General features: G+C 44.4%; 46 protein-coding genes and 4 pseudogenes (1 of these 50 running past the window's edge). 27 read left to right on the top strand and 23 right to left on the bottom strand.

Annotation, left to right across the window (positions count from 1 at the left end):
* From F6K38_RS43230 to F6K38_RS04860, 4 pseudogenes are all read left to right on the top strand, one after another.
* Window positions 1–121 (top strand): annotated as a pseudogene (locus tag F6K38_RS43230) (hypothetical protein) (its annotated part extends 65 nt beyond the left edge of the window); the annotation flags it as partial.
* 596 nt (window positions 122–717) lie between these two features.
* Window positions 718–1,019, top strand: a pseudogene (locus tag F6K38_RS04870) (hypothetical protein); the annotation flags it as partial.
* Window positions 1,003–1,539 (top strand): annotated as a pseudogene (locus tag F6K38_RS04865) (response regulator); the annotation flags it as partial. The pseudogenes F6K38_RS04870 and F6K38_RS04865, both read left to right, overlap by 17 nt.
* Before the next feature lie 97 nt (window positions 1,540–1,636).
* Window positions 1,637–2,041 (top strand): annotated as a pseudogene (locus F6K38_RS04860) (response regulator); the annotation flags it as partial.
* A 116-nt stretch (window positions 2,042–2,157) separates the two neighbouring features.
* Here F6K38_RS04860 and F6K38_RS04855 read toward each other — a convergent pair.
* Both F6K38_RS04855 and F6K38_RS04850 read right to left on the bottom strand, forming a co-directional pair.
* Window positions 2,158–2,895 (bottom strand): HAD family hydrolase, encoded by a 738-nt coding sequence (locus F6K38_RS04855; RefSeq protein WP_044492317.1) that lies wholly within the window; start codon window positions 2,893–2,895, stop codon window positions 2,158–2,160.
* Window positions 2,896–3,056: 161 nt separating this feature from the next.
* Window positions 3,057–4,235: a 30S ribosomal protein S1 gene (locus F6K38_RS04850; protein WP_008180027.1), complete on the bottom strand. Its 1,179-nt coding sequence runs from the start codon at window positions 4,233–4,235 to the stop codon at window positions 3,057–3,059.
* Window positions 4,236–4,943: 708 nt separating this feature from the next.
* Here F6K38_RS04850 and F6K38_RS04845 point away from each other — a divergent pair.
* The 3 genes from F6K38_RS04845 to F6K38_RS04835 all read left to right on the top strand — a co-directional run bounded on the left by F6K38_RS04845 (window position 4,944) and on the right by F6K38_RS04835 (window position 7,215).
* On the top strand, window positions 4,944–6,077 hold the full coding sequence (locus tag F6K38_RS04845) for a ferrochelatase (RefSeq protein ID WP_044492316.1): 1,134 nt from the start codon (window positions 4,944–4,946) through the stop codon (window positions 6,075–6,077).
* A gap of 231 nt (window positions 6,078–6,308) precedes the next feature.
* Window positions 6,309–6,632 carry a phasin family protein gene (locus tag F6K38_RS04840; RefSeq protein WP_008180024.1) on the top strand — a complete coding sequence of 108 codons (324 nt, stop codon included), beginning with the start codon at window positions 6,309–6,311 and terminating at the stop codon, window positions 6,630–6,632.
* A 22-nt stretch (window positions 6,633–6,654) separates the two neighbouring features.
* On the top strand, window positions 6,655–7,215 hold the full coding sequence (locus tag F6K38_RS04835; RefSeq protein ID WP_008180023.1) for an FKBP-type peptidyl-prolyl cis-trans isomerase: 561 nt from the start codon (window positions 6,655–6,657) through the stop codon (window positions 7,213–7,215).
* A gap of 488 nt (window positions 7,216–7,703) precedes the next feature.
* On the opposite strand, the gene dnaB is transcribed toward F6K38_RS04835, so the two are convergent.
* From dnaB to gloB, 4 genes are all read right to left on the bottom strand, one after another.
* Window positions 7,704–9,050: a replicative DNA helicase gene (dnaB, locus tag F6K38_RS04830; protein WP_287312317.1), complete on the bottom strand. Its 1,347-nt coding sequence runs from the start codon at window positions 9,048–9,050 to the stop codon at window positions 7,704–7,706.
* 273 nt (window positions 9,051–9,323) lie between these two features.
* A complete protein-coding gene (gene rplI / locus F6K38_RS04825) occupies window positions 9,324–9,782 on the bottom strand; it encodes a 50S ribosomal protein L9 (protein WP_008180021.1) in 459 nt (152 codons plus the stop codon).
* Window positions 9,783–9,995: 213 nt separating this feature from the next.
* Complete coding sequence (locus F6K38_RS04820; RefSeq protein WP_008180019.1) at window positions 9,996–10,541, bottom strand: EF-hand domain-containing protein; 546 nt, start codon at window positions 10,539–10,541, stop codon at window positions 9,996–9,998.
* Window positions 10,542–10,665: 124 nt separating this feature from the next.
* Window positions 10,666–11,439, bottom strand: a complete 774-nt coding sequence (gene gloB / locus F6K38_RS04815; RefSeq protein WP_287256190.1) for a hydroxyacylglutathione hydrolase — start codon at window positions 11,437–11,439, stop codon at window positions 10,666–10,668.
* Between the two features lie 871 nt (window positions 11,440–12,310).
* Here gloB and F6K38_RS04810 point away from each other — a divergent pair.
* The gene (locus F6K38_RS04810) at window positions 12,311–13,549 is read left to right on the top strand and encodes an HhoA/HhoB/HtrA family serine endopeptidase (RefSeq protein WP_008180013.1); all 1,239 of its coding nucleotides are present in this window, start codon (window positions 12,311–12,313) and stop codon (window positions 13,547–13,549) included.
* A gap of 144 nt (window positions 13,550–13,693) precedes the next feature.
* On the opposite strand, the gene F6K38_RS04805 is transcribed toward F6K38_RS04810, so the two are convergent.
* The 4 genes from F6K38_RS04805 to F6K38_RS04790 all read right to left on the bottom strand — a co-directional run bounded on the left by F6K38_RS04805 (window position 13,694) and on the right by F6K38_RS04790 (window position 17,673).
* Window positions 13,694–14,887 carry an FG-GAP repeat domain-containing protein gene (locus tag F6K38_RS04805; RefSeq protein ID WP_008180010.1) on the bottom strand — a complete coding sequence of 398 codons (1,194 nt, stop codon included), beginning with the start codon at window positions 14,885–14,887 and terminating at the stop codon, window positions 13,694–13,696.
* Window positions 14,888–15,142: 255 nt separating this feature from the next.
* On the bottom strand, window positions 15,143–15,334 hold the full coding sequence (locus F6K38_RS04800) for a hypothetical protein (protein WP_287356190.1): 192 nt from the start codon (window positions 15,332–15,334) through the stop codon (window positions 15,143–15,145).
* 853 nt (window positions 15,335–16,187) lie between these two features.
* Window positions 16,188–16,913: a glycoside hydrolase family 24 protein gene (locus F6K38_RS04795; protein ID WP_081431898.1), complete on the bottom strand. Its 726-nt coding sequence runs from the start codon at window positions 16,911–16,913 to the stop codon at window positions 16,188–16,190.
* Between the two features lie 100 nt (window positions 16,914–17,013).
* Window positions 17,014–17,673, bottom strand: coding sequence for an NAD(P)H-binding protein (locus tag F6K38_RS04790; protein ID WP_287251655.1), 660 nt, complete (start codon window positions 17,671–17,673; stop codon window positions 17,014–17,016).
* A gap of 512 nt (window positions 17,674–18,185) precedes the next feature.
* Between F6K38_RS04790 and F6K38_RS04785 the strand changes: the two genes are divergently transcribed.
* Window positions 18,186–18,908, top strand: coding sequence for a DUF1997 domain-containing protein (locus F6K38_RS04785; protein ID WP_287251656.1), 723 nt, complete (start codon window positions 18,186–18,188; stop codon window positions 18,906–18,908).
* A 172-nt stretch (window positions 18,909–19,080) separates the two neighbouring features.
* Here F6K38_RS04785 and F6K38_RS04780 read toward each other — a convergent pair whose 3' ends face one another.
* Window positions 19,081–19,545 (bottom strand): DUF4079 domain-containing protein, encoded by a 465-nt coding sequence (locus F6K38_RS04780; protein ID WP_008179999.1) that lies wholly within the window; start codon window positions 19,543–19,545, stop codon window positions 19,081–19,083.
* Between the two features lie 216 nt (window positions 19,546–19,761).
* Window positions 19,762–20,262, bottom strand: a complete 501-nt coding sequence (locus F6K38_RS04775) for a peptidoglycan-binding domain-containing protein (protein WP_287251657.1) — start codon at window positions 20,260–20,262, stop codon at window positions 19,762–19,764.
* A gap of 527 nt (window positions 20,263–20,789) precedes the next feature.
* On the opposite strand from F6K38_RS04775, the gene F6K38_RS04770 reads away from it, so the two are divergent.
* Complete coding sequence (locus F6K38_RS04770; RefSeq protein WP_008182695.1) at window positions 20,790–21,842, top strand: mevalonate kinase family protein; 1,053 nt, start codon at window positions 20,790–20,792, stop codon at window positions 21,840–21,842.
* Window positions 21,829–22,719 (top strand): UTP--glucose-1-phosphate uridylyltransferase, encoded by an 891-nt coding sequence (locus F6K38_RS04765; RefSeq protein WP_008182692.1) that lies wholly within the window; start codon window positions 21,829–21,831, stop codon window positions 22,717–22,719. Before F6K38_RS04770 ends, F6K38_RS04765 begins: the two co-directional genes overlap by 14 nt.
* 28 nt (window positions 22,720–22,747) lie before the next feature.
* Here the strand turns inward: F6K38_RS04765 and msrB are convergent, their stop codons facing one another.
* Together msrB and radC are read right to left on the bottom strand one after the other, a co-directional pair.
* A complete protein-coding gene (gene msrB / locus F6K38_RS04760; RefSeq protein ID WP_008182689.1) occupies window positions 22,748–23,146 on the bottom strand; it encodes a peptide-methionine (R)-S-oxide reductase MsrB in 399 nt (132 codons plus the stop codon).
* 700 nt (window positions 23,147–23,846) lie between these two features.
* Window positions 23,847–24,578: a RadC family protein gene (gene radC / locus F6K38_RS04755; RefSeq protein ID WP_008182685.1), complete on the bottom strand. Its 732-nt coding sequence runs from the start codon at window positions 24,576–24,578 to the stop codon at window positions 23,847–23,849.
* A 631-nt stretch (window positions 24,579–25,209) separates the two neighbouring features.
* Here radC and F6K38_RS04750 point away from each other — a divergent pair.
* On the top strand, window positions 25,210–28,467 hold the full coding sequence (locus F6K38_RS04750; protein ID WP_287356188.1) for a hypothetical protein: 3,258 nt from the start codon (window positions 25,210–25,212) through the stop codon (window positions 28,465–28,467).
* 1 nt (window position 28,468) lies between these two features.
* Here F6K38_RS04750 and F6K38_RS04745 read toward each other — a convergent pair whose 3' ends face one another.
* From F6K38_RS04745 to F6K38_RS04730, 4 genes are all read right to left on the bottom strand, one after another.
* A complete protein-coding gene (locus tag F6K38_RS04745; protein WP_287255478.1) occupies window positions 28,469–28,873 on the bottom strand; it encodes a hypothetical protein in 405 nt (134 codons plus the stop codon).
* Between the two features lie 130 nt (window positions 28,874–29,003).
* The gene (gene secF / locus F6K38_RS04740; RefSeq protein WP_287255480.1) at window positions 29,004–30,005 is read right to left on the bottom strand and encodes a protein translocase subunit SecF; all 1,002 of its coding nucleotides are present in this window, start codon (window positions 30,003–30,005) and stop codon (window positions 29,004–29,006) included.
* A gap of 368 nt (window positions 30,006–30,373) precedes the next feature.
* On the bottom strand, window positions 30,374–31,768 hold the full coding sequence (secD, locus tag F6K38_RS04735; protein ID WP_287356186.1) for a protein translocase subunit SecD: 1,395 nt from the start codon (window positions 31,766–31,768) through the stop codon (window positions 30,374–30,376).
* 246 nt (window positions 31,769–32,014) lie between these two features.
* The gene (locus F6K38_RS04730; protein ID WP_008184010.1) at window positions 32,015–32,998 is read right to left on the bottom strand and encodes an alpha-ketoacid dehydrogenase subunit beta; all 984 of its coding nucleotides are present in this window, start codon (window positions 32,996–32,998) and stop codon (window positions 32,015–32,017) included.
* 468 nt (window positions 32,999–33,466) lie between these two features.
* On the opposite strand from F6K38_RS04730, the gene dnaK reads away from it, so the two are divergent.
* Window positions 33,467–35,482 carry a molecular chaperone DnaK gene (dnaK, locus tag F6K38_RS04725; protein WP_287356194.1) on the top strand — a complete coding sequence of 672 codons (2,016 nt, stop codon included), beginning with the start codon at window positions 33,467–33,469 and terminating at the stop codon, window positions 35,480–35,482.
* Between the two features lie 210 nt (window positions 35,483–35,692).
* A complete protein-coding gene (locus F6K38_RS04720; RefSeq protein ID WP_008184006.1) occupies window positions 35,693–36,739 on the top strand; it encodes a DnaJ C-terminal domain-containing protein in 1,047 nt (348 codons plus the stop codon).
* Window positions 36,740–37,501: 762 nt separating this feature from the next.
* Here the strand turns inward: F6K38_RS04720 and F6K38_RS04715 are convergent.
* Together F6K38_RS04715 and F6K38_RS04710 are read right to left on the bottom strand one after the other, a co-directional pair.
* Complete coding sequence (locus F6K38_RS04715) at window positions 37,502–37,720, bottom strand: hypothetical protein (RefSeq protein WP_287312330.1); 219 nt, start codon at window positions 37,718–37,720, stop codon at window positions 37,502–37,504.
* Window positions 37,721–38,901: 1,181 nt separating this feature from the next.
* Window positions 38,902–39,114, bottom strand: coding sequence for a hypothetical protein (locus F6K38_RS04710; protein WP_131827078.1), 213 nt, complete (start codon window positions 39,112–39,114; stop codon window positions 38,902–38,904).
* A gap of 284 nt (window positions 39,115–39,398) precedes the next feature.
* On the opposite strand from F6K38_RS04710, the gene F6K38_RS04705 reads away from it, so the two are divergent.
* From F6K38_RS04705 to F6K38_RS04680, 6 genes are all read left to right on the top strand, one after another.
* Complete coding sequence (locus F6K38_RS04705; RefSeq protein WP_131827077.1) at window positions 39,399–39,599, top strand: hypothetical protein; 201 nt, start codon at window positions 39,399–39,401, stop codon at window positions 39,597–39,599.
* A gap of 17 nt (window positions 39,600–39,616) precedes the next feature.
* Window positions 39,617–39,787: a hypothetical protein gene (locus F6K38_RS04700; RefSeq protein ID WP_008188880.1), complete on the top strand. Its 171-nt coding sequence runs from the start codon at window positions 39,617–39,619 to the stop codon at window positions 39,785–39,787.
* Between the two features lie 122 nt (window positions 39,788–39,909).
* Window positions 39,910–40,956, top strand: a complete 1,047-nt coding sequence (locus F6K38_RS04695; RefSeq protein ID WP_008188878.1) for a glycosyltransferase family 2 protein — start codon at window positions 39,910–39,912, stop codon at window positions 40,954–40,956.
* 126 nt (window positions 40,957–41,082) lie between these two features.
* Window positions 41,083–42,675, top strand: coding sequence for a hypothetical protein (locus F6K38_RS04690; RefSeq protein ID WP_008188872.1), 1,593 nt, complete (start codon window positions 41,083–41,085; stop codon window positions 42,673–42,675).
* A gap of 192 nt (window positions 42,676–42,867) precedes the next feature.
* Window positions 42,868–43,296, top strand: a complete 429-nt coding sequence (locus F6K38_RS04685) for a helix-turn-helix domain-containing protein (protein ID WP_229414728.1) — start codon at window positions 42,868–42,870, stop codon at window positions 43,294–43,296.
* A 104-nt stretch (window positions 43,297–43,400) separates the two neighbouring features.
* A complete protein-coding gene (locus F6K38_RS04680; RefSeq protein WP_287356184.1) occupies window positions 43,401–44,660 on the top strand; it encodes an RNA-guided endonuclease InsQ/TnpB family protein in 1,260 nt (419 codons plus the stop codon).
* A gap of 51 nt (window positions 44,661–44,711) precedes the next feature.
* Here F6K38_RS04680 and F6K38_RS04675 read toward each other — a convergent pair whose 3' ends face one another.
* Window positions 44,712–44,861 carry a hypothetical protein gene (locus tag F6K38_RS04675; RefSeq protein ID WP_287356182.1) on the bottom strand — a complete coding sequence of 50 codons (150 nt, stop codon included), beginning with the start codon at window positions 44,859–44,861 and terminating at the stop codon, window positions 44,712–44,714.
* Here F6K38_RS04675 and F6K38_RS04670 point away from each other — a divergent pair.
* The gene (locus F6K38_RS04670) at window positions 44,860–45,813 is read left to right on the top strand and encodes a lysylphosphatidylglycerol synthase transmembrane domain-containing protein (protein WP_287356180.1); all 954 of its coding nucleotides are present in this window, start codon (window positions 44,860–44,862) and stop codon (window positions 45,811–45,813) included. The two genes, F6K38_RS04675 and F6K38_RS04670, sit on opposite strands and share 2 nt — an antisense overlap.
* A gap of 203 nt (window positions 45,814–46,016) precedes the next feature.
* Window positions 46,017–47,603 (top strand): sensor histidine kinase, encoded by a 1,587-nt coding sequence (locus F6K38_RS04665; RefSeq protein WP_008188865.1) that lies wholly within the window; start codon window positions 46,017–46,019, stop codon window positions 47,601–47,603.
* Between the two features lie 51 nt (window positions 47,604–47,654).
* On the opposite strand, the gene ilvN is transcribed toward F6K38_RS04665, so the two are convergent.
* Complete coding sequence (gene ilvN, locus F6K38_RS04660; protein ID WP_008188861.1) at window positions 47,655–48,173, bottom strand: acetolactate synthase small subunit; 519 nt, start codon at window positions 48,171–48,173, stop codon at window positions 47,655–47,657.
* A 571-nt stretch (window positions 48,174–48,744) separates the two neighbouring features.
* On the opposite strand from ilvN, the gene F6K38_RS04655 reads away from it, so the two are divergent.
* Window positions 48,745–49,086, top strand: coding sequence for a BON domain-containing protein (locus F6K38_RS04655; RefSeq protein WP_008188859.1), 342 nt, complete (start codon window positions 48,745–48,747; stop codon window positions 49,084–49,086).
* Window positions 49,087–49,104: 18 nt separating this feature from the next.
* On the opposite strand, the gene F6K38_RS04650 is transcribed toward F6K38_RS04655, so the two are convergent.
* Complete coding sequence (locus F6K38_RS04650; RefSeq protein WP_008188855.1) at window positions 49,105–50,016, bottom strand: alpha/beta fold hydrolase; 912 nt, start codon at window positions 50,014–50,016, stop codon at window positions 49,105–49,107.
* Window positions 50,017–50,232: 216 nt separating this feature from the next.
* On the opposite strand from F6K38_RS04650, the gene infC reads away from it, so the two are divergent.
* From infC to dnaE, 4 genes are all read left to right on the top strand, one after another.
* Complete coding sequence (gene infC, locus F6K38_RS04645; RefSeq protein ID WP_008188853.1) at window positions 50,233–50,763, top strand: translation initiation factor IF-3; 531 nt, start codon at window positions 50,233–50,235, stop codon at window positions 50,761–50,763.
* Between the two features lie 193 nt (window positions 50,764–50,956).
* Window positions 50,957–53,950, top strand: a complete 2,994-nt coding sequence (locus F6K38_RS04640; protein ID WP_008188851.1) for a hypothetical protein — start codon at window positions 50,957–50,959, stop codon at window positions 53,948–53,950.
* A 438-nt stretch (window positions 53,951–54,388) separates the two neighbouring features.
* Window positions 54,389–54,880, top strand: a complete 492-nt coding sequence (locus F6K38_RS04635; protein ID WP_008188849.1) for a Crp/Fnr family transcriptional regulator — start codon at window positions 54,389–54,391, stop codon at window positions 54,878–54,880.
* A 108-nt stretch (window positions 54,881–54,988) separates the two neighbouring features.
* Window positions 54,989–57,671 (top strand): DNA polymerase III subunit alpha (gene dnaE / locus F6K38_RS04630; protein ID WP_287356178.1); only part of this gene is annotated, 2,683 nt, incomplete at its 3' end.

The following is a 57,671-nucleotide window of genomic DNA, read 5'->3' as shown; positions in this document are numbered from 1 at the left end:
CATTAACAATTCCTATCACATCGATAATCGTATCCAAAAAATGGTCACGTTTAAAACGGTTAATTTAGTCAAAGATTCCTGGGGGGGCGACAAGCGGCCTGTAACCCTTGATAGATATTAAATTGAGCGAATTATGGTAAAAAAAGATAGGTCAGAAATTGTCAAGACGACCAATAAGATTGAAAATGCTACCATAATTATATCAAAAACATCTAAAAAATCTCCTTTCCGAATCTCAATTATTATTCCTTAACCTTGTAGTAATTATTAGACAAGACACCAAAAATGTTAAACTTGAAAAAATCGCAGAGTCATGTCTTGGTGCAGTCGCAAACAAACCATGAGCGACTGGATCAAGACAACGTTTTAATATTGAACAAATGTTCCGAGATTATAAGAGCGGTGGATATAATAGGTCAGGCAGCAATGTGGTTGGAAAACGCTTTATTTCTTTAGTTGTTATAATATCTTTCGCTTATCTGATTTCCACAATACAAGGATAAATAATTAATAAAAGCGATGCAGCGCGGTCTTGGGGGTTCCCCCCGGAGACGAAACCTTAGACAGGCTCGCCTTTATGGTTGTTAGGCTATGCAGAAAAGGGTTAAAACTTGAGGCGCGACCCCGTAATTTAATTCGCCATAGGAAAGCGCGCCTCCATTGATTAAGGCGAGCCTGTCTTACGGTAACTTCAAACCATGAGCGACTGCATCAAGACAAGGAGTTCATAAATATGTGGCTAGAGTCAAACAATATGGGCGTTCAACTAAAAGACATAGCGGTGCGACCCAAGGCCGGGGAACCCGGCCTAGGAGGCGCGCACCGTCCAGTTTTTATATTGGACTATATGCTCAAAATTGGATTAATTTTATGGATAAATGTTGGTAATTAGTTGATGATTTGATGCGCTTAAGTCGTCATAAGCTCAATAATTATTTACGAGGTATGAGAGCTAGGTCGCTTATACAGTCTACTTTTTAGCTCTCATGTCGCCCCCCCAGGATCAAACCTCAAAGTAAGTTATTAAAGCGGGTGCGTAATGTCAGTGGAGCAACTATTATCGGTACAGGGGAAGTTTGTATGATTCTTAACCCTCCAGATTTGCTCACATCATTACAATCCTATCAGTCAAACACATCCACAGTCTCAACCAAACTAAGGCAAATCGTTAAAAGGACGCCAGTAATTCTCCTAGTAGATGACTCGATTACCGTTCGCACCCAAGAAAAACGGATACTAGAAAGGGCTGGGTATGAAGTAGTGACAGCTGTAGATGGATTAGATGGCTATAACAAACTAAACAGCCGTTACTTTGATGCCGTAATATCTGATGTGGAAATGCCAAATCTAGACTGATTTTCCCTAACTGCCATAATTCGTCAGCATCAATAGTATAACGAATTACCAATAATTTTGGTAACATCTTTGGCTTCCGATGAACATAATAAAAAAGGGATGGAAGCGGGGGCTAATGCCTATATAACAAAAGGAAAATTTAATCAAGATTTTCTCATCGAAACGTTGCAAATACTTGTGTGATAGTTAATATACAAGGTTAATATTTAAGTTTAAATTGTGAAGCTTTAAGGTTAAATTGGTAATTAAAAATGAAAAATTTAAAATTATTAAATAATCAATGACTATTCGAGTTTTATTAGTTGAAGATTCACCGATTGCTCTAGTAGTACTGAAAAGGATTCTGAATTCATCAGAGCAAATTGAAGTGGTGGGAGAAGCTGGAACTGGTTTAGAAGCTTTGAACTTAATTCCCAAAGTTCAACCAGATGTCATTTGTACAGACCTCCATATGCCCCAGATGAATGGTCTGGAGTTGACATCTGAAGTTATGGCGCTCTATCCTAGACCGATTCTGGTGATTAGTGTTTCGGTGCAGCAAGAGGATACTGATCAGATTTTTCAGCTTTTAGATGCAGGAGCAGTGGATATTTTTCCTAAGCCGTCGGCAGGAATGACAACGGATAATCAGTTGCTCCAGCAGGAGTTGATCAATAAGATTAAAATTCTGTCTGGGGTCAAGGTCAAACAGGTTTTACCAATTGGTGCGATCGCACCAAGGCTGCGGGAGTTGTGCTTATTGAAACTTGAAAATTGAAAATAACACTTCTCTCACCCCTTGCCGATTCAATATAGTTGACTTTAAATAATTTCAATCTCATCCAGGCTCGCGATCGCTAGATCAGCTCCCTCTAAATGGGAAGCTTCTGGCTTGCCCCAGCAAATACCAATGCAACCCGCTGCACCAGCACGCTTTGCCATCTCAATATCACCGGCTGAATCTCCTACCATTAGGGCGGAAGCAGGTTTTACCTCTAAAGATTGGCACCCTTGTAGGAACAACCTGGGATCAGGCTTACTGATTTCAGAATCCACACCCTGCTGTAATTGGATATAGGGGTCTAGCTGGTGTCGATGGACAAAGGCTTGTACGCCAGCCGTAGAGTCTGCCGATAGAATACCCAGCTTTAAACCAGCTTCCGAGAGGAATTTAAGGACTTCGAGGCTACCGGCAAACATTGGGGAAGTTCCAGCCGCATTTTGCAAGTACTTCTCGGCTTCAACAAAGGCACTCCCAGCGATTTCCAATGACTCTAGCCAACCCCGACCAGTCTCAGCAATATAAGCCGCAGCAGCAATTTCATTTTCCCGACGACTACCCACTGCCATTAACCCGGTAGGGTCAAGGGTGTCATCTTGGACACCAAAGGCCATCAGGAGGGGTTCTCCAATACCAGGAATTTGGGCATCGATTAAACGCGATCGCTTATAGGCTAGTTCTCTTAAATAAACTTGTGAATCCTCTAAGGTACCGTCTTTATCAAATATGACTGCTTCAATATTGGGGAAAGTCACCTTCCCACAACGAATGGTTACCAAGGGTTTATGCCGCTGTTTATTGTAATCAACTTCATTCTACTAGCTAGTTGATCAAGATTCGCACCTGCCAAGTTCTTTGCTCTTGTTCCGGAACACAGCCATAAACACAAATTAGCCATTAGCCTCAGCTAACGGCTAATTCTTGTTACCGCACCTGGTTGTTACTCGTCGATGGCAGCTGCTACAAACTCTCCCTCTGGCACTGGGTCTTCTTGAGGCTCTTGGGACTCTTGGGGCTCTTGGATCTGTTGAGGCTCTTGAGGCTCTTGAGGCTCTTGAACCTGTTGAGGCTCTTGAGGCTCTTGGGGCTCTTGAACCTGTTGAGGCTCTTGAGGCTCTTGGGGCTCTTGGACTTGTTGAGGCTCTTGGGGCTCTTGGGACTCTTGGGGCTCTTGGGTTTCAACCGCTTCTGGAGTCATACTTTCTGGAGTTATACCTTGCTTTTGTGCTAGCATCTTCTCCCGGTACTTCTGAGCCATTTCTTCTGCCTTCTCGAATACCACTTCCCGGTTGTTAATCATATCTCCCGGTTCTGGCTCTAACTGCTTTGTTGACAGAGAAATCCGACCTCGGTCAGCATCCAAGTCAATGATCATCACTTTCAGTTCATCATTGACATTAAACACACTATGAGGCGTATCGATATGATCATGGGAAATTTCGGAAATGTGCAGCAATCCGCTGACCCCGCCAATATCAATGAATGCACCGTAAGGTTTGATTCCTCGTACTGAGCCAATCACCACCTCTCCGACTTCTAGGCGGTTCATCTTGCGCTCAACTAGCGCACGACGGTGGGATAGTACCAGACGATTACGGTCTTCATCTACCTCCAGAAATTTTAGGGGCAGTTCTTGGGCCACCAAATCTTCCTTGGCTGCCCGAGTGCTAATATGAGAACCAGGAATAAAACCGCGCAACCCTTCAATACGTACCAACGCTCCACCACGGTTAGTGGCGAATACCAGAGAACGCACCGTAGCATCCTCTGCTTGTAGTTGGCGCACTCGCTCCCAGGCTCGCATATACTCAATGCGACGGATAGAGAGAGTCAACTGTCCATCTTCATTTTCATCGGTCAGGATGAAAAATTCCCGTGTTTCGTTGGATTGTAAAACCTCATCAGGATTATCAACTCGATTTATTGACATTTCCTGAATCGGAATATAGGCGGCGGTTTTCGCACCAATGTCAATCAGAGCGCCCCTCGGCTCTAGACTGAATACCGTACCCGGAACTATATCCCCTGGGCTAAAATGATAATCATACTTATCCAGAAGGGCAGCAAAATCTTCGTGAGTGAATCCTATATCTGTAGTTTTTGTTTTCTGACTGAGCATGTGCGTTGTTTGTCCTAGTTTGATTTGGTTTTAATGACTATGCCTCCTGTTGATGTACAAGCACGTCAGCATTGTGCTGCTTACACCGACATTGCGTTGTCCTACTTGTGACATCTCCCACACCTGTTGGGGATCGGGGGTAGGTGTGGGCTTCTCGCCAACCCCAGCTATCGCCATTTCCTTACGAAAACCGATCCGCATTCGGGTACTCGACAAGCTTTACTATTGACGGGATGCCCCACCGCCAAGTTTCTGATTTTATCTGATTTTAATTGCTCTATTCCAATCAGGCTTTTGGTCCACTGTCAATAACCAAGGGCATTTTCGGCTTTGGTTATCAAATAGACATAAATTCACCCCAATTTATGTCCATTATAATTTATTAGACAAAACCTGAACTGAGCTTTCCGTCGAAAAATACCCCACTCCCTTCGCCCAAAGGACGACGCTTGCGCGTTTGGTAGAGGCTAGTGGGCTAATCTCGAACTGATCAGCTCATTTAATAAGATTTAATTAAGACCAGACATCCTATTATAACCTAATCGAGATTTTGTTATTAGTATCTTTACCGAACTTTCCAGGCTATTGTGGTATGTCCTATATCCCCCCATGGGGGATGTTAGCCTAATAAATGCCAGGGGTACATTCTGCACCCAAGACAAAGCAGGGATACCCCAGGAATAGACGTTTAGCCAGTAGGAATACCAAGTGGTTGCCACTCCAGAAAAATCTCAATCAGTAAAACCTTCCCCAACCCATGGTCACGAACGAGTTGCGGTTTTACTCATGGGTTATGGAGAAGTCGAAAGCTACGAAGACTTCGCCAACTACAACGAACAAGCCTTAAACTTGCTTACCGCCAAATTTGCCCCAGTCCCCAACTGGATCTATCCACCCTTAGCCAAAATTTTGGCAATGTTTGACTTCCACGAGTGGGGGCACCAGCATGACAACTTTATTTCACCCCACAACAATATTTTTGAACAGCAACGGGCAGGTATTGAAAAACACCTGCAAGCTAAATGGGGCGATCAGGTCAAGGTATTCAAAGCCTTTAACTTCTGCGCTCCCTTTCTGCCAGAACAAGTCCTCTGTGAAATTAAGGAGCAAGGGTTCCAAAAACTGCTGATCTATCCCCTGCTAGTGGTGGATTCCATCTTTACTAGCGGCATTGCGGTGGAACAGGTCAATAAAGCCCTAGGGAAATTAGAGGATGGAGATCAACACTGGGTTCAGGGATTGCGTTACATCCCGTCTTTCTATAACGAACCAGAGTACATTAATCTAACTGCTCGATTGGTGGAAGAGAAAATTACTACCGATTTAGCTCAAGCCTATCTCCCCTCCCAAATTGGCATTGTCCTGATGAACCATGGCTGTCCCCACGAAGCTAAAGGATTTGTGTCTGGGATTGACGAAAGTCAGGCATTGTATGAGGCAGTAAGGGAAAAGTTGATGTATAAGTATCCCCTAATCTCTGTGGGCTGGCTTAACCACCAAACTCCCTTAATTAAGTGGACTCAGCCTCACGCGGAGTTAGCAGCCCAGAACCTGATTAACTTAGGGGCTAAGGCGATTGTGTTTATGCCTATTGGCTTTGCCACAGAGAATCACGAAACCCTCTTAGATGTGCATCACATTGTCCACGGTCTAAAACGTCGTAACTCAGAGGTTACCTACCTAGAGATGCCCTGTGTTAATGATCATCCAGAATTCTTAGAGATGGCAGCGGAGTGGGCTAATCCTCAAATTGAGGTACTTGTATCAGAAAATGCTCTATCTATCAATCCCCAGTTGGCAGCTGTGCAGGCATCACAGCACCATCATCACCATCACCACTGATTCACCAGAGCATTTTATTAGGTTGCTTGATACATAGCACCTTCTTGCACCTCCTCCGTTCTCCTCCCGCTGTTCTCCCTCTTCTCCTGTTCTAGGAAAGATGTCACAGAATAGAACTGTAGGCTGGGAATCAATGAAACTTCTCCAATCATAGGAAAGCCTAGTTGATCCCAGCCCCATCAAGTGCCGAGTGACAGGATAACAGGATAACAGGATAACAGGATAACAATTATGGATAATAACGACTGGCTCAAGCAGTTATTGTTGGTTGGGGTTGGCACAACCTCAATGGTTGCCGAAAAACTGCGAGAGGTAAGTGATGAATGGGTCAAAGATGGTAAAATAAACTCCGACCAAGCCACCGCTTTTGTGGATGATCTGATGAATCAGATCAAGTCAGAGCAGGGTAACTTTGAGAGCAACATGGAACGGCAGTTGCGCAATATGTTGCAGGATTTAGGGGTTCCTCGCCAATCAGAAATGGATGAATTGCGAGGTCGTATTGACCGTCTGGAGCGTCAGGTGCGGGATTTAGAAAATAAGCTCTGGCGTTGATAATCAATTAGGAGGACAGACTTTGAAACAAATTCTGATCAGCATAGGCGTTATAGTAGCCTTTGGGTTGCTTTTGGTTGTGGCTCAAGTAGGTATGGGTAAAAAATCTACCACTGCTGGAGAAATTACCAACACTCAGCCGGAAGTAGTGACAACAGCTAACAGTGCTAACCCAGATGTTAATGATAAACGAGATATAGCTATGGATTCTAGTTCAGAAAGCGAAACCAATACTGAGGCTGAGACGGTTACAACACCGTCGGGCTTGAAGTACATCGACGTGGTTGAGGGTGAGGGAGCAATGCCTGAGAAGGGACAGACGGTAGTGGTTCACTACACTGGTACCCTGGAGGATGGTAGTAAGTTTGATAGTTCTCGCGATCGCAATCGTCCTTTTTCCTTCAAAATCGGTGTAGGACAGGTTATTAAAGGCTGGGATGAAGGGGTTGGTTCTATGAAGGTTGGTGGTCGTCGTGAGCTGATCATTCCCCCAGAATTAGGTTATGGTACCCGTGGTGCCGGTGGGGTGATTCCGCCTAATGCTACGCTGAATTTTGATGTGGAATTGTTGAAAATTAACTAGTAAATTAGCAATAAATTAGCTAATTCAGCGATGAACTGAATACTTGCTCCCAGTTGGTGAATTCTCGCTGATTGGGAGTTTTAGTAAACAGAATAACACTAGAAATAGCATCGCCTTTTTGTTACAAAATATTAATAAAACCTGGGTACAAAACTAAAGTTCAGAACTCAATCATTCGATTAAATAGTATTTGATTAAATCTATGTCCTGTAAATAACGTTAGATAAAATAAAGTTAATTTTTGACCTATAATAATTCCAAAATAACCCTCAGTGTAAGCATTCAGCCGTGAGCTTTGGCTCACGCTACGCGAACAGCGGTCAGCAGTCAGCTTTTCATAACTCAGATTAAACTTTTGCTTACTTGTTTGATTCAAAAGTTCCGTAGCTTCCTAATCGCCCATAAGCACATCAAGTAGCACCTCAATTAGCGCATTAGCTGATGGCTGATGGCTGATAGCTGAATGCTTACGCCTCAGTTGTGGTAGGTTACACTCTTTGATTTGCCATATTCAGGAACTTGGTTAACCCAGGTTTAAAGATAAGTTTCACCGTTCCTGTCGGACCATTACGATTTTTAACAATGATGACTTCTGCCGTATCTCCATCGGGTGAATCTGGATTATAATAGGAATCTCTATAAAGCATCATGATTAAATCCGAGTCCTGCTCAATGGAACCCGATTCTCTCAAATCCGACATCATTGGTCGTTTGTTGGTGCGAGACTCCACAGCTCGACTTAACTGAGACAGAGCAACCACTGGGACTTTCAGTTCCCGAGCTAATCCTTTGAGAGAGCGAGTAATCCGAGACAACTCCTGAACTCGATTTTCACTACCACTGCCTTCCATTAACTGTAAGTAATCGATTAAAATTAATCCCAACTGGCTCCCTTGGGCTGCTTGAAGACGACGAGCATGCGATCGCATTTGCATCACAGTCTGGTTAGCGGTATCATCAATATAAATAGGCAACTCTGATAACACACCGATTGCTTCGCTCAAGGGTGCCCACTGATTTTGAGCAATGCGCCCAGCTCTCAAAAAGTTACTGTCAATTTTCGCTTCACTAGCTAACAACCGCTGCACTAGTTGTTCTCTTGACATTTCCAAGCTAAAAATCGCCACTGGCATTTTTTCAGCTACGTTACGAGCAATTCCTAACGCTAAGCTAGTTTTTCCCATGGATGGTCTACCAGCAATGATAATTAAGTCAGACGGACTTAACCCCCCAATTTGGGCATCCAAATCATAGAAGTCTGATGGAATACCAGGCAAATCAATACCCTGATTCCGATTTTCTATATCTTGGAAGGTCTGGACTAGGGTTTCAGAAATCGCGATTAGACCTTGCTGAGGACGCAATTGGGTGAGGCTGAAAATTTTCTGTTCCGCTTGGTCAAGGACTGTTTCCAATTCCAAGGATGTCTCATAACCCAACTTAAAAATCTCGTTACCGGCTTCGATTAGCTGACGGCGCAGATACTTGTCCATCACTAACTTAGCGAACCTGTCAATATTGACCGCTGAAACCGTTTGTTCAACTAGCTGAGCTAACTTAGCTTGACCCCCAACTTTCTCTAATAAGTCATTGTCATAAAGCCAGGTAGTAACACTCATCAAATCCGTCGGTTTACCCTGGCTATAAAGTAATAAAGCAGCTTCGTAAATGGTTTGGTGAATCCGGACGTAGAAAGCTTTTGAATTCAGGAAATCAGCAATTCGACCCATGGCTTCCGGGTCTAATAAAATGCCTCCGATAATAGACTCTTCGGCATCAATATTTTGGGGTGGTATAGAGTTCCCAAACGCTGAAAAATCTTGTTTTTGAGTCATAGCAAACTAGTCTATTAAAGTTCAGGGTAAAGGTCAGCTATTAGCTATCAGCTATTAGCATTAAGCTATCAGCTATCAGCTATCAGCTTAATGCTAATGCGCTATGTCACAGGCTAGAAGCCTGTGCCACGCTATTTGAGGTGCTATTAGCTTATGCCCTACGCGCAACTAATACAACCTGAACAAATTAAGCACCTGTTGTTTAATTTACAGTTGACAGGATGATACAATCAACAGTCAAGTGTCAACAAACTAAACAAACTATTAATTAACTTATTTGGGAACAACATGAATTTCTACAGTAGCTGTAACTTCTGGATGAAGCTTAATTTCTGCATTATAGAAACCAAGTTGACTAATCTCAGGTAGGGTAATACCTCGGCGGTCTATTTCTTTGCCCGTAGACTCTTGGATTGCATCTGCCAAGTCTTGGCTAGTAACAGTACCGAAGATAGCATTATCTTCACCCAACTGCTTCGAGATAGTAAAGCGGTTAATAGTTTGTAGAGCAGTCTTCATCGACTCAGCTTGTTGCTTGATTTCGAGGATACGCTGCCGTTCTTGCTCTCTGCGCCGCTCAACTTGCTTGAGAACACCAGAGGTGGCCCTAACTGCAATTCCTTGGGGAATGAGATAATTGCGAGCATAGCCCGGAGCTACCTCTACCAGATCACCGTCTTTTCCAAGTTTGTGAACGTCTTTGCTTAAAACGACTTGTACACGTTGTGCCATAGTGTTTAGTTTCGGTTATAGTTTAGCGTGAATGATAATGCTTCGACAAACATTCCATATTACGACAATTTGTAAGCGATCGCAACTTAGTGCTGATTGCGGATTGCTGATTGCTGAGGGCTGAGGGCTGAATACTGAGGGCTCCGTGTCAATTAAAACACTTATTAAACCATTTCGGGGATGACATATCCGCCAATAGGCAAACCTAAATCATCAGTAGGAACCGAAAATCCAGTTTCCCGGAGCCTCTGGATCCTGACTGTAATAGAATTCGGTAACTAGATCTAATATCTCTTGTTTGTCAATGTAACCATCATTGTTCTGATCGAAGCGTCCAAAAATTTCTTCAATTTGACTGTCGTCAATACCGTAAGCCTTAAAAAACTGTCGGTATTCTTCCAGAGTAACTTTATCGTCTTTATCAGAATCCAATAGGTAAATAATCCCTGCCGCTTTAGCATTGACTACTGCTTCGTTACCGTCGGTGTCACTCAGTACATTTTCATGATAAGTCAACCACTCATCCAAGGTCACTTGCTGGTCTTGATTTTCGTCGGTAAATTTTTGCACGCCATTCCAAATCCTCATGTAAATAGCAAGAAGATTGTCATAGTCTGGCGAGCCCGGTGTCCAACCCCTGATGGCAGCAAGGTTATCAGTAATCCGTTCAAAATCGGCTTGGGTTAAAAAACCGTTTGTTTGCTGATCGTACACGTTAAACAACTGGGTCAATTTTCTTTGCTGCAATTCGCTAAGCATGGTTTTTTTCTATTGCTCAATTGGATTAACTAAATTTATTAACTCAACCTTGATTATAGTCCAACTAATAAAGGAGCATATCCTCAAGGAAATATGTCCCTTGATCAAGGCTTTATCAATAATCTTAGAATCGGTCTTTCATCTCCCGTAACCGTGCAAATGTCTTAACGGGTTCTTTTGCTTGAACAGCCGACTGTAGGGCAGGCTCTTCCCAACGTAAAAATGGATTGGTGTGCTTTTCAACCCCTAACTGGGAGGGTACCGTTGCCTCTTTACGATGACGCGCCTCTTGGACTTGGGCAAATCTCCCTTGTAAGTCCGGGTTTTCACCATCGACACTCAGGGCAAATTGGAGATTTTTTAAGGTGTACTCATGAGCACACCATACTCGTGTATTATCTGGTAAATCCCTTAGCTTGCCTAGGGATTCTACCATTTGGCTTGCTGTTCCTTCAAATAGTCTGCCACAACCCCCCGCAAATAGGGTGTCGCCACAGAAGAGTTCACCGGTTTCACCAGAGACTACTGGGGGAAAGTAGTAGGCAATATGTCCTCTGGTGTGTCCAGGAACGAACAAGACTTCACCAAGGCGATCACCAAACTCGACGCGATCGCATTCTTCTAAAAACACCTGTTGACCAGGAATCCGACCCCGGTCTTCAGCTCCCCCATATACACAGACATCGGGAAACTGCTGGATCAACTGTCGATTTCCCCCCACATGATCCATGTGATGGTGAGTGTTGAAAATAGCCACTAAGTCCGCATCCATTTCTTTCAGACACTGTATCACCGGTTTAGCCTCGGCTGGATCAACAACAGCAGCAATATTCTGCTTGGGGTCGTGTAATAAGAAGATATAGTTGTCAGAAAGGGCTGGAAGTCGATGAATCTGCATAATAATAGTTTAACACCATCTGTTTAATTTACATGTGTTTAATTTACATGTCTTTAATTTACATGTGTTTAACTTACACTTTATAGTTTTTATTTTTTGAGCAACAACAGATGCTAGGTATATTATACCTTACCTACTAAATTTTTAGTATTATGGATTGCTTGAGCAATTTACAAACTATTTTTAACCCTTATTCAACCTACTATTCAATAGTGAAATGTTGGTAAAAATCCAACAACTTTCGTTTACATGCTCCGAATTTTAATGCTCCGAAGTTACCCTTGACCACAATTCCTAGGTAATCAGTAATCGGTAATCAGTAATAGTTTCAGTAATAGTTAGCGAATCACCAATCACCCATTATCCATTACCAAATCACGCTAAGGTAGCATTTCTGACACTATTTCATCTTAGAAGTGTATAGATGTTCGGTTAACCCATCACAGATTGGTAGTATTGTCAACCTCCATGACTAGGGGAATGCGCTAGACTAATAATCATATTGGATAGGGACTATTTCTGCCTCGTTGCCCCTATGGTATAGCCCCCGAAGCGAAGGGTGGCTTCCCTTGCTAATTGTATTGCCAATTGTATTCAGGTCCCGACCCTCAATAATTTTAATCTAAGTTAAACACTGCTCTCACAGAAAATTAACAGAACATGTCTAGATTAAATTATAGGACTTACACCGCTAACCCACTTTATTAACCTAATTACAACGATTTCAGCCTTTGATTAATAATAATCTTGGTGCGTAAATCATCAATTAATCAAAGCCCAGTTATTGCTGACACTGATTCAAAACCAATATCAAGCCCACTGCCTCCCAGTCGAAATACCAGTCGATCTACCCTTTTGTCAACAGAATCTTATGCTATTAGACCATCAAACCCCCAAATCTAATCACACCACCCGTAATCCGTTAAAAAAAGCAGGAACTTATGTGTCACTGTTGTTACTGGGAGCAGGGTTAGGCTTTTCCGGCGGTTATGTAGCATTACGTAACTCTGTTCCAGAATCCACATCCCCTCAAGCAATTGTCCCTCAGAACAAAACAGCTAGGCTTCCAGGCACTAAACCTGTAGTTACTCAAAATCCCAACTTTATCACCAATGTGGTAGAACAAGTTGGACCAGCAGTGGTGCGGATTAACGCTTCTAGAACCGTCACCAGTAGAGTCCCAGATACTTTTAGAAACCCGATGTTCCGGGAATTTTTTAGGTTACCATTTCCCGATGTACCCCAAGAGCGAGTTGAACAGGGTACCGGTTCAGGTTTCATTATCGATACCGATGGTTATATTCTCACCAATGCCCATGTAGTCGATAGTGCGGATACTGTTAATGTAATCCTCAAAGATGGTCGCCAATTTAAAGGGACGGTAGTGGGAAGCGATCCCTTGACAGATGTAGCCGTGATCCAGATTGAGGCAGAAAACTTACCTACCGTTGCTCTCGGTGATTCTGATCAACTCACCCCAGGAGAATGGGCGATCGCAATTGGTAATCCCCTTGGTTTAGATAGTACTGTAACCACTGGCATCATTAGTGCTACCGGTCGTTCTAGCTCTCAAGTCGGTGTTCCCGATAAGCGAGTGGAATTTATCCAAACCGATGCTGCCATTAACCCCGGTAATTCTGGCGGACCCCTGCTCAATGCCTCCGGTGAAGTGATTGGCATGAACACAGCCATTATTCGGGGTGCTCAAGGATTAGGATTTGCCGTTCCCATTAATACGGTGGAAGGAATTGCTGAGCAACTGATTGTTGAGGGTAAAGTAGAACATCCTTACTTGGGCATCCAGATGGTAACCTTAACCCCAGAAGTTAAACAACAGATCAACAGTAATCCCAATGCTGGATTGATGGTTGATGAAGAAAAAGGGGTATTGATTGCCAAAGTAATAGCTAATTCCCCAGCTGCCAAAGCAGGATTGCGTGCGGGTGATGTGATCCGCAAAATCAATGATCAGCCGGTCAAAGATGCAACAGAAGTTCAGAAGTCTGTGGCTAAAACGAAAGTAGGCAGTGATTTAATCCTAGAGTTGCGCCGCAATCAACGAGATACTAAATTGACCGTGCGACCTGGTGCTTTTCCCACTGGTAAGTAGTAGTTAAGTAGTAGTTGAAACGATTAATATCAAGTTCAGTTAATCCCTTTAATTATCGGGCTTTGAATCACATTAGCATTCAGCTGTCTGCTGAATGCTAATTGCTTATTGAATCACTAATGAATAATTAACCAGACTGGCATATTAAACATAGCTTTGCCACTCGTCCCCTGTTAAGGACTCGGTGGCAACTGCCTGCTGTAGCCCCGTTTCATTCATTAGCCAGATCCCATTTTGTCCGTCAGAGCCATTACGCAACAGGATATCGTCAAAACCATTATCGTCAAAGTCCATAGTACCACGAATTTCCCAATCACCGCTGATTGGTGCTGAGTCAATGAACACTGACTCTACATACTCAGTACCATCCATCCGCCAGTAGTAGATCTCTTGGTTTTGAGTATTGCGCCACAGAATATCCGCGTCACCATCATTATCTAAATCTCCAGCACCTTGCATCTCCCATAGACCGTCTTCTGGTAGCAGCAAATTCTCACCATTACTCTGCCTGGTAATCAACACTCCCTGATCCAGCTCCGTGCCATTCATCAACCAAACCGCATTTTCTCCGGTATTGGTATTACGCCAGAGAATATCTTCTTCTCCATCACTGTCGAAATCTCCCGTGCCACGGATTTCCCAGTTGAGGTCTGATACCTGGGTGCTAGATGCTCCGCTTTTGAACTCAAAGCCTTCCATTAACCAGAAGCCAACATCTCCGGTATCGGTATTACGCCAGATAATATCCTTTTGCTCATCGCCGTCAAAGTCTCCAGCACCACGCATCTCCCAGGGACTGTCAGCTGGTTCCGATTGAATCGGATTTGACTGATCCAAGTTGGTGCCATCCATGATCCAGGCACGATTGTCTCCAGTCTCGGAATTACGCCAAAAAATATCCGCAGAAGGGACATTGAGTGCATTGAATTCAATGAAGTCAATTCGGGTAAATTCGTCGCCATCAGAAGTACCGTTAATTGTGATCAGGTCTCCATTTTCGATGAATATGCTATTGCTAATCTGTTGATTGACGAAAGCAGCAGCATTAGCGGCAATACCAGCACCATCAGGGGGGTCATTGAGAGTTAAGGTTGGCAATTCGGTATCGCCAATAGTGATATCTATGGTGCTATCCCCATCAGTCTCATCAAAGTAGCCCAGCCTTACTTCGTAGTTACCAGTAGCTAGGTCAAAGGTTCTGGTAGCAGTACCAGAGGGGAAACTAGTATCACTTCCAGCGTCAAATAGGCTGATGACTGAATTACCCTCAGCATCGCTATTATTAGCAATTACAAAATTCGTTAGATTGGGAAAGCTTTCAGCTTGAATTTTTACCATAATTTTTCTTTACTTAAAAATAATACTCTGTCGCTTTTGACTAGTTATACTGGTTGACTGACAAAAGTCAGGATAATCTTACCTAGTCTGCTTTTCAGTCTTTACTAGGGATTCACCATCATAAGGTTACCCATTCAATCTTTCATGACTTTATCCTTTGCTCAGGATAATTTTGTCAGTCAATCAGCTTGTTTCTATGATGGGAGGCTTAGTTATGGTTCAACAGTACCCTTAAGGGTACTTTTTGATAATTTATTACGTCAAAAAATATTCTATATAGCAATTATCATAGCTATGAGGTACACAATTTCGGGATTTTAGGGAATAGGGAATAGGGAATAGGGAATAGGGAATAGGGAACAGCGGATCTGGGAATAGGGAATAGGGAATAGGGAATAGGGAATAGGGAATAGGGAATAGGGAATAGGGAATAGCGATGCGCTGCATCAAGAGGTGCGACCCGTGGCGAATTTAATAATTAGATGCGGAAAGCGCACCTAACAGGGAATCAACGTCAAAGAAGACTGTACATCATAATTGCGAGGAACGCTATAAATAGGAATGTAAATAATTTAAATTCAATAATTTAGCTATGTATAAATAATCGAGATATAGCGGTTTTAAATGGGGTGAAGTACATAATTTTTGGAAACAGGCAACAGGCAACAGGCAACAGGCAACAGAGAATAGGGGTAAGCATTCAGCCGTCAGCTATCAGCTATCAGCGTGTCGCGTATCAGCTTATGGGCTACAGATGGTGCTATAGCAGAAGTCAGAAGTCCTTTGTCAGAAGTCCTTTGTCAGAAGTCAAACTCTTGCGCTTCTTGATGCAGTCGCTCATGGGGGAAACCCCCAAGACCGTAATGGTGCGCTTGACCTTGGCGAATTAAATTCGCCACGGGTCGCACCTCTGCATCGCTTACAAAGGGTGTGAGACTTTTGTCATGTCCTAACTGCCCTGGCGACTGCTATACTTGAGGTGATGCGCGAATAAGCGATGCAGCAAGGGAACAGGGGATTTCCCCCACTCGCGCTTGGGATCTTGACAACAGGTAACCATTTGTTTAATCTGAGTTACGGAAAGCACCTCAAGCAGCTTGAGCCTTGGCCGTTGGCCACGCTACTTGAGGTGCTCACGGCTGACGGCTGATAGCTGAATGCTTACGAATAGGGAATAGCGATGCATCGCTACCTCCTACTCCCTAAAATCCAGGACGAAAGTACCTCACCAAATTAATAAATGCTATAAAATGCTATAAAATTGCTAATTGCCTGCAAGCCTGCAAGTATGCATCAATGATTAGCGGTTTAGTTCTTCCTCAATCATCCGTTCATAAACCTTTGGCAAGTGCTTACTCATGCTATTCGTTTCTATGCCATAACCTAGACTAGTCCAAGTACCAGACAGCCGCCGCAAAACTTTATCTAAATTTCCTTGCCGCAATTCTTTGGGAATATCCATCCCCCAGGCTCTACTATCCTTGAGCCAATCGTGAACCACAGCATCCTGGAAGTGTGCCTCAAAGCTATACTGCTTCCAAAACAAAAAGCCTGAGGGTCTGGGGTGATAGCTTTGTGCCTTTGCTTTCCAGGTGATATCAAGGAACTGATACCGTCCCGCCGCTGTGCTACATTTTCCAACATTAGGACCAGCGACTATGGGAACACATATTTCAGGATGACGCCTTAAATCAGAAACGTGTTGACCCCCATAGATAATCGTGTAGGGTTGGGGGTCATTAGCTTCACTAGCGGTGATAGTACGCATTAGGGCGCGAATGTAAGGATCTCCCCCCCTCATCACTAAGGGAGGGGTGCCGTGAATACTGGTAGGATAATCAGATAGCGTACGCTCAACCGGGTAGTAAGCCCATCTATTAAAAACATGTCTGAGATAAATCCCCAATAATAAGCTCACTATCGCTAAGGCTGAAATATTGTAAAATAAGCCTTTGAGTGTAAATTTATAGGAAGTATTTGGAAATCCTCTTAACTTTCCGTACTTCTGCCGGGGTGATGAAGACACTCAGTTGACTAATCCTTACTAGTGTTAATAGTGTGAACTTAATAGTGTTCACAAAATGCGATTGACCGAACGTCACGCTACGCGAACGCTCAACACTCCCTCAACCTACGTCAGCAAATAGCTGTTCCCAGCTGTGATCGGGAGCTTCTGCTGAGCTAACCACTTCTACTATTTTATTCCGAGCTTCCGGTTCCGACAGCGCCTCAACACAAACTTCTGCTACTTTGGTGCGAGGTATGCTACCTTCAAATAGAGTATCTGCGCCAGACATGACCATCGGCTCTGAGTTGTCTTCGTTTCTGAGACCACCTGGTCGCACAATAGTGTAAGTCAAGCCACTTTTTTGGATATATTCCTCTGCTTGCTTCTTCCAGACCAGAATCAGCCAGAATAGGTTGAGGGGATGAAAAAACTGGGACACACAGAGGGAAGAAACCAATACAAAGTGTTCTACCCCTTTTTCCTTAGCACCATCTACTAAATTTTTAGTCCCTTCGTAATCCACCTTGTAGGGTGCGGTTGGGTCAAAGCTAGGGCGAGCCTCACTGGCGCACAGCACTACAGTACTATCTGCGATCGCGGCACGGATACTCTCGGGTTTGAGCACATCCCCCACCACTAATTCTGCTGCTGGTGGTAATGTTTCTTGAGCGTACTCTAGATTTCGCACTAAAGCCCGTACAGGAATATCACGCAAAACGAGTTCCTGTACAATCCGCTTTCCTGTTTCTCCTGTTGCTCCAGCTACACATGCTTTCATAGCAATTTCCGTACAATTCACCTAGTAGCTTAGCTAGTTTACCAGTTATTCTGAGTGAAAATTAAACTAGGCCATTCAATCGAGAATTATTGGATTTTGTCTTGATGCAATAGCGAGTGGGGGAAACCACGGCAGTCGCTCATGGGGGAGACCCCCAAGACCGCGCTGCCTCCCCAAGACCGCGCTGCATCGCTTCCGTAAACCCCAACCTCTCGGTTGTATAAGTTTCATGATCATGTGTTCTTCGCTTTCTGGGTCGATCTAATTAAAACCTGCTATAGTCAGTGATCTAATAACTGATCTAATAACTGATCTCGCATCACCAGAAACCCAGCTAGATCAGTCCCCCAAACTTTACACTTGTTTACATAGCTCAACTTGTTTGTGTCCGACTCCTGATTAACTCAGCCAGAGGAGTAGGATAAGCAAGAGCGACCCATGGACATTTCTCAACTAGGCTCTCAACTAGTTTCTGAACTAGTCACAAGGCAATCAAATGAAGAGGATGATGTATGCGATCGCATTTTATTAACCATCAGTCAATTGAGGCAAAACAGGTGGATTTGAATACTCCTGCTATAAAGGCCGACACTGACCCTATTGTTCCATCAGCGTCTTACTCAGGTAGTGAGCCGACTCGGTTTCAGTGTCATTTTCAAGACTGTATGGAGATGTATGCTTCAGCTGAGCAAGTAAGTGCCTATCTAAATACTCACCAGGATTGGTTTTGTCGCTGCGCTCATCCGATGAAAGTAGAACTGCTCACAGACAATGGCTATATTTTGACCATTGGTAGCTTTGGCGCATTTGGCTATAAGGTTGAACCAAAAATCGGTTTGGAATTGCTACCTCAAGACGAAAATTCCTATCAGATTCGGACAATCCCCATCCCGAATCACGTCAGTCCAGGCTATGAGCTTGATTTCCAGGCATCTCAGAGCTTAGTAGAAGTACCAGCAAGGGAATATTTTCAAGAGCATCAGCTGGAATCGCAGTCCATACCATCAGCGATAACCCGCGTGGAGTGGCATCTTGACCTCAGTGTTGACATGTGGTTTCCCAAGGCAATTCGGAAACTACCTCAGTCCTTGATTCAACGCACAGGCAACGGAATTTTGCAGCAAGTTGTCCGTCAAGTTTCCCGGCGTTTAACCCACAAGGTGCAGGAAGACTTTCATAACAGTAATGGTCTACCTATACCGAAGCAATCACAGCAGCGGCAAAATCTACGGTAATATTTACTCTAAGGGTTGATAGATCAGCTATCAGCTATCAGCCCAATGCTTAGAGCTTAGCTTGGACACCTAAACTAAAAGCAACGAAAAGCTAAGTTTAAGTTTGCATATTTAAACTCTACAACCATCCTAGGGCGGGTACAATACCACGCCCCTAGGTAAATCAAATCATCTACGGATTGCTAAGAATCTTCTGAACAATTTGCATACCGGTGATGGCTTGCCAGCTGAATAGTCCCAAGAGTGCAACATTCAGGACGATGTGACTATAGCGAGCCCAAGCTTGACCTTTCTGCATTAATGGTGTTAGAGAGGCAGAGGTAGCAATAATTCCGGTCATGCCTAAACCAGCCAGCAAATGGGGTCCAAAAAACAACTTGCCATTGTTAATGTAGGTTACTGCCATACCTCCGATTGTACCCAGTACCATCATTGCTAGCAACGCTGAACCCACAAGATGGTGCTTAACATTATATTGACCCTTAACTAGCGCTTTCTTTTCGTCACCTTCCGCCGTTCTAGTCTTTTGGATTTTCAAACCCAGATAAAGAGCATAGAAGGCTGCCGCTAGCAGCACCCACATCAGTAAGGGGTGGAAGAATTGAGACCAAAATTTAACAGACTCTGGCAGGTTCATAATGTTATGTCAATTTTCAGGAGCTTCATGAAAATTAACATAACATAGTTGCCGTTATTAATTCTAATGTGCTATGTACTAAGTTGAACAAGATGGTAGTATAGCTGCTCACTCCCTCACCAGTTCAAAGGATAATATCTTTGATTGATTGCAACTTGGTATCAATCCTTGAGGACAGGACTAACGCACTAAGAGAAATCGCCTAATAGACATCGCCTAATAGACATAGCGAGGCATATCGCTCAAGGCGTTCCAGGTGTGTTCACTAACTACACCATTGCCTAGCAAACCCCTGTCGAGTTGGAAGCGTTGCACTGCTTCGAGTGTCAGGGAAGCGAAGATGCCATCAATCTTACCGGTATAGTAGTCACTAATCCAAAGTACTTCTTGGACTGTTTTGACAGCCTCACCAAAACTACCAGGACGTAGAATCGGCATATTGACCGGAGCACCACCCAGAAGAGCTTGCCAGGTCTTTTGGTCTACAATACCAGTTGCTCTGAGAAATACCTTTTGCTGGTAGCCTTGCACAGCATATTCAATCTCTGTGTCAAAGATACCATCTAATGGACCAAAGTAATATCCCCGGTGAGCCAAGATACTTTGTAATTCTACCACATAAAGACCAATGAACCCTAGATAAAGGGTGTGCTTTCTGAGCCAAGCAGTGACACAAGCACTGGTCTGGGAGGTTTCCAAATTAATCAAAGCTGTCATGCTAGATTTCCCTGATGAAATTTTTCCTGGCATTCTTCATAATCAAATATCTGAGGTTGATCTGGGGTGATTTAAGTTTTAATAAGTTGTTAACCTTCTGCCAGTAAAGCGTGATTTGAATCACGTTAACTATGTTGACTGTTGACTGTTGACTGTTGACTATTGACTGTTGACTGTTGATCTTAGGGATGCACAGCCAAGGCTTGCATGCAGTAGTTAACATAAAACGTTCCATGTAGTTACCCCACGTTACGTTTATTTCTATCGACCCTAGAGGTTTCAAAATTTCTAGTTAATACCAAGTAGCATTGAGCGTTAGCACCCTCTATCGAGAGTTTCCCAGTCTGGTGGTGTCTTGCCGTCTTTGAATGCAATCCCTCTGATGGCAATGTCATACTATAGTGCTTTATATAGTGCATATAGTGATTTGCAGCTCAGTAAAATACACTTTAGCCTCTCGGGAGCTCCCACTGCAATCACCGGCTGTATTCTATTCCAATCAAGACTGCTATAGATTTAACTGAGTAATGAAACTGTTTGTGCCAGGTCGCCTTTGTCTATTTGGGGAACATAGTGATTGGGCAGGAGGCTATCGCTGCCTAAATCCCGAGCTCGAAAGAGGCTACACCCTAATCACCGGAACCAATCAGGGACTTTATGCTCTGGTCTTATCTCATCCGACCGAGCTGATTATGCGTACTTCCCTGAGGGAGGGTACACCGACCGTTTCTATTAGTTTACCAATGGAAAGGAGTGCTCTGCTCGCTGTTGCTAAAAAAGGCGGTTTTTTTAGTTATGCTGCTGGGGTTGCCTACCAGTGTCTATCTCGCTATCCTGTCGGTGGAATTGAAATCGATAATTACCGCACTGACTTACCAATCAAGAAAGGGCTATCCTCAAGTGCAGCAATTTCCGTCCTAGTTGCCCGCAGCTTCAATCGCCTGTATGACTTAAACATGACCCTCCAAGAGGAAATGGAGTTAGCCTATCTAGGGGAAACCACCACCCCTTCCCAATGTGGTCGGATGGATTTCGCCTGTGCTTATGGCAATCGACCGATCATGATGATGTTTGATGGTGATCACACCGAGATTAGTGAACTCAAGGTACCTCGGAATCTGTTTTTTGTAATTGTAGACCTCGGGGCAAGCAAAAATACTCAGGAAATCCTGAGTAAACTGAATCAGTGCTATCCATTCGCCACTAACGAAATACAACAGAATGTTCAGCACTATCTTGGTCCAATCAGTTCTAAAATTACTCAGGAGGCAGTTGAGGCTCTGGAAAGGGGTGATGCTGAACGGATTGGTAGCTTGATGAACCAGGCACAAGCTGAATTCGACCGCTATCTTATCCCTGCTTGCCCTGAGCAATTAACTGCTGGAGTGCTGCACCAAATCCTGAATTATGAACCAATTCAACCTTATATCCTAGGGGGAAAGGGAGTTGGCTCTCAAGGGGATGGCACCGCACAATTTATTGTTAAAGACAAGGAAAGTCAACAAAAGTTAATTAAAATTATTGAGCGTGATTTTCCTCAAATGGAATCTTTGACGTTAACGATTTATGCAGACCAATAACGTTCGCAAAGCTTTAATTCCCGCAGCGGGTTTTGGTACCCGTTTGTTTCCAGCCACCAAAGTGGTAAAAAAAGAGTTATTTCCGATTATTGACCGGGATGGTAGGGCGAAACCAGTGATCATGGCGATTGTAGAAGAAGCGGTCAGTGCTGGGATAGAAGAAGTGGGGATTGTGGTTCAAAAAAGCGATCGCAAACATTTTGAAGAATTTTTTAAGTCCCCCCCCAAACCCGAACTCTTCGAGAAACTCTCTCCAGAAAACCAAGCATACAGCCAATATTTACAGGATTTAGGCCATAGAATTACCTTTCTGATTCAAGAGGAGCAAGAAGGCTATGGTCATGCTGTATTCTGTGCCAAAGAATGGGTAAATAATCAGCCTTTTCTATTGTTGCTGGGGGATCATGTTTACACTTCTGACCATGAAACTTCCTGTGCTAGTCAAGTTCTAAACGTTTATAACCAGGTTGATCAGAGCGTTGTTGCCTTGACCGTAATGCCAGGAGAGATTATTCACAAAGCTGGTTGCGTGACTGGGATTTGGCAAGAGTCAGAATCACGGTTGCGTGTGACAGAGCTTTATGAAAAGCCTACTCTTGAGTATGCGCGAGCCCATCTCCATATGGAAGGAATGGCAAAGGATCAGTTCTTAGCGGTATTTGGTATGTATGTACTTAAGCCGAAAATTTTTGACTATCTTGAAGAGCACATCAACCAAAATATCCGTGAAAAAGGTGAATTTCAGCTCACATCATGTCTTGATAAATTGCGACAAGAAGAGGGCATAACCGGTTATCTAGTTAAAGGCAAGTATTTTGATACCGGAATGCCCCAGTTTTATCGACAGACCATAATTGATTTTCCGAATCAAACTTAGGTGACTTGATCTGATTAATCCTGTTTTTTTAATCCTGTTTCTCGAAACTAAGGGAAGCAGAATTCATACAGTAGCGTAAGCCTGTTGGTGGTGGTCCATCGCTAAACACGTGACCTAGGTGAGCGTCACAGACAGCACACAACACTTCTGTCCTGCGCATAAATAGGCTGTTATCCGGTTCCTCCTTTACATTCTCTTCTTTGATAGGTGCGAAAAAACTAGGCCAACCTGTCCCAGAATCATATTTGGTATCAGAGTTAAATAGCTCTGTTCCGCAACAGATACATTTGTAGATACCCTTGTCCTTATTGTTCCAGTATTCTCCAGTGAAGGCTCTTTCCGTTCCCTTCTGTCTGGTGACTTTAAACTGTTCCGGTGTTAGCTGCTCTTTCCACTGTGCTTCAGTCTTTTGTACTTTACTAACCATGGCTGAATCCTTGTAATAGTGTTTTGATGATACGTGGGAGGTGAGAGATCACCAATAGGGTAATCTGGTCTTTTTTAAAAAAAAGACACGTTTTGATACTTAACTTAACATTTTCTGGCACACAGGAGATGGGAAGTTTGGGAAGTTTGGGAAGTTTGGGGCGTGTGGGGAGATGGGCAGGGTTTGATCAAGGGTAATTATTCAAAGGTAGGCGTTGCTGAATTAAGGAATGAATGGGCGATCATCTGGTTTTATTAAAGCCCCCTAAATCCCCCAATTTTGGGGGACTTTGGGAGTTTTGTTCCCCCCAGCGAGGGATTGCTCGCTGGGGGGCTAGGCCGTGTTTTCAAAGTTTTCCGCAAGATTTAGATCCCCCCCAACCCCCCGCGCGGAAGGGGGGAGCCATTCTCAAAGTCCCCCTTTTTTAAGGGGGATTTAGGGGGATCTCCGAGTTTGAAAACACGCCCTAGGGGGGCGAAACCATACCCAGAATCAGCAACGCCCAAAGGTAAGTATTCGCCCATGAGATGAGTGGTCAGGCAACCCTTCCGTGTCTGCCACAGCTAATATCATGTCAGGATAATTACCCTTAATAAAAATCTCCCCCATCTCCCCATCTCCCCACACCTCCCACCCTCCCCACCCTCCCCGCGCCCGGGCCCCAAAATTGATGGATATTCAACCGGACTTGATATAAACCTCACTCTTCCTGGGGATACTCATCCCACAGTTTCGTTACTTGCCGTATGCTCTGGTAATTACCATTGCCAACAATCAAGTGATCCAATACCGGAATACATAAGAGTTGACCTACCTGTAATAACCGTTCCGTTAGAGTAATATCTTGAAAACTTGGGTCAACACTCCCAGTGGGATGATTGTGAGCCACAATTACCTGTGTTGCTCCTTGGCGCAGCACTTCTCGGAAAATATCCCGGGGATTAGCAATGGTTTCTGTTGCTGTACCAACAGTAATAATCTGAGTACCCAACAAATGATTCTTAACATCAAGTAGCAACACAGCAAATCGTTCATGATTTTGCCACATTAAGTCATGACTCAAAGACGCTGCTGCTGAGGCTGGACTATCAATAATTACACCTTCTGTAGGTCGAGACAGAAATGCCCGTTTGCCCAGCTCCACTGCGGCTAAAATCGTTGTGGCTTTCGCTAGTCCAACACCATGAATTTGGGTCAATTCTTGAGCTTTAATATTCCGCAACACAGCCATTGGGTCTCGCTGGTCTTTGGCAAGTTCCTGTAAAATCAACTGTCCTAAACCCATGGCAGAAAGCTTTCCTTTGCCTTGACCTGTACCTAAAAGAATTGCTAGCAGTTCCGCTGTCGCCAGATTTTTAGCTCCTAGAGCAACTAATCGCTCACGAGGACGTTCACTGATGGGAAGATCAGCAATTCTCAGGCAATATGTCATAGATGTACACTGATCAAGACTGAAGGGATTTATTTTTAGTTATCCCGTTTTGAGCTAAGAAAGCTAGATTCGATTGGGAATATGCTGATTATCCCAATAATCAAGATGGGGAGATGGGACGATGGGGAAATGGGGAAATGGGGAAATGGGGAAATGGGGAGATGGGGAGATGGGGAGATGGGGAGATGGGGAGATGGAGAAATTAGGTGTAAACAAACACAGATGACTAGCACAATTTCATAATACTGTCGTGCCAAATTGACGATTTTGCCAAATCTTTACATAACGGATTTTCTTTAGTGCATAAATATTTGAACAAAACCAAGAAGGTTTAGTGCTGGATTGTCTAGGAAGGTTATCCCTTGATTAGCGGACTTTTCGGCAACACCAATTACCTACCAAAAACGAAAATCCGAGAAATTCTAATCATATTGACTGACTTAATACCTCAAAGCGCGTAGTGGCTATGTTACAGTAATTAATAATTTACAATCAACATATAAAGATTTTCCCTAGACTGCCTCAGAATTAAGTAAAATTTTGATGAATTTATCACAATCCTAGTCCCAATCACTAGGATTAGCTGAGATGATGTCAAATCGAAAGCATATAGACATCTACCAAATTAACTATGTCAAATCAACTATTCAATATTTCAAACCTTAACGGCAGAATTGGGTTCTCTATTAATGGTGTTACGTTAGGTGACCGCTCCGGTTTCTCAGTCAGCAGCGCTGGAGATATCAACGGTGATGGCAATCATGATCTGATCATCGGAGCCCCAGGTGCTGATCCCAATGGCCTTTTTTCAGGTACAAGCTATGTAGTCTTCGGTGGTCCAGATGTAGGTACTACCGGTACCATTGAACTAGCTGACCTAGACGGTACTAACGGTTTTGTTATTGCCGGTCTTAATTCAACTGGATTCTTAGGCTTTTCGGTTAGCAGTGGTGGAGATATCAATGGTGATGGTACGAATGACCTACTGGTAAGTGCTCCTGGTGCTGGTGCCAACAACAATGGCGTTAGCTATGTAGTATTTGGCGGTTCCACTGTGGGCTCTACTGGTAGCGTAGATCTCTCATCTGGCTTTGCTATCAATGGCATTGATCCTGCAGAATTTTCTGGTCATTCCATCAGCAATTTAGGGGATGTTAACGGCGATGGGAAAAATGACCTATTGATTGGTGCTCCTCATGCCTTGTTGCCTATTTCTTCTCCCGGTCTTAATCCTGGCAATGCTTATGTGGTATTTGGGGGCACAGGTACTGGCGGTAGCCTAGACCTCTCCACTCTGGACGGCACTAATGGCTTCCTCCTCACCAGTAGTGTTGCCGGAAACTTAGCAGGTTTTTCAGTCAGTAGTGCTGGGGATATCAATGGTGATGGCATCAAGGACTTCGCTATCGGTGTTCCTGGTAGTGATTCTCCTCTGACTGACAACAGTTCTGCTGGCAAGACTTATGTAGTGTTCGGTGGTTCAGGTGTCGGTGCCACTGGAACCCTAGACCTCTCATCGATACCCTCCTCCGACCCCAAAACTGGCTTCGTCATTAATGGTATTGATGAAGGTTCTAGCCTTGATCTCGGTGACAGGGCAGGCTGGTCCGTGAGTGATGCTGGCGATGTCAACGGTGATGGTGTTAGTGATTTAATCATTGGGGCTCCCTTTGTTGACTCCGATACCCAGACTGATGTTGGCGAGGCTTACGTAGTGTTTGGCGGCACCGATGTTGCTGGTACAGGGAACTTAGACCTTGCAAGCCTCGACGGTACCAATGGCTTTGCCATCACAGGGATTGAAGCGAATGGTCTCCTGGGCTCGTCAGTTAGTTATGCTGGGGATCTCAACAAAGATGGGTTTGCTGATGTTGCGATTGGAGCTAAAGGTGCAGGCAAAGTTTATGTGCTATTCGGCAGTGAAGAGTTGGGAACTACTGGCAGTGTAGACCTTTCTACCCTAAACGGCGAAGATGGCTTAGTTATCGAAGGTACTGACTCCCTAGGCTTCTCAGTAAGTGGAGCAAAAGACGTTAATAGTGATAGCATTGATGACCTAGTTATTGGCGCACCTGGTCTTGAGCTTAGTACAGCCAATGGCGACACCCCAGGGAATAGCTATGTCCTATTCGGTAATGTTGCTCCAGTGATAGACCTCAATGGTGTATCGCCAGTTATCGATCCCGATCCAGATACCACTACTGATACTGATCCAGATACCACACCTGATCCCGATCCAGATACCACTACTGATACTGATCCAGATACCACTACTGATACTGATCCAGATACCACTACTGATACTGATCCAGATACCACACCTGATCCCGATCCAGATACCACACCTGATCCCGATCCAGATACCACTACTGATACTGATCCAGATACCACTACTGATACTGATCCAGATACCACACCTGATCCCGATCCAGATACCACACCTGATCCCGATCCAGATACCACTACTGATACTGATCCAGATACCACTACTGATACTGATCCAGATACCACACCTGATCCCGATCCAGATACCACACCTGATCCCGATCCAGATACCACTACTGATACTGATCCAGATACCACTACTGATACTGATCCAGATACCACTACTGATACTGATTCAGATACCACTACTGATACTGATTCAGATACCACTACTGATACTGATCCAGATACCACTACTGATACTGATCCAGATACCACTACTGATACTGATTCAGATACCACTACTGATACTGATCCAGATACCACTACTGATACTGATCCAGATACCACTACTGATACTGATCCAGATACCACACCTGATCCCGATCCAGATACCACACCTGATCCCGATCCAGATACCACTACTGATCCAGCTCCCGAGCCAATTATTGCTGCTGCCCCAGCTATTCCAGCTGCCCCAGATCCAGATACAGACGGCATTGATGCTACTGTCACATTTACCGGTAATCAGCTTGCACTGTTCCCAGATAACAAATTGACTCTGAGTGATGCTAATAACACCACTCTGGTTGGCGCAACAGTAACAATTGCCAATCTGCTGAATCCCACAGAGGAACTGCTGACTGTTGATAACACTGGCACCCTGATCGGGTTTAGCTTCGATGCCAACAATGGTATCCTGACCTTAAGTGGGGTAGATACCATCCAAAATTACCAGCAAGTCCTCAACACCCTAGAGTATGAAAACACATCTGGTGTGACTGATGCCTCTGGTCGCATTATCCAGTTTGTGGTTGATGATGGTTTAGCTTTCAACAACGTAAGTGAGGTAGCTACTCTGATTACCATCCAAGATAATGACTCGACGGTGATTGGTACTTTCCAGAATGATACCTTGCTTGGGGGTAATGGCAACGATACCCTAGAGGGTAACTCAGGTAATGACTTACTCGACGGTGGAGCTGGTAATGATAGCCTGGTTGGAGGAGATAACTCAGACACCTTGCTCGGTGGTGACGGTAATGACGTCCTTGATGGTGGGACTAATGGAGACTTCCTAGATGGTGGAGCTGGTAATGATAACTTGTCTGGGGGAGAAAACTCAGACACCTTGATCGGTGCTGAGGGTAATGACTCCCTGTTTGGTGGCAACGGTGATGATATCTTAGAAGGCGGATTAGGCAATGATATCTTATCTGGCGCAGGGGGCATTGACACCTATGTCTTGAACCCTGGTGAGGGAACAGATACTGTGTTTAGTTTTGAAGATGGAATCGATATGTTCAAGTTAGGTGGAGATCTGACCTTTGATCAGCTGGCAATTGCTGATATGGGCGCGACTACTATTACTGCCAATGGCGAAGTCTTAGCACAGGTGTTCGGGGTCTCCGCGAGTCAGCTCACAGCGGCAGATTTTATTGTTGAGGAGGATATAGTCGTTTAATTCAAGAGCCGCACACCCACTTCCAGAGTGGGTGTGTGGGGCCTTGCTGACAAATCCGCTGTACTTGTTGCTCCAGACGTTTCTGTTCTAAGGGTGGTAATCCAAATAAAATATTGCGACTTTGCCAAACTAAGACGGCTAAAGTTGTGCCAATACAGATAGCCAGACCTATTGCAGGCAGATGGTTGTAGATAATACTATACCGGAGTACTGCCCAGGTAAAATGCGATCGCATCAGGGAAATTTCATAGTGCCAACCCCACAGGCTTAATGGAGCAACAGTTATCCAGAGGATGCCTACGAAAACCCACCTACCATAAACAGTTATTTGATGTAATCGTTTTACCCTGGCCTCAAAGATGGGGTCAAGGGTAATTTTTCTTCTTGGGCTACCTGGCTGCTCCATGATCAGAAGACTATTGAAAATTATAGCTTTTATTGCATTTATGAGGTATGCTTCTCAACCTCAAAGTCCCCCTTTTTAAGGTAAATGGGGGATCGCTTTGTACCTCATGGTAGAGAGAATTGCTATAGAACTAAACTTCATCAGAAAATTCTGCTTCAATCACTGGATTCCCCTCCTTTTCTGGATTAACTGCAACCTCGACTACAGACTGAGCTTTACCAGTGCGCTCTCTCCACCAAGCTAAGAGGGTACTTGCAATAAAAATACTGGAGTAAGAGCCTGCTGTAAAACCAATAATTAGTGCTAAGGCAAAGAATTTTAGGGTTTCTCCCCCGAACAGCAAGATGGCTAACAGGGGTAGCAAGGTAGTTAAGGTGGTATTGATGGAGCGGGTTAAGGTTTGATTAACAGCATCCTCTACAATTTGATTGATATGTTGACCTGGCTTGAGTTTAATTACTTCTCGCACCCGGTCGTAAATCACCACAGTATCATTAACAGAAAAACCAATAATTGTCAATAGGGCAACCACAAATAAGGTATCGACTTCTACCCCTAGCACTAAACCTAGGATAGAGAAAAGACCAATAGCGATTAAGACATCGTGGAACAGGGCAACGAAAGCGAATAGGCCATAGTCAAACTCGAATCGGAAGGTAAGGTAGACAAAGATGCCCACAAAGGCCATAAACAAAGCGATTAAGCCAGAAATAAACAGTTGCCTGCCCAAGGTGGGACCAACGGTGTCAATCTGAGTAGATTTGGGTTCGAAAACACCAAGACGCTCGGTTAAAGCAGTTTGCAACTGGGTGCGTTGTTCAACATCTAATGTTTTAGTCCGAATTGTCAGGGCTTGTTTTTCTTCCCCTAGTATTTGGATACTGCTATTGCCAAGACCTTGTGCTGTCATCACCTCCCGTACCAGAGCCAAATCGATGGGTTGGTCACAGTTTCCGGGTTGAGTACAGTCTCTCTCTAGCTGTAGGCGGGTACCACCAACGAAATCCAGACCTAACCGTAAAGGGGCTCCTAGTTGAATAAAAGAAATCACCATGGCAAGGATACCGACCGTAATCAGGCCGGTTGAGATGCTCCACCAAAGCGATCGCGTTTTAATTACATTAAGTTTCATATTGACTTTTTTATTGATAAATCCTTATATAGCAAAGGGAGTAGGGAGTAGGGAGTAGGGAGTAGGGAGTAGGGAGTAGGGAGTAGGGAGTAGGGAGTAGGGAGTAGGGAGTAGGGAGTAGGTAATCAAATTATCACAATTAATTTAATTTAGGATTGCTATAAATTAGGAATTATGAAATGGGTTTGTTGATGGAACCGGAGCATGGTCAACTAAACCCTTTATCCACAAAGTTATCCACAACTAGGATGAAGGATTAAATAGATTTTTTAGTTGAACCAAATCATGGTCAACTAAACGCTTTATCCAAACCCTTTAATTACACTTCTTACTTCCTATTTCCTACTTCCTATTTCCTAATTTATAAACTATTGGGTTGGTAAATTCGGGCAGAATAGTTCTGGTTTCTGACGTACCCCTGGAAGTCCTAAAACTGTTACGAGCATCAGGGTTCGACTACAGGTCACGGCGGTAAACATACTGATTCCTACCCCAATGCCTAGGGTTACGGCAAAGCCTTTCACTAGACCTGAACCTAGCCAAAACAGTACTGCACAGGCGATTAATGTGGTCACAGTTGCATCTAAAATACTAGAAAATGCTCGGTAAAACCCTGACTCTACTGAGCGATACAAGGTCTTACCAGCACGTAATTCTTCCCGTGTCCGCTCAAAAATCAGCACATTGGCATCAACTGCCATACCGATACTAAGGATAAAACCAGCAATTCCGGGTAGGGTTAAGGTAACACCTAAGAAGGCAAATGCTGCGATGGTGAGTAAAGCGTAGATACTCAGAGCAATATTAGCAATGATGCCAGGCAGTCGGTAATATAGCACCATAAAGATTAATACTAAAATAAGACCAACTACAGCAGCATAGATACTACGTTGAATACTATCTCGTCCTAAGGTTGCCCCTACGGTGCGATTCTCCACGATTTCCACTGGCAAAGGTAAGGAACCTCCCCGCAGCTGGGCAGCAAATTCATAGGCACTTTCGGCATCAAAGTTACCGGTAATCACTGCTGCACCACCACTGATGCCATTTTCAGCATATCGCGCTGCTACACTCGGAGCACTAATTAGTAAATTGTCGAGGAAAATACCAATGCTGCGTCCTGTACCGGCAATGTTCTTGGTCAGCTCAGCAAACTTTTGAGCTCCCTCACTATCGAATCGGATAGCCACTTCCCAAGCACCACCAGTTTGAAGAGGTTGGGGACGAGCATCTTGGAGGTTTTTGCCAGTCAGACCACTACTTTCAAATAGTTCAAGGATGGCTTGGTTACTACGATTGATAGCAGCTTGATTTTCTGCGATCGCATCTCCATCACCATTGTTGCGCAATACCTCTTGGTTCAATTGTAGTTGTTGTAGCACTTGCTGTTCAACCTGCAGCTGTGCGTCTGTACCAATGTTTTGCTTGAGAAAATCCAGCTGTGCTGTTCCCCCTAGTACCCGTTCCGCTTGTTGCGGGTCATTGACACCAGGTAGCTGTACCAAAAGCTGGTCTTTGCCAACGGTTTGGACTACCGACTCAGAAACCCCTAGGGCATTGACTCGACCTTCTATAACAGTTTTAACTGCGTCTAATTGCTCAGCCGTGATTTCGGTAATCTCTTCGGTAGTGTTAATCTGAATTGTGAGTTGAGCCCCTCCCTGCAAGTCCAGTCCTAACCGGATTGGAAATTGCACCAGCAATATGATTGCTGTAATTACAAGTACTATGATTAAGGCTAATAGTGAACGCTGTTTTTGCATGACTACGACCCGCCGCAACAAATGCTATGATAATCTGTTTTGGCGAGTCTAGTAACTGAGAAAATATAAAGTCTGAACTCTGAACTCTGAACTCTGAACTCTGAACTCTGAACTCTCAAGGCTGGAGGCTTAAGTATTCTATCGATTGGTTACTTAGGAATCGGAATCTTTTTCACCTCCAGCATCTAATGATCAGCAACGCCCCCTGCATGGCTAATGCCTAAGCTTTATTTGCCAAGCTTTTAGTTAAATCCGCAAAGCCACCATCTTTTTCACACCCTCGACAATTTGATGGGGTTGGACAATGGTTAGATTTTCGAGAGTCCCGTTGTAGGGAGTGGGAATATCTTGGGATGAAAGCCGAAGCACTGGTGCATCGAGTTCATCAAACCAGCGCTCGTTAATCGATGCTGTTAATTCTGCCCCAATACCACCGGTTTTCATGCACTCTTCTACAATAATGACTCGGTGGGTTTTGGCGATTGAAGCACCAATGGTCTTAAAGTCTAGAGGCTTTAGGGAAATCAGGTCAATCACTTCAGGATCATAGCCCTCTTTTTCCAGCTGCTTAGCCGCTTGGATGGCGTGGTGACGCATCCGGGAGTAGGTAAGAATGGTAACATCTTTACCAGGGCGTACAACTTCAGCTTTATCAAGGGGTACCAAGTACTCCTGTTCTGGCAGATTTTCTTTGAGATTGTAGAGCAGGACGTGTTCAAAGAACAATACTGGGTTATCATCTCGAATGGCAGATTTAAGCAACCCTTTTCCATTGTAGGGGGTGGAGCAAGCAACGATTTTGAGACCGGGAACTGCCTGAAAGTAGGCTTCTAGACGCTGGGAGTGTTCAGCCCCTAACTGACGTCCGACACCACCAGGGCCTCTAACCACCATCGGGATTTTAAAATTACCACCAGAGGTATAGCGTAACATCCCGGCATTGTTGGAAATTTGGTTGAATGCCAGGAGTAAAAACCCCATATTCATGCCTTCGACAATTGGTCGTAAACCTGTCATTGCTGCACCAACAGCTAGACCAGTAAAGCTATTTTCGGCAATGGGGGTATCCAGAAGCCGCAAGTCACCGTATTTTTTACACAAATCTTTGGTAACTTTGTAGGAACCACCGTAGTGACCGACATCTTCACCGATTACAAATACTGTCTCATCCCGTGCCATTTCTTCGTCTATGGCTTCACGCAGAGCATTAAAGAATAGTGTTTCTGCCATTAATAATTCAATATAGGGGGCTACTGTGATCCTAGCATTGCCAGAGCCCTCGAATGATGATGTACAGGGAAGTTTCCCACAGGTAAGTCGGGCAGATTGATAGGTGCGCTCTTACCATTAAGAATTAAATTCACGCTTTGGCGCGCCCATGCTGTGGAAGCGCTAATCAATAGTCTTGAATGTACTACTTCACCCGATCCTCGAGTTTGCTAATATATTCTCTATTATGATAGGATGCTTACTTTGAAATTCCGCTAAATTGGGGAAGAAGTCAAGGGATAGAATAGATTCAGCACTTCGGGGCATCCCTTACCATAACTGCAACCGTCAGAGGTCTAGGGTGACTACGCTTCGGAAAACCGAACCACTGGCTATATACAATTTTAATCAAAATATCATCTATATATATAGTAGTTGAAATTCATTGAACGAGTTGACAGCATTCATCTTGAGGAGAATAAAGGACGCATGGGCAAGGTAGTCGGCATTGACCTGGGTACAACAAACTCCGTGGTGGCTGTCATCGAAGGCGGTAAGCCGGTGGTAATTGCTAATGCGGAAGGTATGCGCACAACTCCCTCAATGGTTGGCTTTAGTAAGGATGGGGAAAGGGTTGTAGGACAATTAGCACGCCGCCAAGCTGTGCTTAATCCCCAAAATACCTTCTATGGGGTGAAGCGGTATATTGGACGTAAGTATGCTGAACTGAATCCAGAGTCAAAGCGGGTTGCCTATACCATTCGCCGGGATGAAAGTGGTAATGTGAGAATTAAGTGCCCCCGGTTGAAAAAAGACTTCGCCCCAGAGGAAATTTCTGCAATGATTCTGCGGAAGTTGGCGGATGAGGCCAGCCGCTACCTGGGAGAGGAGGTAACAGGAACAGTAATAACAGTCCCGGCTTACTTTAATGATTCTCAACGGCAAGCCACACGAGATGCTGGACGAATTGCTGGGTTAGAGGTTCTGCGGATTCTTAATGAACCAACAGCAGCGTCTTTGGCTTATGGCTTGGATCTTGAGGCCAGCCAAACTATCCTGGTATTTGATTTGGGCGGGGGTACCTTTGATGTCTCGATCCTAGAGGTGGGGGATGGGGTGTGTGAAGTGCTATCAACCAGTGGTGATACTCAACTGGGGGGCAATGATTTTGATCGAAAAATTGTTGACTGGTTGGCAGAGCAATTTTTGAAATCAGAGGGAATTGATCTGCGACGCGATCGCCAAGCCCTACAACGGCTGACTGAAGCTGCAGAAAAAGCTAAGATCGAGCTGTCTGGGGTGGGTGTAACTGATATTAATTTGCCCTTTATTACAGCTACAGAAGATGGTCCAAAACACCTAGAAACTAGGCTGAAGCGCTCTCAGTTTGAAGAGCTATGTGTGGATCTAGTTAGTCGTTTGCGCAGACCCCTAAAACGAGCTTTCAAAGATGCTGGCTTAACTCCTATGGACATTGATGAAGTGATCTTGGTAGGAGGGGGAACCCGCACCCCGATGGTACAACAATTGGTGCGCAGCTTAATCGATCGGGAACCAAATCAGAATGTTAATCCTGATGAGGTAGTGGCAGTAGGAGCTGCAATTCAAGGAGGAATTCTTAACAGTGAAGTCAAAGATATCCTATTGCTGGATGTAACTCCGTTGTCCTTGGGTTTGGAAACTATTGGTGGGGTGATGAAAAAGTTAATCCCCCGCAACACGACTATCCCAGTCCGGCGGTCTGATATTTTTTCCACCTCCCAAAATAATCAGACTTTGGTGGAAATTCATGTCCTGCAAGGGGAACGGGATATGGCAACAGATAATAAGTCTTTGGGTCGGTTTAAGTTGACTGGTATTCCCCCAGCACCACGGGGAGTGCCCCAAATTCAGGTGGCTTTCGATATTGATGCTAATGGAATTTTGCAGGTATTGGCACTGGATAAAACTACTGGTCGAGAACAAAGCATTACCATTCAAGGGGCTTCTACCCTGAGTGAAGCGGAAGTCAACAAAATGATTCGTGAGGCAGAAGAATACGCTGAGGTTGACCGGGAACGAAGGGAACGAGTAGAAAAGCGCAATCGGGCAGAAAGTTTGGCTAATGAAGCGGAACGGCAACTGAGGGAGGTAGCCCTAGATTTTGGGAGACAGTTTGCTAGTGGTTATCGGCGTCAGATTGAAGGCTTAATTCAGGAGATGCGTCAATCCGTTGCCCAAAATGATGACCGGGCTATTGATCGGACTCAAGGTGATCTACAAGATGCCCTCTATGAGCTCAAGCGAGAGGTACGGCTGCAATATGAGGAAGAAGAGGATGATGACTTGTTTGGCTCAATTCGTCGTACCTTCACCGGAGATAGTGACAGAGACCGATATTCTGAACGGGATTACCGCCGGGACTCCTATGACTCCTATGGGGCTAGTTCATCGAGGTCCAGTCGCGATCGCGATCGCAGAAACCCCCTTGAAAATGATTGGGATGAGGATGATAATTGGTTCTAAATTAGTCAGTAGTTAGTTGTCAGTTGTCAGTAGCCACAACTAATTAGCGGTTAGTCTTTAGGTAAAAGTTTTCTCGCTCTTCCCTTTAAAAAATACTGACAATTAACGATTAATCACGAATAGATCAAAAAACGAATAGATCAAAAAAGCCTTAATACGGGGGTTTACCCGATGAGGGAGTGCATCGAGACACTTCATTATTGACTAATTATGCAAAACTATCGAGATTACTATGAAATGTTGGGTGTACCCACAGAGGCATCCAGCGAGGAAATTAAAAAGGCTTATCGGCGGTTAGCTCGACAGTATCACCCCGACCTGAATCCTGGAGATAAGACAGCAGAAGACAAGTTCAAGGATATTGGTGAGGCATATGAAGTTCTCTCTGACCCGAATAGGCGATCGCAGTACGACCAATTCAGCCGATATTGGCAGAAGAAGAAGTTTGGTAGAAAAGCGGCTAAAGCTGCTACTTTGATTAAAAATGTAGGCTGGAACGGCAATGGTCGTGGTTCATACCAACCAGAGGATTATGGCAATTACCGGGACTTCAACACCTTCATTGATCAACTACTCGGGCGTCGCTCTACTAGAAAGGCAACATCAACCCCACCTCCAGGGACTCGGGTAAGTTCTGAGAGTGCGTTTCGACCAGGGAAAACTAAAACAGCCTACACTGTTAGTTCTCGTCTGAGACCTCAACCCAAATCCCCCCCTCAGCCTCAACCTTATCCCAAACCTCAACCTCAAGATATTGACGCTCGATTAACCCTACCTTTGGAAAAAGCCTATAAAGGGGGTCGAGAGCGAATTCGCCTAGAAGATGGACGGGCTTTAGAAATTGAGCTACCTGCTGGGATGGTAACCGGTGCCCTGGTGCGGCTCCAAGGTCAAGGTATTGATGGTGGATGTTTAAATTTAAAAATTACTGTGTCACCTCATCCTTTCTTTAAATTAGAGGAATTGGATGTGATTTGTGTAGTACCAGTAAGCCCTGCTGAAGCAGTATTAGGTGACTTAATAGAAGTTCCCACCTTGGATGGTATAGTGCAAATTAATGTTCCTAGTGGCGTCAGGTCAGGACAAAAATTGCGCTTGGCAAATAAGGGTTATCCCAATCAGGATGGGTTACGAGGGGATCAGGTAGTAGAAATTCAGATTGTTGTGCCAACCGAAGCCACTCAGGAGGTCAGAGAACTATACGAAAAACTAAGGGAGATTGATAATTTTAATCCTCGCCAAGATTTACTGGTCTAGGAAAAAGGCTTACATCCAAGCATCCACAAACGCGCAAGTCCCAAGTCACAAGTCAGAAGTCAAAAGTAAGCATTGACTAGGTTTCGGAGTTTAGAAATGTCAAACATCTTAATGGGTAGTGCTATATAAGGGAAGCAGCCCTGTAACCTCGGAGAGGATAAGGCAGTTTGTGGCGATAAAAACGAAGTAATTATTGAATGAGTTCTGAGACAAAAGACATTGAATCCAACCAATTTTTACCATGCAAGCCAATATAAAAACTGCTATGTCGTCGGTAAAATATTGAATGATAACTGGGACGATTAACATAGGATGCTAACCATTTTTGCTGAATATATTGTCCATTAAAATTAGCTAAAGTGTAGGACAAACAAATTAATAAAATCAGAGAAATTAATCGCTGTTTGCTGACTCTAGTAGCCTCCAAATTATAGCAGTTCTCAGGACGAGTGAGCGACATTGCTTATCCCTTTAAGGCAAAAGGCATGCATGCATGCTAGCAATAGTAAAGAGGGTTTTAAGCGATGCAGAGGTGCGACCCGTGGCGAATTTAATTACGGGTCAAACGCACCATTACGGTCTTGGGGAGGCAGAGGTGCGACCCGTGGCGAATTTAATTCGACGACTGTAAACGCACCATTACGGTCTTGGGGGTTTCCCCCACTCGCTATTGCCGTGGTTCCCCCCACTCGCTATTGCATCAAGACAGGGAATCAGTGTCAAAGGATAGTGTACCTCATAACTGCGAGAAACGGGAGCATGTCACTTATGCAGCAACATTAGTACGCTTATCTGGGGAATGGGGAATCGGGAATGGGGAATCGGGAATCGGGAATGGGGAATCGGGAATGGGTAATAGGTAATGGGTAATAGGTAATGGGTAATAGGTAATAGGGGAAGCATGTCACTTAAGCCTAATATTTTTACCATTACTATAGCCCCCTGATGGGTAATTGCTTGCTGATCTGGTAAATAGTTCATCTGTTCTGCAACTAAGACCGGATTTTTGTTGTTTTGTCAAGTAGTTCATTTGTTAGGCTTATTTGACCTGCTCCCCGAGAAACGCTATATAACCGCCACTCTTGAAATCACGGAACATTGTCTTGATCCCAAGGGCGAGTGCTTTCCCCCACTCGCCCTTGGGATCAAGACAACGAAAGTATTATCAACGAGGTCTAAGAGCTAGGTCGCTTATATATAGCAATTATCATAGCTATGAGGTACACAATTTCGGAATTTTAGGGAACAGGAACCCACCCCTAACCCCTCCCAGGAGGGGAATAGGGAATAGTTAATAGGGATGCGCTGCATCAAGACAGGAAATCAAATTCAAAGAAGACTGTACCTCATTACTGCGAGAAACGCTATAGTCTGCGTTTTAGCTTATTTCGTCACCCCCTCAGTAAAAATAATATAAGCAATGCGATCGCTTAATTTTAATAAAATCTAGCGCTAGAGTAAACATTTATAACTGGTAAGTTAATTCTAATAAATGCGATCGCTTAATTTTGACAAAATATAGCGCTATGGTAAAGATGGATAACTCAGAAGCTAATGATTAGCAATGCGATCGCTTAATTTTGATAAAGTATAGCGCGAGATTAAAATCAGATTAGTGCTCAAATCATCCTTAAGAGCAAGGAGACTCTCGTTATACCCGCAGGGTTAGCGAGAGAGGAATTGCGTCTTTAACGATAAACGTGCTAGAATGAAAGTGGTCAATGACCCACCCGAGACGATGGAAACAGATGCGCCTATACGAGCGAAGTCCAGTAACCTGGCGGCGCAGCAAAATTGGTAGACTTTGAAGTTACCGTAAGGATAGTGGAGTCTTTATGGTTGGCAGGTTATGCAGAGAAGGGTAAAAATTTATTAATTAAGACTCCACTATCCTAAGGTTTCGTCTCTAGGGAAAAGATGACAGGGCAATGGAAGGCCAACCCTTGAATCAAAAGTGTATCAAGACTTTTCTTGAAACTCGACACATGAGAACCGCAGGGCTTGCGGGGATAGTCTGGGTCGCGAGCGTAAGACCAGAAAACCCCTTGAGGGTGGAGGCGGTTGCTATGAAGCACCAAACCAAATCGTGAGGTTTAGGAATCCCAGCTCCTTTGGAGCCGCTACGCGAACGTTATAATCTTTGATTTAACGATGGGAGGATGTCAAGAGCACAGTTGCGATCGCTTAATAGTGATTAACTTGATCGCGCTTAATAAAATCCAATTAGTGGTCAAGTGATTACAAACACTGTGATCCCATAAGGCACGATTAAACCGTTCGCGTAGCGTGGCCGTAGGCCAATCGATAGCGCAAAATTCGTGCTTTGATAAAATCTTCAGCAGTTTTGCGATCGCATAAATTCGTGCTTCGCTCAAGTCATGATTAGCAATGCGATCGCGTCATTTTGCTCAAGCCTATCGATAGCGTAATTGACAGCGGTAACACTATCATCAGCATTGCGATTACCTAATTGAAAATTAACTATAGCGCTATACTAAATTAGTATAGTATGCTTTATGATAACAAATCTGTTATAGCAGTCGCCAGGGCAGTTAGGACATGACAAAAGTCTCAAACCTAAGTAAGCGCAAGAGTTTGGGCGTTGCTGATTCTGGGTATGGTTTTGCCCCCCTAGCCCCCCAATTTTGCGGTGCGACCCGTGGCGAATTTAATTCGCCGACGGAAAGCGCACCGGTGGGGGAATAAGACTTTCTTGCGTCCCTTCCGGTGCGCGCCTCCTAGGGCGAGTAAATCGCCCTTGGGTCGCACCGCAAAGTTGGGGGACCCACGGGGGCTTGACCAAAACCAGATGATCGCGTATTCATTCCTTGATTCAGCAACGCCAGAGTTTGACTTCTGACAAATGACTTCTGACAAATGACTTCTGCTATACAAACACAACTGTTGCTTCCCCTACTCCCTACTCCCTACTCCCTACTCCCTACTCCCTACTCCCTACTCCCTACTCCCTACTCCCTACTCCCTACTCCCTACTCCCTACTCCCTACTCCCTACTCCCTACTCCCTACTCCCTTGACTCCCTATTGAAAACTGCTATAATCCCCGAATAACCTACCATAATCAAGAAACCAAAACTCTTTTGCCTGCGTCTGCGATAATCAAAGGCACCGGAGTTTTTCCTATTCTTGATCCAAAACCCGTCACCATCGATGACGAAACTAATTATTCAAATCCCCTGCTACAACGAAGAAAACAGCCTAGGGATTACCCTTTCGGTGCTTCCCCGTCAACTGAGGGGTGTAGATACCGTTGAGTGGCTAATTATCAATGATGGCAGTACAGACCGCACCGTAGACGTAGCCCGCTCTTATGGCGTAGACCACATTGTCAATTTTAAACACAATCAGGGACTAGCCAAAGCTTTCATCGCAGGAATCGAAGCTTGCTTAAAAGCCAATGCGGACATTATTGTCAATACCGATGCGGATAATCAGTACTGCGCTGATGACATTCCCAAACTCATACAACCTATTATATCAGGTCGAGCCGAAATAGTCATCGGGGCGCGACCGATTCAGAAGATTAAGCACTTCTCCCCCATCAAAAAGTGTCTACAAAAATTCGGTAGTTGGGTAGTCCGAATTGCTAGCAATACTAATATCATCGATGCTCCCAGTGGATTCCGAGCTTTTAGCCGAGAAGCCGCCTTAAAGCTAAATGTCTTTAATGAATACACTTACACCCTAGAAACTATTATTCAAGCTGGACAAAAAGGCATTGCTATCACTTCTGTCCCAATCCGCACCAATCGCTATTTGCGCCCCTCCCGTCTAGTCAAGAGTATCAGTGCCTATGTTAAGCGATCGCTAATCACTATCCTGCGAATCTCCATGACCTACAACCCCCTGAGATTCTTTATCACCTTGGGGACAATTCCATTTACTCTAGGAACCTTACTGGGGATTCGTTGGTTAATCCTATACTTCGCTGGTACTCCCAAAGCTCACGTACCCAGCCTAGTTTTAGCTGCTATTCTGATTCTAATGGGCTTTCAACTGTGGATATTTGGCTTAGTGGCAGATCTAATGGCAGTCAATCGTCAACTTCTAGAAGACATCCAACTACGACTACGACGATTGGAAGTTGACTCCAATCACACTCCCCACTTGCCATCAACCGGAAATCAACAACAGCGGCAAAACCGGGAAGAGGGAGGAGAAGGGGAAGAATTTGCTAATAATTTCTTGAATAGATAATAGTCCGATTGTGATAGTGGGACGCTCTTAAGACTACTTGTTATAGTAGGAAACTCTTAAGACTACTTTTGGCTGAAAACAACAATCACTCTCGGACTGACGCACTGACACAAACAGCCGCAAATAATGACCAGAGACCTATTCGCCCGTCAAGCCCTAAACCAAATCCCTAAAATCCTTACCCTCCTAGACCGCAATCCCCACAGTCCCACCTACGGATGCTTTGACCGTAACTTCTGGCACTATAAAATCATCGATTTCCCTAGTGGGATGGCACAGGAATTTGTCTGGCCCCTAGCACTAGCCTATCATACCGACTTGCCAGATAACCCGTTCTACCAGCAACCAGTAATTCTCGATTGGGTCGAAGCAGGGATACTTTTTGCTGCATCCAGTTCCCATCCCGATGGCTCCTGTGATGATTATTTCCCCTATGAGCGTGCTGCTGGAGCCGCCGCCTTTTCTTTATTGGCTAGCATCGAAAGTTACAAAGCCATGGGACTCCATAACCCCATTGCCTTGCAATTCTTTGAAAAACGAGCAAATTGGCTAGCCCATCACATGGAAAGTGGACAGCTGAGCAACCACCAAGCCTTGATTGTCTTATGTTTAGACCTGCTATCGGAACTCTTGCATACCAATCAATGGGATAGAGCGCGATCGCAAAGGCTAGAGCAAGTCTTATCCTGGCAAAGTCCCGAAGGCTGGTTTATAGAATATGAAGGCTGCGACCCAGGCTACCACACCTTAACTATTTCCTGTCTAGCTAGGATTTATCTGTTGAGATTAGACCCACGCCTAAAAGAAGCTCTGATCAAAGCTGTCGAATTAGCCGCAGAATTCATCCATCCCGATGGTTCCTATGGGGGAGAATACACTAGCCGTAACACTTATAACTTTTTTCCCCATGGCTTTGAATTAGTAGGACGCTGGTTTCCAGAAGCCCTAGAGATTAATGACCGCTTCTTGGTGGGATTAGCTAATGGTCTTGCTCCCTGTTACGCCGATGATCACATTATTGGTCACCATACCTGGAATTATCTCCTATCTTGGCGGGATTTTGTCAGCAACCGACCCAAACCAACTCCCCGTCCCAGTGGTCGCGTATGGTTGAAAGACGCCAACATCCTAATTGACCGCCGTCGAGGTACAGAACTTTATTTAGCTTTGAATAAAGGAGGCGTTTTTAAGATATTTCGAGACAATCAATTAATTGCTTCAGATACCCATTTTTCCCTACTCGTAAAAGAAAGAGGTAAATTCAAAAATGCTGTTGGTCATCTGATCGATGACTATCAAGTTAAAGTCAGTGAGGATGAAATTCTGATTGAGGGAAACTTAGGATGGGCAAAACAGAAGCAAATGACTCCAATGAATTTACTAATTCTACGGGGAGTGATGTTAACGGTAGGACGCTTCTTTCCCAATTTAATTCGAAAATTATTACAGAAATTATTAATTACTGGTAAAAAAGACGCTCCCTTCTGCTTTCGCCGATATTTTTATTGGCAAGGTGAGCGATGGTTAGTAATTGATGAATTACAAGCTAAGTCTTGGAAATCGGTACAAAGTGTCGGAATTGGTGGAGATCAGACATCGATTTATGTGGTGATGAGTCGTACCTTTCAACCAGGACAATTACAACCGTGGGTTGACCTAAGTGATGAGGTGCAAACCTTGGATGATTATGAATGGTTGAAGTTCGAGCAGCGTTTTTGAGATCATATAACTGGGAACATAGTTCTGAGTGTGTCAGTGCTCAAATACTGTGTATTGAAGTTTTACCAAACTATAGCGCTATTTAATTTTCGCTAATTGCTGCATTACTTGTTCACAAAGCTATAGCGCTTTAATAAACCCAATTATTAAATTATGTAACATTTGTTTTAAAACACTAGCGCTATTAAAAAAATGTGTTATATTAAAGCCATAACAAACAATAGCGCTAGATTAAAAGGCAAAGACATGGCAGCACAAGAGATAACCACCATTGGCACCACTCAAGCAGCTTATCTTTTAGGTATTTGTGTCCAACGAGTTCGCCAACTCCTGAAAAGCGGCAGAATTAAAGGCGCTCAAAAAGTTGGCAGATTTTGGCAAATTCCCCTATTTAACGGGATGCCTAAAGTAATTCCCGGTAAGCGTGGACCAAAAGGAACCTGGAAAAAAGTTGCACAAAAGGTGGCGACTTACATCCACGTCAACCAGCAAATCATCAAGGAAAATAGAAAATACGATACTTACAAGCCTGTTTTGACCGTCAAACAAGGCAACCGCAACACCTACGGTCATTATGTAGAAATCAAAGGCCCATCTCGGTTAGTCTATCAACCCAACTAAACGGGCAAGTGGTCTCCCGTTATAATCGCGTGATAAGCGCGGGAGGGGAATTGCCCGACGGGGTTTAACGGTTCTCAACAGTACGCGAGTAGTACAATAACATTATGCTGTTAACTTACTGCTATCGAATCAAGCCTAGTGACGAACAGATAGCCATCATGGAGAGATGGCTGGAATTGTTGCGTCGTCACTGGAACTATGCTCTCGGTCAAAGACTTGATTGGCTCAACAGGACTCGTTGTCCTATTGATAGATGCAGTATTGTGAGGGAAGCGATTGGCGAAGTCCCAGAACCCGTTAACTATTACACCCAGCAATCAGCACTAAAGGAAACTAAAAAGCTATTCCCTGAGTACAAGCTGATTTACGCCGAAACTCAACAAGTCAACTTACAACGGCTGAACATGGCATGGGAACGATGGAGAAAACCAGATGCGACCGGAAAACGCGGAGGACGACCTCGGTTTAAGAAACAAGGTCAATTGCGGTCGTTTATATTCCCACGGGTTAACAATTCCAGAGCAGGGGCGCATATCAAACATGGAGTGCTTAAGCTGAGTCGGATTGGTGAAATATCTGTGGTGATGCACCGACCTCTACCGTCCGGTTTCACTCTCAAGCAATGCACTATCGTTAAAAAAGCGGACGGCTGGTACTGTTGCATCTCAATGAAGGATGATACTGTCCCTGAGTTTCTTCCTGTAGAATCGGTTAAATCTGCTGTTGGGATTGATGTCGGCTTAGAGAAGTTTCTGACCACATCAGATGGTGAAGCCGTTGGGATTCCGCAGTTCTACAGAAAGGCTACTAACAGGTTAGCAAGTGCCCAACGGGTAATGTCACGCCGTGTAAAGGGTTCTAAAAACTGGCAGAAAGCTAAACAGAAAGTAGCTCTATTGCACCTTCATGTAACCCGTTGCCGCAAGGAATTTCACTATCAAGTCGCCCATTGGCTATGTAGTAAGTATGACCTGATTGGGTTTGAAAATTTAAATATCAAGGGACTTGCGCGGACTAGATTAGCGAAATCAATACATGACGCAGGGTGGGGGTCGTTTCTGGAGATTTTACAAGCAGTGGCGGTCAAACGCGGTTTGTTAGTCCAGTTCGTTAACCCACGGGGAACAAGTATTGAGTGCTTCAACTGTGGGGCTTCAGTTGAGAAAAATCTAGCTGATAGAGTTCATCATTGTTCTGATTGTGGAGTAAAAATTGACCGCGATTGGAATAGTGGCATCAACATTTTGCATCGTGCATTAATGGCGGTTGGATTGCCGCTGAATGGCTGTGGTAAATCAATACATGATATTGAGGAACAGCAAGTCTCATTCGTGAGTTTGAGAAGCCTACATCATAATCGTTGATTTGATGTAGGAGTAGTCACTTGTCCTAAGCATTGTGGGGCTACGGTGTGGCTAGAAGTTGACCCCGCTGTTGAAATTCTGACTAAAGTTTTTGGTTAGCATCAGATGTTGAAGTTTGTTCGCCTTTGGCGTTCCCCTAGGGTAGATTGAAGGTTGACCGTTGCCGGTTGCCTGTTGCCTTTTGCCTTTTGCGTTCTCCATGAAACGACTCATTTCCATTGCCATCAGCCTAGTCATCCTAGGGGTAATTTATACCAAAATTGACTTTCCCCAACTGATCGCTGTATTTAAAGAATGCGATCGCATGTGGATGGCGATTAGTCTGGGCATGGTGATTCCGATCACCCTGTTCACGGCTTGGCGACTGCAACAACTCATGCCGACGGGTTCCCAACTCCGATTTTGGGAAGCCAATCGCCTGATTTTAGCTGCCAGTACCCTGAATATGGTCTTGCCCTCCAAAATGGGAGATATTGCTAAAGCCTACTTTATGAAGCAGCGGGGTAATTTAGCTGGGAGCTTGTCGTTAGCCATCGTTATTTTTGAAAAAGCTTGTGACATGCTGTCTCTACTGCTATGGTGTGTCTTTGGTTTATTACTCTATCCGGGGAAAAGTGGTTTCTTTTGGTTGATGACCGCTGGGATAATTTTCGGCTTAATTTTAGGGCTATTCCTCCTCAGTTCCCGCAAATTTGCCCATTTATTTTTCTTAGTGACAAAAAAAATTGCCCCAAAAAAATTCCGTCCAAACCTAGAAAAAATGCAAATGTCTTGGGGGGAAATGCACGGCTACTTCTGGCATGACCCCAAGCAATTATTCAAAATTACCCTAACTTCAATTTTTATCTGGTTCTTACACTTATTGCAAATTTGGTTATTTATCCTCGCCCTCAACGCCTGGACACCCTTTTTAGCCAATCTCGCTCTGTCCCCCCTAGCCATTTTAGCGGGATTGTTACCACTAACCTTTGCGGGGGTTGGCACCCGTGATGCTGCGCTAATTTTCTTCTACCAACGCTATTTCCCTAAGGAGGAAGCTGCCGCCTTAGGATTACTGTGTACTTCCCGCTACCTACTTCCAGCCATTGGTGGCTTACCCTTTCTAGGACAATATTTGACTACAGTGCGCGACTTGGGAAAAAAACCTTCTTAATTTGACTGTTGTCAAGAGGAGATGTATGTTAAATTTATTTAAATTCGGAGCAGTTTAGTTAATAGTTTTGTAAAAAACTGTTTAGGGATGGCACAATTCCCCAACAGCAAATACTATAGTCTGTACCGGAAAGCCATCCTTGAAGAGGCAGCTGCAATGCTCAATAGTCATGGTCGTGAGGGAAAAAGGTGAGGCAAAAATCTATGTTAATAAGTCGCAGAACTTTACCCCCTAGCTCTGGTAAGGGGGTCAAACCTAATCCAACGGTTCACAAAAACTTCACCAATTGGAAAACTAGTTGGCAACCTACGAATCAGACACTAGCTGAGCCAATAATTGACCGTAAAAGAGTGGAAGAATCTCTCTTAGCAGTCCAACAGAGATATCGATCTCTATTTGAAAACTCGACTGATGGTATATTTCAAATCACCCCTGATGGTTACTATATAGCCTGTAACCCATCGCTAGCTAGACTATATGGCTATGAATCACCTAAGCAATTTCTTAGTAATTTAACTGGTGTTGGGGATTACCTTCACAAAGATCCCGAGCGACGCTATCAATTCCTTGACCTACTGCACTCAAAGGGTTTTGTAGAGGATTTTGAATCCCAGGTCTATCGCCAAGACGGCACCCTAATGTGGATTTGTGAAAGTGCTTGGGCAGTGCGTGATGCTACTGGTTACATTCTATACTACGAAGGTTTTGTAAAAGATATTACTAAACAAAAATTAACTGAAGCAGCTTTACAAGCAGCACAAGCCAAATTAGAAGCCCAAAGCCAGGAACTGGAGAATGCCTTAAAGAAGCTGGAACTGGCTCAAGAGGGATTAAAGCAAAGTGAAAAAATGTCCACCTTAGGACAGTTATGCGCTGGTGTTGTTCACGAAATCAACAATCCACTTAACTTTATCTGTGGAAATGTGACTCCAGCAAGGGACTATGGCGAAGATTTATTAAGACTGTTGGGATTATATGCCAAACACTATCCCCAGCCTGTAGCCGAAATTCAACAGTACGCTGATCTAATTGATCTAGATTTCCTGATCGAAGATTTTCCTAAAACCCTATCATCTATGGGATTAGGTGCAGAACGCTTGCAACAGATTGTGCAATCAGTGCGCCACTTTTCCCGACAGGATGACCAGGAAAAGCAGCGAGTGAATATTCATCAGGGCATTGATAGTAATCTGACTATCCTCCATAACCGCTTAAAGCCCAAAGGAAAGAATCCCGGGATTACCGTGACCAAGGACTATGGAAAACTCCCTTTAGTGAAGTGCTACTCTGGTCCAATCAACCAAGTGTTGATGAACCTGCTGTGCAATGCCATTGATGCTCTGGAAGAGTCACAGGTTAACAGGTTCTTTGTTACAGGTTCTGCAGCTGTTCAAGCAGACAGGTTCTTTGTTCCAGTTTCCCCTCAGTCTTCTGATTATGGCCCGCAAGGTGTAAAGCAAAAAGCACCAGCCCCCCCTAAGATCACCATTCGGACAGAATTTCTAGGCAGCGATGGTGATCAAGGGGACAGTTCTGGTGGACAGGTCGTGATCAGAATTATCGATAATGGTCCGGGAATGACAGAAGAGGTCAAACAGAAGATATTTGAACCATTCTTCACCACCAAATCAATCGACAAGGGAACTGGCTTAGGGCTAGATATCTCCAAGAAAATCGTTGTTGAACAGCATGGCGGTCAAATCCTATGTACCTCTAATCCGGGTAAGGGAACAGAATTTGCGATCGCAATTCCTGTAGGTTCATATCATCAAGGCTTGCAGGTAAAATAGACGAACCAATCACCAATGACTAACGACCAATAACTAATGACTAATGGCTACTTAAACTTTTGCGTGCAAAGACTTGAGATATTCAGTATTGACTCCCGATTCTCGGGTTAGGGCGATTTTGCCAGTCCGGGCAATTTCACGGATACCAAACTTATTCAGCATTTGGGTCAGTGCTACCATTTTACCAGGGTCTCCCACAACTTCTAGAGTTAGTGACTCCTCAGATGTATCTACGACATGGGCACGAAACACCTGGGCTAATTCAATAATCTCGGAGCGGGTGGAACTAGTAGTGTTAACCTTTAGCAGCATCAACTCCCTTTCGACACAGGGAATTGAGGTAATATCTTGTACTTTAAGGACATTTATTAGCTTATAGAGTTGCTTAGTCAGCTGCTCAATGCTGCTGTCATCTCCAGGTACTACCATCGTAATTCGAGATATACCAACCTGCTCAGTTGGTCCAACGGCAAGACTTTCGATATTGAAGCCTCTACGGGCAAATAAACCAGCAATGCGAGTTAGAACACCGGCTTCATCTTCAACTAAAACGGAAAGGGTATGTTTCATAGTTTGACTTGGGAGTTGACTTGGGAGTTGACTTGGGAGTGGTGGGGGCGTGTGCTGCCTAAATTGCTATCAACGTGATTTATTGGTGAGACTGTTGACTGTTAAGTGTTGACTAGCCCCTTTTTTTAGGGGGTATAAGGGAGTAGCAACGGTTAACTGTTAAGTTTCTTGAAGCTAAGCGTCAACGGTCAACGGTAAACCAATGTAAGCATTCAGCGATCAGCGATCAGCGATCAGCGATCAGCGATCAGCCAGAGGTTAGGTCACAGGCTAGAAGCCTGTGCCACAAATCACCTCAAGTAGTTTGGCCAACGGCCAAGATATTTTCCCCAGACTTTCGATTTTATTTTAAGCACCTCAAGTAGCGTGAGCTTTTAGCTGACGGCTGACAGCTGACGGCTGAATGCTTACAAACCAATTACCATTTTATCCAGGTTTTGAGTAACCAAGAACTCTAGTAACAGTGTGCTGTATCTAAAGATATATTTTTTATGAAACTAGGCAGCTAATTGCCAAATTCCTCGGTAACATAAAAATCGGTAAAAACTGATTGGAGTGAAACCAAATAATTATGGGTTGGTTAAAGCGAATGTTTGGATTTGGGAGCCCAGAGGAAGCTGCCGCAGCTAGTACCCCTTCAGAAGATGCACCAGCAGGAGATGACATTCCCCCAGAACGAATGGGGTTAAACGGGGAATACGACCAAAGCGGCCTTGCCAAGCGAGTTGTTTGGGCCTTTGACCAAGACGACGAGCTGGATGACGAGGAAAGGCTCTGGGTTGCTCAAACTGGCGGTAAAGTTGTGCTAAAAGGAGAAGTAGCTAGCCAGGAGGTTCTAGATAAGATGGTTAATGTTGCCTCAGGTGTGGATGGTTGCACGGAGGTTGAAACTGATCAAGTGAGCGTCGGCTAATACCAATTGTGGGGATAATCAAACCTTAGCTCCCAGCCACTCTAACAGGATCAGATTCACCTGTTCCGGACATTCATCGTGGGGACAGTGACCAGCATGATCTAACTCCAATAGCTCTAAATTAGGATTGAGTTTAACAAACTTGCGAGCTAACATAGGGGGAATCATCCGGTCTTCTAGTCCCCACATCAATAGCATAGGAATATCTAATGTAGGTAATAGGGATTTGACCGGTAGACTAAAGTTAGGAGCGGTCATCCCTCTCAAAAGTCTACTAAAGGTGGCCGCAGCTCCAGGATCGGTGGCAGGGACACTCAGAATTTCTACTAAATCATCTGTAACTGCCTCTGGATTAGCATAAGCTAACCCTGCCCACTTACGCACAATCCCTGGACGTCTTACCACGTAAAATAGGGTTTTGAGTAGCACTGGTGATGCCACTAGACTCTCAACAGTTGAGACTATCGGTCCGAGCCAACTAGGAATCGCTTCTTCTCGGGCTTGGAAATCTGGTAAATTAATCATCACCAGACCTTTAACCATCTCTGGATGGGTTGCTGCTGCTCCTAGACCAACTAGCGAACCAATGGAGTTACCTACTAACACTACCGGTTTTTGGATAAAAGTTTGCCAAAATTCATAAACCTGAGCTACCCAAAGGTCAATGGTATAGTCAACCGAAGCTTTCCGGGATGCCCCAAAACCCAGCAGATCTAAAGCATAAACGGTATGATGTTGACCGATTACGTCTAGGTTATTACGCCAATGCCCTACCGAAGCACCAAACCCATGAAGCAGAATAACTGGTGTTGTCGGCTGGACAGTTAGGGGTTGGGGTGGGCGAAAATAGGTATAACGGATCGGCCAACCCCGCCAGACCCAATCCCTTTGACTACCAACTCGTTGCTGCCAATGCAAAGATTTGGTCACAACCTGCCTCAACTTCAAAAATATTTACAAAGCAACTTGAGTCCATTATGCCTTGCCTATCAGGCAAAGGAGTAAGTTATAACTATTCCATCGGCCTTGGTTTCCTAAGTGATGTTAATAATTTGAACAGAAACAAGAAAGGAATTAGTAAAATGGCAAGTGTATGTAGTAAGTCGATTTTTTGATTAATCCACTTAAGAAAATAAACAAACGCCTGTGAGTGATAATAGAAGACGCCAACGCGATCTACCCCAAATTAACGAAAGAATAAGGTTTCCGAAGATTAGAGCCATTGATACCGATGGGGCACAGCTGGGTATAATCACACCTCAAGACGCCCTGCGGATCGCTGAGGAAAAGGAGTTAGATCTTGTCCTGGTTAGTGACAAGGCAGATCCGCCAGTGTGTCGCATCATGGACTATGGCAAGTACAAATTTGAACAAGAGAAGAAAGCCCGTGAAGCAAAGAAGAAGCAGCACACGGCTGATGTAAAAGAAGTGAAGATGCGCTACAAAATAGAAGACCATGACTACAATGTGCGGGTCAATCAAGCGGAGCGCTTCCTGAAATCTGGCGATAAGGTCAAAGCTACCATTACCTTCCGAGGTCGAGAAATTCAACACAGTAATTTAGCCCAGGCACTACTCGAGCGCATGGCTAAGGATTTACAAGAATTGGCAGAAGTCCAGCAAGCACCGAAGCGGGAAGGTCGTAACATGATGATGTTACTCTCCCCCAAAAAATAGTGGTTATAGTGATTGGTCATCAGTCATTGGTCATTGGTCATTAGTCATTGGTCATTAGTCATTGGTTATTAGTCATTGGTACCCACATGGGCAGGTGCCTGGAATTCATGTCTGAATACCCATGCACGGAGCAAGCAGCTTAAAATACCAAGGACTACTGACTGAGGACTAGTGACGAAGGACGAATGACTCTATGAAATTGCCATCTCCGACTCGCCTGAAGGGTTACTGGGTTAGAAAAATCCTAGAGTGGGTGAATCTTCGCCCAGAAGAAGGCGAGCGGACATTGTTGATGTTCGCCTTCCATACCACCACTTCCATGGGACTGCTTTGGTTAGAGTACAGTGCCATTGCCTTGTTTCTAGAGAAATATGGCGCGAAGTGGTTACCGGTGATTTATATTGCTAGTTCCGTGATCTGCTCTGGGCTGGGAGTATTATACTCCTGGTTGCAGAGCATTTTACCCTTGAGGTCAGTCTTGGTAGCGATCGCTATCCTAGCTGCCTTACCCCTGTTAGTGTTCCGCCTAGGCTTGGAGATCGAGTATGGCTATATTACTGTAGTCACCATCTTTCTATTGCGATTGTGGATGGATGCGGTGTACATCCTCAATGACCTTAATTCCCAGGTGACGGCTAATCAGTTATTCAACATTCGGGAAATTAAGCGTACCTACCCCCTAATCTCCAGTGGGCTTTTGGTAGCTGATGTCCTCTCTGGGTTCTCATTACCTCTATTATTGCTGTTAGTGGGACTCAACAATGTGGTGGCTTTTGGGTCTGGCATGATGCTCATCGGAGCACTGACCTTGGTTTATATATGTCAGCACTACCAGCAAGCCTTTCCTAACTCCCCAGCACGACAGTGGGAAGAAATGGAGCCAGACTTTGCTGTGCGTCAGCCGAGTGAATCCCTCAGACGCTATGTCATCCCTTTATTTGCCTTTTTTATCTTAGGGGAAGCCCTGTACCTCCTAATTGAATTTCAGTATATGGGTCAATTGGAGCAAACCCTGGATAGTTCAGCAATTGCTGGTTTTCTGGGTCTATTCAGTGGTACGTTGGGACTTTTTGAACTGGTGACCCAATGGTTTATCTCTAGTCGGGTGATTGATCGCTTTGGTCTTTTCCTAAGCGCTATGGTATTACCTGGTGCTTTATCTGTGATTGGCTTAGTGACCCTAGCTAACATGGCAAGTTGGCTAAAGTTTGATATTGGGTTCTTGCCTAGCTGGATTACAGGGCTATTTATTGGTGTAGTCTTACTCCGATTCGTTGATGAACTATTGCGCTTTACTTTAATTGCTAGTGTTGAACCTGTACTCTTCCAAGCCTTACCGTCAGGGTTACGCTCTGTGGTGCAGACTACTGTGCAAGGGATTGCCAAACCCATGACTACTGGCATTACTGGCATTGGAATTTTAGCCACCATTGGGCTGCTGGATTGGGCTTTCCCCAATTTTGAGCCATTGCGCCATTGGGTGTTTATTCTAATGGTAGTGATTTTTGCTCTATTATGGCTGCTGAGTACCCGGTTGATGCGGGCTAATTATGGTTCATTGCTGCTGATCAATGCTGAGCAAGGACGTTTGGGTTCTGCCAATACCAATTTCCTGGATACTAAGACCCTCTTTGAGGAAGCGGTAAAGCGACTGAAAACTGAGCCGAAGAACCGCTCTGCTTACATTCAACTGTTGTCTCAAATCGCTCCAGAAACAGCGAGTCAGGTTCTTTCTCCCTTGCTGGGAGAAATGTCTACAGATTTGCAGCGCCAGAGTTTAGAGGTGATGTTGCCCTATCCCAACCCAGATTGTCTAGAAGATGTGTCTCGGTTGATTGATCAAAGACCACCAGTAGAAGTCCTGGCCTTAGCATTGCGCTATTTTTGGCTGGCTCAGAAAGACCTGAATATTCGGACAATTAAGCCTTATCTACAACCTGCTGTTGACCCAACCGTAAGAGCTACAGCAGCTGCTTTAATTATGGGTCGGGGTACACCAAAAGAGAAATTTGAAGCCGTCAAAACCCTGCGGCGGATGCTCACCTCAAAAAAAGAGCAAGAACGGTTGATGGGTACCCGAGCTTTGGCAGAGATGGATTACTTGGAATCCTTGGTAGTTTATATTGATGACCTGTTAAGGGATAAGTCATTAAAGGTACGGTGTGCTTGTTTAGAGGTGATTGCTGCTAAACGATTTGAAAAGTACTATCCGTCTTTAGTCAAGGCACTTTACTACACATCTACCCGCAATGCTGCTCGTAGAGCGTTGGTCAAGCAAGGGGATGAAGCCATTGCTTTATTGAGGGTTTTGTCTGAAGATATTCATAAGCCAGACCCAGTAAGGCGGCAAGCTTGGATGGCTCTCGGTGAGATTGGCAGACTCCAGGCTATAACTCAGAAGGGTACTCCTGAAGCTATGAAGCATTTGGTGCAACAGTTGATGAGTAGTTGGGGGACAACCCGTCGTAATATTCTCACGATCCTGCTGAAGATTCCAGGGGAGGTTGGAATTGAAGCGGTGATGAACGAGTTAGGGCGTAGGGTCGTAGAAGCCTTAATTGAGCAAGAATTGATGTTTTTGGGTCAAATTTATGGCGCACTGCTGGATTTGACCTCAAAGAAAATAGCTGGACTGGAGGCAGATTTGCTGCGGCAGGGGCTTAATGATCTTCAACAAGATCTGGTGGAGGTGTGTTTCTTACTGATGAAGTTTCTTTATCCATCGAGTGCCATCAAAGCAGCTGAGTTTAATCTAGCATCCCATTCTCGGTCAAACATTGCCCTAGGGTTAGAAATTTTGGATAATACCCTAGATATTCCTAATAAGAAAGCATTTTTGTCAATTTTAGACCGGCGTTCTCTGAAAGAAAAATTAGCTGCCCTCGTGGATTTAGTGCCTTATCAACCCATGAGTGTAAGCGATCGCTTACGTCGGTTAATCGAGTTACGACATTTTATGTCAGATTGGCCCCTAGCGTGTTGTTTTCATGTGGCCAGAGCAGCACACTGCTCTCTAGCACCAGCAGCGGCTATGAGTTGCTTACGTCATCCTACCGGTTTTGTGCGGGAAGCGGTTGTGGCTTATCTCAAAGAGATGTCACCTCGTGCTTGTGCAGAGTTGTTGCCAGTGCTTAGGAATGACCCAGATCCCTTGGTAGCTGCTCAAGCACAAGAGATTATCGGATAGTTTGATCAGTATAGTTGCCTATTGTTTGTAAACTTTGCTGGCATCATCTCTAATTTATCATGGCAGTGGACAGTAGAGCTAGGGGTGAAATAATGTCTGAAAGTAAGCATTCAGCCATCAGCGTGTCGCGTATCAGCGTGTCGCGTATCAGCTATCAGCCATTGACCTGTGGCCACGCTACTTGAGGTGGGAAGAGCTTTTGAATAAAATAAGCTGACCGCACCTCAATTAGCGTGAGTTTTTAGCTCACCGCTGACCCCTGAATACTTACGTCTGAAATTACCACAGTACAGTGGTTGAATCTTAATTAGAGCTCTAGGTCTAGTGAGCCATTAACTATAAACAATTAGCGAAACAACTATCGGTATGGGTTAAACTTGTAGTTTACTACAGGACGGCTATTCGCTAGCAGCCAACCGCTAACCCAACCGCTAACCAATGTTATCTAGCATTGATCGTTTAATTTTTATCAGGGGTGTCCCAATTTTTCACGAATTGCGGGACGATTTTCTGATGCGACTAGCCTCTGTGATGGACGAGCTAGACTTTCCTTCTAACCATACCATCTTTGCTCAAGGGGAAGAGGGTAGGGAACTTTATATTGTAGTCTCAGGTTTGGTAAGAGTTCACATTGGTGAGCGGAATTTGGCACAGTTCAAGCAAGGAGCCTGCTTTGGGGAGATGTCCTTGTTTGATGCAGAACCTCGTTCCGCTTCTGTGACCACCATCGAACCTTGCCATTGTTTGATGTTGACACAGCTACAACTCTATGATGCCATTGATGAGACACCAGAATTTGCAATTAAGATTATTCGTATGCTGTCCCGCCGTATTCGGGAACTTAACAGCAATTTGAATACTAATCAGGTTAAAAATCCACCATTGGATGTGAGAAGGGTTGGAAGTCGTTTAACGGATTTCCGTGCTTAAGATAAGTCCTAGTTTTTTGGTACTAGTTTCTTTTGGTACTAGACGTGGATCGTAGGTTCGTTAATCATTAAAATAATCAGCAACATCGGTTTATAATTAACAGTAACTATGTCTTTTGTTGGTCTACACATTCACAGTGATTATAGCCTACTGGATGGAGCATCTCAGCTACCAGCACTGATCGATCGAGCTGTTGATTTGGGAATGCCTGCGATCGCACTGACAGATCATGGTGTGATGTATGGTGCTATTGAACTGATTAAAGTTTGCCTAAAAAAGGGCATTAAGCCGATAATCGGTAACGAAATGTATGTGATAAACGGGGATATTGAGGTCAATAAGCGTTACCGAAAATATCATCAAGTTGTCTTAGCAAAAGATACCCAAGGCTACAAAAACTTAGTAAAACTAACAACTATTTCTCACCTCAAAGGGATGCCAGGTAAAGGTATTTTTGCTCGTCCCTGTATCAATAAAGAATTACTGGAGCAATATCACGAAGGGTTAATTGTAACCAGTGCTTGTTTGGGGGGCGAAGTTCCCCAAGCTATCCTAAAAGGTGACTTAGATCAAGCCCGTAAAGTAGCTAAGTGGTACCAAGATGTTTTTGGGGATGATTACTATTTAGAGATTCAAGACCACGGCTCTGTAGAAGACAGAGTGGTTAATGTTGCGATTGTCAAGATTGCCAGTGAATTAGGAATTAAAATTGTTGCGACTAATGACTCCCACTTTATCTCCTGCTATGACGTAGAAGCCCATGACGCTTTGCTGTGTATTCAAACCGCTAAACTGGTTACAGAAGAGAAACGGATGCGCTATAGTGGCACGGAGTATCTCAAGTCAGCAGAGGAAATGAAACGGCTGTTTCGAGATCATTTACCGTCCCAGGTGATAGAGGATGCGATCGCAAATACCTTAGAAGTGGCCGATAAAGTCAAGCACTACAATATTATGGGGGAACCTCGCATCCCACACTACAAGGTATCCAAGGATTATACCCCTGACACCTATTTAGAAGAAATTACCTGGAACGGACTGATGAAGCGGCTAAAGTGTCGCTCTCGTAGTGAAATTGATCCAGTGTATAAAGCCCGGCTGGAGTATGAGTTAAAAATGCTCCAGCAGATGGGGTTTTCTACCTACTTTTTAGTGGTTTGGGACTACATCAAATATGCCAGAGACAATGATATTCCCGTTGGTCCGGGTCGTGGTTCAGCAGCAGGCTCTCTAGTGGCTTATGCCCTAGAAATTACCAACATTGATCCTGTACATCATGGGCTACTGTTCGAGCGCTTTCTAAATCCAGAGCGGAAATCCATGCCAGATATTGACACAGATTTCTGCATTGAAAGACGGGATGAGGTGATTAAATATGTCACCAATCTCTATGGTGAAGACCGAGTAGCCCAGATTATTACATTTAACCGCATGACCTCTAAAGCGGTATTAAAAGATGTAGCGAGAGTGTTAGGAATTGCCTACCAAGAATCGAATCGTATGGCTAAGATGATTCCAGTGGCGCGAGGTAAGCCAGCCAAACTCTCAGTCATGATTTCTGATCAGACACCAACACCAGAGTTTAAAGAAGCTTACGATCAAGATCCGGAAGTGCGTCGTTGGGTGGATATGGCGATTCGGATTGAAGGGACAAATAAAACCTTTGGTGTCCATGCTGCTGGTGTGGTTATTTCAGCAGACCCCTTAGATGAAATTGTGCCATTACAACTGAATAATGATGGTGCAGTGATCACCCAGTATTTTATGGAAGACCTGGAATCTCTGGGACTCCTGAAAATGGATTTTTTAGGACTAAAGAACTTAACCACTATTCAGAAAACCAAAGAGTTAGTTAAAAAGACTCAAAATATTGAACTCGATTTAGATGATATTCCCCTAGAGGAAATTAAATCTAGGAAAATTTTAGCCAAGGGTGAACAGAAGAAAAAACCCCCAGGTGTTCAAGAAACTTACGAGCTCCTAGAGAAAGGCCAGTTAGAAGGAGTATTCCAATTAGAATCTTCCGGAATGCGTCAGGTGGTGCGAGACCTGAAACCTGACAGTATTGAAGATATATCTTCAATTTTAGCTCTTTATCGCCCTGGTCCTCTGGATGCTGGTCTGATTCCTCAGTTTATTAATCGTAAACATGGTCGAGAAAAAGTAGAGTATCAACATCCTCTATTAGAGCCTATTTTACAGGAGACTTATGGAATTCTATGTTTACCGAAAGGTACCTTAATTGATAAGCCCGATGGTTCTTATGTGCCCATTGAAGAAATTAAATCTGGCGACCTAGTATTAACCTCTGATGGTAAACGAGTTTGGCCAGCAAGGGTAGCCAAGCAATGGCGCAGTGGTGTTAAAGACATTCTGAAAATTACCCTATCTAGTGGTACAGTCATCTATTCCAGTAAAAACCATCGCTTTCTAACACCAGATGGAGACAAATTTGCCTATGAGCTGAAACCAGTAAACCCGGTTGTTAATAATGCTCATAGTTTGGGTTCTGAAGTTTATGAAAAATATCCCGGAGCGAGCAACAGTTTAGACCCGGTGGTGCGTTACGGGACGGGCTGTTCCAAAGCTGGCTACGAGGCGGAAAATCAGGGCGAGCCCGTCCCTAACGCACCCTACGCCACATTTACTAGACCGAATTTACAGCTAGACCCGGTGGTGGGTTACGGGACGGGCTGTCCCAAAGCTGGCTACGAGGCGGAAAATGACGGCGAGCCCGTCCCTAACGCACCCTACGGAACTCTACAGGCAACCCTATCTAGACCGAAAGAGT

It is taken from the genome of Moorena sp. SIO3B2 (assembly GCF_010692525.1).
Taxonomy (GTDB): domain Bacteria; phylum Cyanobacteriota; class Cyanobacteriia; order Cyanobacteriales; family Coleofasciculaceae; genus Moorena; species Moorena producens.
Note: the sequence above shows the minus strand (reverse complement) of the source record. Positions and strands in the feature narration are given on the sequence as shown.

Bases quoted from the DNA above. Each gene is read 5' to 3' on its own strand.
- F6K38_RS04850 (WP_008180027.1), bottom strand. From the start codon at position 4,235: ATGCTCAGTCAGAAAACAAAAACTACAGATATAGGATTCACTCACGAA.
- F6K38_RS04840 (WP_008180024.1), top strand. From the start codon at position 6,309: ATGGATAATAACGACTGGCTCAAGCAGTTATTGTTGGTTGGGGTTGGC.
- dnaB (WP_287312317.1), bottom strand. From the start codon at position 9,050: ATGACTCAAAAACAAGATTTTTCAGCGTTTGGGAACTCTATACCACCC.
- rplI (WP_008180021.1), bottom strand. From the start codon at position 9,782: ATGGCACAACGTGTACAAGTCGTTTTAAGCAAAGACGTTCACAAACTT.
- F6K38_RS04820 (WP_008180019.1), bottom strand. From the start codon at position 10,541: ATGCTTAGCGAATTGCAGCAAAGAAAATTGACCCAGTTGTTTAACGTG.
- gloB (WP_287256190.1), bottom strand. From the start codon at position 11,439: ATGCAGATTCATCGACTTCCAGCCCTTTCTGACAACTATATCTTCTTA.
- F6K38_RS04810 (WP_008180013.1), top strand. From the start codon at position 12,311: ATGCTATTAGACCATCAAACCCCCAAATCTAATCACACCACCCGTAAT.
- F6K38_RS04805 (WP_008180010.1), bottom strand. From the start codon at position 14,887: ATGGTAAAAATTCAAGCTGAAAGCTTTCCCAATCTAACGAATTTTGTA.
- F6K38_RS04800 (WP_287356190.1), bottom strand. From the start codon at position 15,334: ATGCAGCGCATCGCTATTCCCTATTCCCTATTCCCTATTCCCTATTCC.
- F6K38_RS04790 (WP_287251655.1), bottom strand. From the start codon at position 17,673: ATGAAAGCATGTGTAGCTGGAGCAACAGGAGAAACAGGAAAGCGGATT.
- F6K38_RS04785 (WP_287251656.1), top strand. From the start codon at position 18,186: ATGCGATCGCATTTTATTAACCATCAGTCAATTGAGGCAAAACAGGTG.
- F6K38_RS04780 (WP_008179999.1), bottom strand. From the start codon at position 19,545: ATGAACCTGCCAGAGTCTGTTAAATTTTGGTCTCAATTCTTCCACCCC.
- F6K38_RS04775 (WP_287251657.1), bottom strand. From the start codon at position 20,262: ATGACAGCTTTGATTAATTTGGAAACCTCCCAGACCAGTGCTTGTGTC.
- F6K38_RS04770 (WP_008182695.1), top strand. From the start codon at position 20,790: ATGAAACTGTTTGTGCCAGGTCGCCTTTGTCTATTTGGGGAACATAGT.
- F6K38_RS04765 (WP_008182692.1), top strand. From the start codon at position 21,829: ATGCAGACCAATAACGTTCGCAAAGCTTTAATTCCCGCAGCGGGTTTT.
- msrB (WP_008182689.1), bottom strand. From the start codon at position 23,146: ATGGTTAGTAAAGTACAAAAGACTGAAGCACAGTGGAAAGAGCAGCTA.
- radC (WP_008182685.1), bottom strand. From the start codon at position 24,578: ATGACATATTGCCTGAGAATTGCTGATCTTCCCATCAGTGAACGTCCT.
- F6K38_RS04750 (WP_287356188.1), top strand. From the start codon at position 25,210: ATGTCAAATCAACTATTCAATATTTCAAACCTTAACGGCAGAATTGGG.
- F6K38_RS04745 (WP_287255478.1), bottom strand. From the start codon at position 28,873: ATGGAGCAGCCAGGTAGCCCAAGAAGAAAAATTACCCTTGACCCCATC.
- secF (WP_287255480.1), bottom strand. From the start codon at position 30,005: ATGAAACTTAATGTAATTAAAACGCGATCGCTTTGGTGGAGCATCTCA.
- secD (WP_287356186.1), bottom strand. From the start codon at position 31,768: ATGCAAAAACAGCGTTCACTATTAGCCTTAATCATAGTACTTGTAATT.
- F6K38_RS04730 (WP_008184010.1), bottom strand. From the start codon at position 32,998: ATGGCAGAAACACTATTCTTTAATGCTCTGCGTGAAGCCATAGACGAA.
- dnaK (WP_287356194.1), top strand. From the start codon at position 33,467: ATGGGCAAGGTAGTCGGCATTGACCTGGGTACAACAAACTCCGTGGTG.
- F6K38_RS04720 (WP_008184006.1), top strand. From the start codon at position 35,693: ATGCAAAACTATCGAGATTACTATGAAATGTTGGGTGTACCCACAGAG.
- F6K38_RS04715 (WP_287312330.1), bottom strand. From the start codon at position 37,720: ATGAACTATTTACCAGATCAGCAAGCAATTACCCATCAGGGGGCTATA.
- F6K38_RS04700 (WP_008188880.1), top strand. From the start codon at position 39,617: ATGACTTCTGCTATACAAACACAACTGTTGCTTCCCCTACTCCCTACT.
- F6K38_RS04695 (WP_008188878.1), top strand. From the start codon at position 39,910: ATGACGAAACTAATTATTCAAATCCCCTGCTACAACGAAGAAAACAGC.
- F6K38_RS04690 (WP_008188872.1), top strand. From the start codon at position 41,083: ATGACCAGAGACCTATTCGCCCGTCAAGCCCTAAACCAAATCCCTAAA.
- F6K38_RS04685 (WP_229414728.1), top strand. From the start codon at position 42,868: ATGTGTTATATTAAAGCCATAACAAACAATAGCGCTAGATTAAAAGGC.
- F6K38_RS04680 (WP_287356184.1), top strand. From the start codon at position 43,401: ATGCTGTTAACTTACTGCTATCGAATCAAGCCTAGTGACGAACAGATA.
- F6K38_RS04670 (WP_287356180.1), top strand. From the start codon at position 44,860: ATGAAACGACTCATTTCCATTGCCATCAGCCTAGTCATCCTAGGGGTA.
- F6K38_RS04675 (WP_287356182.1), bottom strand. From the start codon at position 44,861: ATGGAGAACGCAAAAGGCAAAAGGCAACAGGCAACCGGCAACGGTCAA.
- F6K38_RS04665 (WP_008188865.1), top strand. From the start codon at position 46,017: ATGTTAATAAGTCGCAGAACTTTACCCCCTAGCTCTGGTAAGGGGGTC.
- ilvN (WP_008188861.1), bottom strand. From the start codon at position 48,173: ATGAAACATACCCTTTCCGTTTTAGTTGAAGATGAAGCCGGTGTTCTA.
- F6K38_RS04655 (WP_008188859.1), top strand. From the start codon at position 48,745: ATGGGTTGGTTAAAGCGAATGTTTGGATTTGGGAGCCCAGAGGAAGCT.
- F6K38_RS04640 (WP_008188851.1), top strand. From the start codon at position 50,957: ATGAAATTGCCATCTCCGACTCGCCTGAAGGGTTACTGGGTTAGAAAA.
- F6K38_RS04635 (WP_008188849.1), top strand. From the start codon at position 54,389: ATGTTATCTAGCATTGATCGTTTAATTTTTATCAGGGGTGTCCCAATT.